The organism is Microcoleus sp. F10-B2 (genome assembly GCF_036704965.1).
Taxonomy (GTDB): Bacteria; Cyanobacteriota; Cyanobacteriia; order Cyanobacteriales; family Microcoleaceae; genus Microcoleus.
Window position 1 is genome coordinate 1 of sequence record NZ_JAUBTB010000035.1, and the last position, 57,671, is coordinate 57,671.

Genomic DNA, 57,671 nt, shown 5'->3' on the forward strand with positions numbered 1-57,671 from the left:
GTTTTAGGAGTCAGTTACGGCTGGTATGCAGTGGCTTGCCCGCTACTGATGGTTAATCTAAAAGGCAAAGGCGATCGAATGTGGTGGATAAGCTGGAGCATTGCCAATATCATCTATGCCACCAGTGCAGGCAGCTTGATTCAACTATTCGCAATCTTCACGCCAATAATCTTGGCATACCACAACCCAACCAAAGACCGAAAGCCAACGGCGATCGAGAAAAAGTTCTTCTACTACTTTTACCCAATCCACCTGGCAGGACTAACAGCGCTGCGAGCAATTCTATAAGGGAAGGCTCAAGAATCGAACTTGAGGGGAGCTTAGGCCGCTGTATTTCGCGGTCTCGCCTAACAGAGCCTAAACTGGGCCATCGCCAAATCCTCCCATCAATATTATAGTGCTGGGGATTCTTCATAGCATAAACTTTTCCCTGCCACTCAGCATTGAAGGAAAAGTTGCGCCTAACTCCGGTTCTGCCCAATTGAGCCGGAAAAGTTGTGCCACTTTCAACCGTAGCAATTACTTCTGCCTCCGTTGCACATCGCTCAATCAATCGTGCTTGAGCATGGGGATGTAATCTAACGCTCACGTTGCTATTACCTCCTTTTTGCCTCTTTATTTTTAAACTAATTTAATTCACCACAGCCGCATATAAGCATAAAAATAAAGGCATGAGTGTCCAACAACAACCTCATTCCATTTACTCCTTAAACTCTTCTAGCGGTTCGTCAAAATCATCAGACATCCAAACCATTCCTTTAGCACTCCCAGCTTTGGATGGCCAGCGCTTCTTATTAACTGCCGGTATCCCTACCAATTTTACAACAGGCTGATTATCTTTACTAATCGAAACTTCTTCACCTCTCATCGCCGCTGCGATTAATTCCAGAAGTTTTTCTTTAGCCTCAATAATGTCTACTATATACATAACTTGTGCCTCCTTAATATCAATCTATAACATCACCATTGTAACTCAATTAGATAAATCCTCTTCCTCCAAATCCACAGGCTGAAACTCTAAATCACCAGGCTGCAACTGAGCGGGAGTAGCCGGAATCGCTGCAATAATTGCATCGATTACTTTCGCCACCGGAATAATCTCCATCCCCAACTCCGGCACCGGTTGATTCTTAGGAATAATCGCCCTTTTGAAACCCAATTTTGCCGCTTCCCTCAGCCGCAACTCTAATTGCGAAACCGGCCGCACCTGTCCCCCCAAACCCACTTCTCCGAGCAAAACAGTGCGCGCATCAACCACCCGATCGCGAAAACTGGCCACAACGGCGATCGCAACTGCCAAATCTGCCGCCGGTTCATCCACCTTCAACCCGCCCACCGTCGCCAAAATCACATCTAATTTAGATAAAGGAATCCCCACCCTTTTCTCCAAAACAGCTAAAATTTGCTGCAATCTAGCATTGTCCACACCAGTAGTAGTGCGGCGCGGCGAACCAAAACTTGCAGGGCTGACTAACGCCTGAATTTCCACTAAAATCGGTCGAGTTCCTTCGCAAGTAACAGTCGTCGAAGTACCGGGAGAAAATTCATCTCTATTCCCTAAAAACAACTCCGACGGATTATCTACTTCTCGCAAACCGTTGGCTACCATTTCAAAAACACCGATTTCATGAGTCGCGCCAAAACGGTTTTTCATCGATCGCAAAAGTCGGTGAGAAGCAAAGCGATCGCCCTCAAAATACAGTACAGTATCTACCAAATGTTCCAAAACCCTTGGCCCGGCCAAAGCTCCATCTTTCGTAACGTGACCGACAATAAATAAAGTAATATTTTCTCTTTTCGCAACCTGCATCAAAGCAGACGTACATTCCCGCACCTGAGCCACCGAACCCGGAGCCGATGTTAAACTAGCAAAATAAATAGTTTGGATGCTGTCAATCACCGCCACATTAGGTTTCAGCGCTTCCAACTCCCGCAAAACAACCTCTAAATCCGTCTCTGGAAGCAAATAGAAATTCTCCGCTGAATTGTCCTCCGAATCCTTTTTAGCTTCCCCGTTACTGCCAGATTTATGCCCGCCGTTGCTTGACAAATCAACCGGATTAGCTACTCCCAAACGCTGCGATCGCAACTTCACCTGCTGGCCCGACTCCTCCGCACTGACATAAAGTATCCGATCCTTGCGGGCCAACATATTCGCCACCTGCAACAGCAGCGTCGATTTCCCGATTCCCGGTTCTCCCCCAATCAACACCAGCGAGCCCGGAACAATCCCGCCTCCCAAAACTCGATCGAGCTCCCCGTAACCAGAAGGCCAGCGAGACTGAGTTTGGTCGGAAATCTGCGATAATCTGAAAGATACCCTTGGTTGACCCTTCGACTTATCAGGGGGCGAACCGCCCACTGTCTTAGTTGTCACCCCAGTTAAACCAGCCCGCGACACACCAGCAGTAGGTTGCTCTAACTGCTCGTCAAAAGAATCCCACTTCTGACAGCTAGGACATCTGCCAAAATATTGTGGTGAATCATAGCCGCATTCCCGACAAATATATTGTATTCGAGGCTTAGGCATTGTTTTATGATAAAGAGTCACCCTTAAAATTTAGAAAAGTCTGAGTTAAAGCACTTATCAAGCTTTCAGACCAATCGCCGCCCATGATTCAATTTGTGTCTTCTATGATAGGGTACAAAAAAATAACATTATCTGAAATGTAACTTAAGGAGTGCTCGGTAACTTGGAAAACCATAAAGAAAAAATTCTGGTAGTCGATGACGAAGCCAGTATCCGCCGCATTCTGGAGACTCGCCTTTCCATGATTGGCTACGATGTCGTCACCGCTGCTGACGGCGAAGAAGCTCTCGAAACATTTCGCAACACCGAACCCGACTTAGTGGTTTTGGACGTGATGATGCCAAAGCTAGACGGTTACGGCGTCTGTCAGGAGTTGCGTAAAGAGTCAGACGTACCCATCATCATGCTAACCGCCTTGGGAGACGTAGCCGATCGCATCACCGGTTTAGAATTGGGCGCCGACGATTACGTCGTCAAACCTTTTTCTCCCAAAGAACTCGAAGCCCGCATCCGTTCGGTACTGCGCCGGGTTGACAAAAATGGCGCTTCGGGGATTCCCAGTTCGGGAGTCATCCACGTCACCAATATTAGGATTGACACCAACAAGCGCCAAGTTTACAAAGGCGACGAACGAATTCGGCTCACGGGCATGGAATTCAGCTTGTTAGAACTGCTTGTCAGCCGTTCTGGAGAGCCTTTTTCGCGATCGGAAATTTTGCAGGAAGTGTGGGGATACACGCCAGAACGCCACGTAGACACCCGCGTAGTGGACGTTCACATCTCGCGGCTTAGGGCCAAGTTGGAAGATGACCCCAGCAATCCCGAATTAATTCTCACCGCCCGCGGCACTGGCTATCTCTTCCAGCGAATTGTCGAAATTGGAGAAGTAGGATAAAGTCAGTTGGCAGTTGGCAGTTGGCAGTTGGCAGTTGGCAGTTGGCAGTTGGCAGTTGGCAGTTGGCAGTTGGCAGTTGGCATTAGTTAAATTACCAACTACCAATTACCAATGACTAATGACTAATGACTAATGACTAATGACTAATGACTAATGACTAAATCTGATCCTAATAAAGTTTTGCGGCAATTGCCCTTAGTTGCAGGAGGTTTAGCAGGTACGCTGCTAATGGTCAACCGCTTGCTGACAGAGCAAATCACAGATTCTCAAGCTCGATCGGACGCTTTGGGAGTAATTGTCAGCGCTCTGCTGATTTTAACAGGTTTGCTGTGGCAGCAGGTGCAAGCGCGATCGCCCGATTCGGTAAAACTTATCGGCGAAGAAGGTTTTGAATTTGCCCCGGATTTGCCGGAGGCGGTGAAAATAGAATTAGCTTGGGCGTCGCGTTTGCTGTTGACAAATACCGCCACAAGGTCGATCGTAATTGTGTATCAGGGAAAAGTCCTATTGCGGCGCGGTATTTTAGGCATCAATCCCGAAGTCAAACCAGGGCCAATTTTGCAGCGAGTTCTCGACAAAAACAAACCAGTTTATTTAGTAAATCTCAATATTTATCCCGGCAAAATTGAATTTGACTATTTGCCAGAAAATACTCAAGGAGTCATCTGTCAGCCTATCGGCACCCAAGGCGTTTTAATCTTAGGTGCTAACGCGCCCCGCAGCTATACAAAACAAGATGAAAACTGGGTTGAAGGGATTGCCGACAAACTCGAAAATACGATCGCTGAGCACCTAAATTCCTAACTTCGTTAATATTACCCACAGTCAGGACATGGCGCCGTGCCGTTTCCCTACAATTAATCGAACGATAGTTACATCCGAGGGGGGCTCATGATTATTTTGGGTAGGGACACGGCAGTGCCGTGTCCTCAGTTGCTAGTGCAACCGGAATTGATATTACATCTAATATCATGTCCGGTCGATCGCTTATATTTATTTGCGAGTGCCAGCTTCTGCGCGAGCGAGCGAGACGCTCGCACTCAAATGATAACTGATTAACCGGATATGATATAACTCAAAACTCAAAACTACTAGCGAGCCCAATCAGTACCGCGCCACATCGTAAAAAACAAAACACTAGAAATCAGCGCGCCCAGCAGCCACTTAACAGCATTTTTAAATAACCCCAAGCGCTGGCTTGACTGAACCGCAGCGCTTTGCGTCTGCAACCGTTCCTTAGCCGGAGTAATTCTCGAAAGAATTTGCTCTTTCAATTGCTGTGGGTTTTGCGCATCCGTTTGTACCCCCAAACGGGTAAGTTCCCCCGCCAAATTCCTTAAATCTTCAGGAGTACCCTTATTCAGCCGTTCTTCCACCTGCTGCAACTGAGCTAATTGTTGGTTTGCTTGAGTAGTAATTTGCTGGTTATTTTGGTTGTTGACGTAGATAGCGCCAAAAATTCCCAAAGGTAGCATCAACAGAAAAACCAAGGCCAGCAGCAGACAGACCCAAGACAAAACCTTCAAAAAAACGTCTTCCAAACGTCTGCGGTCGTACCCTTCTCCAAAAAATATCAGGGCCATTGCCAGTAAAGGAACTGGCACCCGTTCCACTACAGCCCCAATTGTCTGCAATTCCCAGACGCGATTGCCAAAATTTGCTGGTATAAGAACTGCAATCGTATCTAATAAAGACAGAATTAATAGACCGTAGCCAATCCAACGCAGCCTGTAGATAGAAAAACCTTGCTCGCCTTGTAAGTCATTCATAAAATAATCAGAATTGTTGTTAAGAAAAATCTCTCTTGACTCCGCCCAAAAACGGATACTTGCTTTCCGACAACAGCCGTGGAGAGCCAAACATTTTAGACTAAGGTTCAAGCTTGCAGATTCACCTGTCGAGTAAATCTCAAATCTCAAATCTCAAATCTCAAATCGACTGGTTTGAGTCAAGGTTCGGGAAATCGCGGCTGCCACCACCCATACCAAGAAACCCAAGCATTCTCTAGAATTTTTTGGGCATTTTCTGGAGTTGTTTTATCCAAAGGCACAGACATCTGAGTCCACAAACAGCGCCGGTCTTGAATATTTCCCCTACCCAACAGCCAAAACAGAATGCGGTTTGGCTGCCAATCGCGAGTATTTCGATTGTATCTAAACTGTTGGGAAGTTACTGTAGCAGGGCCGCGAGGATTAATACACGAACTCAAATACAGTCGATTTTGCTGTTGCAAAAATCCGTGAAACCCTGCGCCTTGAGTGCTTGCTAATGCTAGTTTACCAGGAGATGACTTGAGAATAGTATGTCCTTTCATCATACCTTCGACATCTCCAATAGTGTCTACCGCATAGCGCATCTCTATTTCTAGAGCCATGCTATTTTTTTTGTATTCATATTTCCTGGCAGCTTTGAATTCTGAATTGTCGCTAAGTTTCAGCGGCGCGCTCTTGTTTAGTTTCCAATCGGCTAGAGGCACCGACTCTGGCAACTCAAACGGGGTAACAATATTATTGCCGATCGATGGATAAAAAAGCAATTTTCCGGCAACCAACAAAACCCCTCCCAAAGTAACAGCCAACAGGGAAATTCTCACTGGTTTCCAATAGGTAATAGCCATTAGCAATTCTGTTTTTCCTTATTTTGGGTTTCGTCTTTCAAAATTGCAAACCAGCAGAATAACCCGAAAAGAAATACAGCAATTATCGAAAAGATTACCGAACCATTTCCTTCGTGCCAGTATTTAAATGCTTCGGGTTGAGATAGCGATACCAGCACGGCCATGAGAGCAACTCGCGCGGCATTAACTAGAAATGCAGTAATTACGGCCACGAATGGCAGTACAATTTTCTGACCCGTAGTGGTAGGAAACATCAGCAAGAAAACCAGAGCTAGTCCTAACAATTGTAGCATCGCATTTACGCCGGAACAGCCGTGATACACTTCCACGCTGCCCTTTTCCAGGATTAGAAAAACCCCTTTCCGCACCACTTCAAATCCTAGATAGTGGAGGAGGAAAGCTGAAAATTTTGCTGTTAATAGGGCGACATCAACGAATACTCCGATCAATCCTGGAGGAATAGCTGTATAAGCAAGAATTAGAAGTTCCTGCCAATATTGTTTCAGTCCTTTTGTTCCCGAAGCCAGCAATGCTAGACTGATTCCCGACAAAAAAGGCGTTGCTCTGATAAAAAAGTCGTATCCCGATATCGACGAACTTTTGAGCAATATTAAAGCAATTAACGATGTCCCAAAGAAGCTGGCGAAAACTCCGCTTTCAAAAGTTAAGGATTCGTGCCTTTCCCAAATGAGAAATGCTACGACTCCCCAAAACAGTAACATTGTACCGAACAAGTCAGTGTCGTTTGTTCGGGAAGTCAGAGTTAGGTGTAGGGCAATCAAACCGGAGGCGATGCCTAACAGCCAGTATTTAGGTTCTTGGATGTGCTTGAGCCAGTTTATTTCGGTCATTGCTGCTTTTTGTTTTTACTAAAAGCTTCTAAAATGCTTAATATTGTAACTCTATTAAAATTATCAGCTACAAACACTTGAATTTATGCGTTTGGGGTGATTTTTAACTAAATCTTCACAAAGATTGACAAGGGCGAATGTGTGTGATAGTTACCTGCACCTAATTAAATCTGAAGTTAGGCGCTCATACCAAAGAAAACAGGTTTTTTAAGTGCGATCGATCGCACTTAACGACAGATTTTCGTCCCTCAAACCCGGTTTCTGCCCTTGGAGTTTAAATGTCAAGCTTGAAGGCAAGACAGAAACCTTTCTGGACGCACTCTTGAGCTTAAAAACCAGTTTTTACCGGTTCTGGTTTTTGGTAGCCCGTGCGTCCAGGAGTAGATTAATTAGAGTAGACTTTCCGGTAGTAAGTTTGATATTCCTCCGAAAGCAGGGGTTCCCACCACTCCCGATGGGCTAAGTACCATTCTACAGTCTGCCGCAAACCTTCTTCAACGGTTACTGAGGGAGTCCAACCTAACTCAGTTTTAATTTTGCTGGCATCAATAGCGTAACGCCGATCGTGCCCCGCTCTGTCTTTGACAAATGCGATCAATTGTTCGCAAGGACGGGCGGGTAAATCCTCAGCTAATTCGTCCATTAGCTGGCACAGCATTTTTACTAAATCGAGATTTTTTACCTCGTTGTTACCGCCAACATTGTAGGTTTCCCCAGGTTGGCCGCGGTGGATAACGACATCTAAAGCGCGGCAGTGGTCGAGCACGTAGAGCCAATCTCGCACGTTTTGACCGTCGCCGTAAACTGGCAGCGGTTTGCCCAATAACATATTGATGCACATTAACGGAATGAGCTTTTCTGGGAAGTGATAGGGGCCGTAATTGTTGGAACAGTTGGTGATAATTGTCGGGACGCCGTAGGTGTGGAAATAGGCGCGGGCGAGGTGGTCGCTGCCAGCTTTGGAGGCTGAGTAGGGACTGTTGGGCGAGTAGGCAGTTGTTTCTGTGAAGGCTGGGTCATCGGGGCCGAGACTGCCGTAAACTTCGTCGGTAGAAACGTGGAGGAAGCGCATTTGTGCTTTGAGAGAGGCCTCATCAATTGCTTCAAAATGCTTGCGGAAGGCTTCTAAAAGCGTGAAGGTTCCGACAACGTTTGTTTGAACAAAGGCGGCAGGCCCGATAATTGACCTGTCAACGTGGGATTCTGCGGCAAAGTGGGCGACTGTGGTGATGTTTTCTTCTTTGAGCAAGGTATCGACTAGGGTACGATCGCAAATATCCCCCTGCACAAACCGAAAATTTTCGCCTCCTTCCAAAGTTGCCAGGGTTTGTCTGTTTCCGGCGTAGGTTAAAGCGTCGAGTACGACTACTCGATCGCCCGGATAGCTGCTGCACCAGTGATGCACGAAATTCGAGCCGATAAATCCAGCCCCGCCCGTCACCAACAATCGGCGAGGGGCTCGCTCAATGCCTTGATTCCCGCTGTCTGTCATAAAAATAAGAGTTTTTCCAATAACTAAGCCTTTTCAAAAGTAGCCTTAAAAGTAGTTTGTCACCAAGTGTTTGCCAGCCTGTAACTAAATTTTCTACTGTCTCGCCTCAGATTTTGTAATTTGGGCGCGATCGCGCATATTGCTTCACAATACTTCAAACAATTCCGTTCAGTTAGTCAAAACGCTTACAGAGCAACCATTGCAGATTTTTAAGCTGGCAATTTAAAATTTGAATTGCGTCAGGCTATAGTTGAAATTTGCGATCGATCCGCGATTTGGAGGGCGCGCAGAGTTGATACATTTGTAAAGAGCTGTTACCATTAATTTTTTAATTATCCTTTACAATCTCCAGAACACCATGAAGAAGTTTCAAGTGTTAGCTGGCATTGCTTCCGTCGCCGCGATCGCAAGCAGCATCGCCATCGGTGACGCCGCATCTGCTTTCCCCTGTTCCTACAGCAAATCTGGCGCGGCTAAATCTGGTTCTGCGACAACGATCCTGGGTTCCGGCGGTTCGGAGCGCATGAATCCGTGGAAATCCTACAAAACAGCAGCTCTCGGTTTGCTGGGTTTGGCCGGGCTTGGGGGCGCAGGTGCGGCCTACATGAGCTACCGCGCCGGCAAGCGCGCTTCTGCTGCTTGCGCTGCGATGACCGATAATTTTGAAGTTTTTGAAGAGCCGATCGATCCGATCGCAGATGCAGGTGTAGCTGAGCCAGCAGATGCGGTTGCAGCCGTTCGCGAACACCCGGAAGCTCCGGGCGGCGAGCTGGATTTGCCGGTTTCGCCAGTTGCCGAGTTGAGTTCTGAAATTGCGATCGAACAAGTCCAAAGCGCGATCGTCAAATAGTTATCTCAAACCAAAGTATTCGCTCAAAAAACCTCCAATCTTCCATGATTGGAGGTTTTTTGAGGTAAAATTATCTACCGACAATTTCCTGTGATATCAATTCCGGTTGTGTCGGAATTAATTTTACCCGAAATCAGGACACGGCGAGTGCCTTAGTCCCTACAATCGATCGCGGTAGGGAAACGGCACGGCGCCGTGTCCTCTATCTCATTCCGGCGCAGCCGGAATTCATACGATCGCGATCGCGAAGCACAGCAAACAATAGACAAATGAATCGATAGCGCACAATCTCATATTCCGGCCAAGCTCTCGGAGCGCGGAATTAATACTAATTTAAAAAAGTCTGGCTAAAATTCTCAATCTCATACCAATTATTAAAAGTCGCAGTTCCCCGTCAGGAAAAGCCAGTGCTATTTCCCTACTGTATTTGCTCCGATTGAAAACTGCGATAAAATTAGATGACTCAAAGCGAGACAGTACGGTGCGGAGGCGATCGCTCAAAATGCCCTCGATATCAATCTGAGGTTAGACGGCAAGAGTGAAATCGCCTGCTATCGTTGGAAATATAGCCCTAGAAATTACAACTATAGGTTATTATGAATGCTTGGCGCGATCGATTCAATCAATTTACAGGTAAAACTCGACTGGCAGTTTGCCGGGTGTTCGTTCACCTAACAGGCGAAGAAGTTGCACCGCTGTTAGGAGTTCTCAACCGCACCGCCAGACAAGCAATTGATGCCGATGGCGACGTAGCAGTCTTAGGAGAAGGTCTTGTAGAAATTTGCAATCACCTGTTGCAGTACGACAACTACTGGCAAGCAGCAGCCAATGAAGGCGATGTTTTTTGGAATGAAGGCGAAGCCGGCGATTATGTGGATGAACTTTTCACTGATTCAGCCGAGCGCTATCTCAGCGAGCCTCAATACAGCACATCTGTTTACGATAAAAATTCCCCCTTGTCTTTGCCGGTAACTAGAAATGTCGTAGTGATGCTGACAGTTGCTTATGAAGGCGAAGTTCCTGCCCTAGAAACAGACCTCGCTGACATCAGCGCGCTGAAAGTCGGTTTAAAAGCAATGATTAATTTAAATTACCAGCAAAGGCTCCGAGCTGTGCAAGTTCACTTTTCTCCCGCACAGTTGGGAGACGAACTTACCAGCGACCAAGTGTTGGTCAATTTCCCAGAACTTATTCCCCTTTAAAAACTAGAAAAATCCCAACCATCGAAGCGGCGAAGAGAATTCGCTCAGACAAAAAAACGATGTCTATAGCAATCCTAAATGATTCAGATAAATTTGTAGGGGTAGTGCCTTTCTTTGCCTACCCCCTATCTATCGGGCAACCACAGGGGGATTGCCCCTACAATAATTATGTAAATGATTTAGGATTGCTATACTCCAAGCGGACGAGCAGAAAAGAGGGAAAAGAACACAGGTTTGTAGTGATGAGGGAATTCCTCAAGCTGGGAATAAATAAGAAATCAAGTTATGACTTCAAGCTCGATTAGCGATAGAATGTAAATCGAGTCGTTGATAATTACCAATTACCTTGATTCAGGACACGCAATTCACAGAACCCGGGCTAGAAGTTGTTTGCTTCTTCCTTTTTCCTTACTAATTACCAATAACTATTTATGATGATGCTGCGAAAACTGACAATTTATTTAATGGCTTTAACTTTGTTGTGGACGGCAACCGCCTGCGGTTCTCCTACCCCACAACCTCCTGCCAATCCGGCTGCAAATAGTAATGTTAACACGGTTCGTCCTGCGGCCAACAATAACTTGGCTCAAGGTCAATATCCCGTACAGCAAGCTACCTACAACGATGCGGATGGTGAATACAGTTTAATGTTGCTGAATACTCCCGCAGGCAGTCCCCCAGTTTACCGCACTAGGGATTTGCAAATGGCTCGCTTAACGGATGAAGAAATATCGGCAGGCAAGAAAAGTTATCTAAATCTGGATAACAATAAAGCGGTTTTGCATTTGACAGAAGATTTTAAAATTGAGTACGTTCACAACGTGACTGAAACTGTCACTAACCCTCAAACCGGTCAGCCGCAAACCGTAGTAGTGAGACAGCAATCTGGCTTCTGGGCACCGTTTGCTGGGGCTATAGCCGGTCAGGCGATCGGCAGTTTGTTATTTAGACCGCAATATTATATGCCGCCAGTCTATCAGCCGGGAATTATGACAGGATATGGCGGCTATGGCAATACTTACGGTCAAGCTGTTAACCAATATCAAACTCGCTACCGAACTCCGCCTCCTGAGGTGAGAAACCGTCAAGTTTTAAGGACGACCGGCCGCTTGCGATCGCCCACGTACAACCAGCCAGTAAGACCCTCAGTACGTCCAAATCCCAGTAATAGATCGACCGGTTCGGGTTACGGCGGCAGCACTTTGAGGCGATCGCCGCAGCCGCGTCAAAATCAATACAAGCGGCAGCCGAGTTTTGGTAGTGGCAGGAATTCTCGTCAACCCAGTCGGAGCGGTTCTTTCGGGAGTGGCAGAAGGCGCTGAGTTGAAGATTGCAAAAATCAGCAACTGAGGATCGGTAAAAGTAGATTTTATCTATCCTCTCGATGCCACGCCGCCGCAGGTATCGAGAATGAAAACTTTGGAATAATTGATTTAGCCTTATCTGTTTCTCCCAGACCAAAAAAATATGTGATTTAATTTCTACATTGGTATGTAGGTGACAATATGTCTTCTTCACAACCCCCGTCAGGGGAAAGAAATCCTCTAGGATTGGATGAATTGATTGCTATCTTGGTTGCCTTCGGCACGATGGGAGCAATTTTATTTTGGGTAACAGGTAAAAATCCCGATCGATTGAATGCCAGAAATTGGCAATTTCCAGCCGTTTTCTCTCAACCTGCTGTTACGCCCGCGAACCCGGAAATATTAACGCCTGCGCCGCCCAATTCGGATTTGCGATCGCCCGCTACAACCCCCGTTCCCTCAAAACCGGATGTCGCACCTGTGGCACCTTTAGGGCCAGTTGTACCGGCAACTCCTCCGGTGGGTGTAATCGTTGTTCCTCCCAAGCCAATTGCGCGATCGACTCCCGATCCGGCAATTACCAAACCCAAAGCGGCTAAACCAAAAGTTGGGCCCGTTAGATTCTCCGATATTCCTGACAAATATTGGGCGGGCCCGTTCATTCTAGCTTTAGTCGATCGCAAAATTTTTGCTGATTCCACCGACAACAAATTTCGGCCCGACGAACCGATGACGCGAGCAGAACTAGCGCGGTTAATTCAGCGAATGTCCGACGACAAAGAGCCGATCCGAAAATCGATTGATTTTAAAGACGTAAAAGACAAAAGTCCTGCCTCTACTGCGATCGACCACACCGTCAAAACTGGATATCTTAAAGGATACCCAAACAATGAGTTCCGTCCCGAAAAACAGATTCCGCGTGTCGAAGTAATCGCAGCTTTAGCAAGCGGTTTGAGCCTGAAACCATCAACAAAAGCAACCAAAACTTTACGAGTTTATACAGACAGGGCAAAAGTGCCGAAATGGGCAGTTAACAAAGTAGCATCAGCCACAGAAGCTGGCATTGTTGTCAACCACCCGAAGCGCACACTTTTGCAGCCGAATAGAATAGCAACTCGCGCTGAAGTAGCAGCCATGATTTACCAAGCTATGGCCAAAAAAGGTCAAGTACCTGCTAAGGCTTCAGAGTATGTTGTGAAGCCTTTAAAGTCGTCCAAATAGTATTTTAGGGGCGTTGCTCATCGGCCGCCCCAAAATAACATTTAATCGCTATTGTTTGTAGTCAGGACTCCAGCCCTTACTGCGAAGCAGCTATATTAATCTTGAAACACCATAATACTCCCCGAATAGCAAGCTACCCAAACCTGATTAGTTTCCGGATCGTAAGTAATCCCGATCGGGCTTGAATTAACCTTCACTGTTTGCAGCACTTTCATATCGCTCGTCCTAACTTTGCTCACAGTATTCGAGAAATAGTTGACCACATAAAGCAGTTTGCCCTCATCAGAAATTGTCATGCTGCGAGGGGCTTTTCCAGTAGAAATTTTGTCCACCACTTTACCAGTTTTTAGGTCAATCTTTGCCACATTTCCTTCACCGTTTAAAGTTGCATAAAGATACTTTCCGTTGGGGTCGATCGTCAAATGACGCGGCGCATTGCCAATATTTCTCAGCCATTCTACCGAAAAGTCTATGAGATTCACTTTCGCAATGTCGGAAGAACCCATGATGGCAACATAGGCATTTTTTGAGTCGGGAGTGACAACAATACCCCGAGGATATGCACCCAGTTTTACTCGCTCGATTTCGAGATTTTTATTGATATCAACTACGCTCAAATCCCAACTGCACCAATTGCTAGCGAGCGCGAAGCGATTGTCAGGCGAAACAGCATTGAATTTCGGAACTGCACCTACAGGAATTACCTTTTCTATTTTTAAAGTTTGGGTATTGATGCGGTACAGAAAACTTTGGTCGTGTTTTGCCGCTGGAGAGCACCTGTCGGTTCCCGGATTGCTAAACCCCGAACCGTACATTTTGTAGTTGGACACATAGGCATATTTGCCATCGGTTGAAAAAGCAGCTTCTACGGGAGAGCCTTGATAATTGCCTTTGAATTTAGAAAAACCGAACTTCGACAAGTTTACTGTATCTGGAATAGTCTTGACTAATTTAAAGTTCCTGTCGTAAACTGTGATTGTGTGGCGGTACATCATGTTTTGAGCAAAAAATAAACCCGAACCCGAATAAACTATTGATTTGGGTGAAATGTTGCCGTAAATTGTTTTTTTCAAGGTCATTTTTCCTTGAGTGTTATCGGGAGGATTTACTAGCTTTGTGGCTGGCAATTCACTTTCTTGATCGTCGGAATTTTCAGTTTTAAATGGTGGCAAAGATGGCTCTTGAAATAGAGGTTCTTGGGGCTGATTTTTAGTTTGCTCTTCGAGTTCGTTTGTGTTATATGTGGGGGTAGGAGATGGCGAAGATTGATCGACATTTGGCGAAATTTTTTCCGCAGCTTCCATACTCGCGTCTTCTGGCTTATCTTTCAGTGCTGACAAGGTTTTAGGGCCAACAATTCCGTCAACTTTCAGGTTGTTGTCTGCTTGAAACTTTTTCACAGCAGCGCGGGTGAGAGAACCGTAAAATCCTGTAGCCTTACCGCCAAAATATCCTGCTGCTTGCAGAGTTTTCTGGAGGTTTGCAACTTCCGGGCCAGAATCGCCTTTTTTGAGGGCGAGTGCGGGATTGACTAAATTGAAAATTGTGAGAGCGATCGTAAAGAAAAGTAAACGAGTTGAGGCTAAATTCAGGTGCCTTTTTGAGTTGGTCGATCGAGTTTGACCCGCTGCCGTTTCCCAAGTTTCAGCTAAATGTAGGTAGGCCAGTCCGTCCATAGTTTTTACCGGGTATTTTTGGTGCTATGATACACCAGTTAATACCATTTTAGATTTTAGATTTTAGATTTTAGAGGGGAAATGACTGATGCAATATGGGTTTGCAGCTTGCCTCCAGTTGCATTCTTTTTTTTAAGTTGTATAACATTGATTAAAGGAAAAATCTTATTATAATCAAACTTAGGGTGAAATATCCTAGCAGTTTTTAGAGCAGTTTTTAATGGTGTAAGCAAGTAGGAGCGATCGACAATGTGGAGTGGGGAAAAAACAACCGCAGAATCAACGACAAAAGAATCCCGCCAGACGTTGCTGTGGGACGGTGACGGGGGACTTTGCCAGCGGGCTTGGGTAGAAATCGATTTAGCAGCTTTAACTCACAATGTAAAACATCTTAAAAAACTCTTATCTCCCCATACAGAACTGATGGCAGTTGTGAAAGCGGATGCTTACGGACACGGTGCTGTTGCCGTCAGTCAAACAGCATTGCAAGCAGGTGCTAGTTGGCTGGGAGTGGCGACAATTCCCGAAGGAATAGAGTTGCGAGAAGCTGGGATAGAAGCGCCGATTTTGTTGTTGGGGGCAACCCATACAGCCCAACAGGTAAAGGCGATCGCCCATTGGTACTTGCAGCCCACTATTTGTACTGCCAAACAAGCCCTAATTTTTTCGGAAGTTCTCGCAGGCATTAACCAATCTTTGCCGGTTCACGCTAAGTTAGATACGGGAATGTCTCGCTTGGGTACGCCCTGGCAAGAAGCAACAGAATTTGTGCAATTAGTCAAGCGGTTGCCAAATTTAAAATTAGCCAGCATTTACTCTCACTTGGCGACAGCAGACAGTCCCGATCCCGCAGTTATGAGAGAGCAGCACCAGCGGTTTAAACGGGCGATCGAGCAAATTAAAATAGCAGGAATTACCCCCCCTCGCCTCCACTTGGCAAACTCTGCTGCTGCCCTCGCTGACCCGGATTTGCACTACGATTTAGTACGAGTCGGTTTAGCTACCTACGGTCTATATCCAGCACCTCACTTGCAGTCGAGATCCAATTTGAAGCCCGCAATGCAGGTAAAAGCTAGGGTAACGCAGGTGAAAACAATTGAAGCAGGAACAGGCGTCAGTTACGGCTATCAATTTATAGCTCAGCGCCAGACACAGATTGCCGTAATTGGTATCGGCTATGCAGATGGCATTCCGCGCAATCTTTCTAATAAAATGCAGGTTTTGATCAGGGGTAAATTCGTGCGACAAGTGGGCGCGGTGACGATGGATCAGTTAATGCTGGATGTAACTGATATTCCCGATTTAGAAGTCGGTGAAGTGGTGACGCTGTTGGGCAAAGATGGGGAATATCAAATTACTGCTGACGATTGGGCCGCGACTTTAGGAACTATTTCGTGGGAAATTCTTTGCGGTTTTAAACACCGATTGCCCCGCGTAGCAGTACACTATTAACAATAGTCAGGTAGGGGCTTAAACCCCTGCCTCATAGCAAAAGTCGGTTTAAACCGACTCAAGAGTTTGAAGGATAAAATTATCGACTTTAGTTTTCTTTTAGAGGACTTCCGCTATGAGACAGGGGTTAAAAACCCCTGTCGAACTCTCGTAATAAGTGATAATACTGAGACGGCAATTCTCAATTTCCAATTCCCAATTACCAATTGATATGACATTTATTCAGACGTTTTTACCAATAGCCCAAACCTTCTATTCCCAGCTAAATGCAGAAAGAACACAAGCCTTGGAAGTAGCCCAAGAATTCTCGAAAAGATTCGTGGAATTGGGGTTTAAAATAGTACCTCAACTGCTGTGGGCGATCGGCATTTTGTTAATTACGCGATTTGCGATCAACTTTGCGGGCCGCGTGACTCGCCGTGCACTGAGTCGCACCGAAGCCACGCTGCGGAAATTCTTAGTTCAAGCTGCTGAAATTACGATTTTGGTAGTGGGAGTAGTCGCTGCTTTGAGTCAGTTGGGAATTCAAACTACCAGTGTGGTTGCGGTGGTGGGTGCCGCGGGTTTGGCCATTGGTTTGGCGTGGCAAAATACTTTGTCGCACTTTGCTGCTGGGGTAATGTTGATTAGTTTGCGGCCTTTTGAAGTGGGAGATGGGATTGAAGCTGGCGATGTTAAGGGAGTGGTGGACAGCATCGGGATTTTTTCAACCACCGTGGTGACAGACGATCGCATAAAAATTATTGTCCCGAATAATCAGTTGTTTAACGGTACACTGAAAAATACAACGGCAATGGGAACGAGGCGAGTAGACTTGAAGATTGATATTGGCGATCGGCCGATCCGTCCGACAGTAGCTGAGTTATTAGAAATTGCCCACTCCCACCCGCTGGTGCTGGAGAATCCGCCCCCGACTTGTTTGGTAGCCGAGATTACTCCCGATACAACTATTTTATCTCTCCGACCTTGGTGCGCGTCGGTGGCCTACGAACAAGTGCGATCGCAAGTTCAAGAACACGTCAAAGAAGCCATGAATGCCTACAAAAATCAAGAACAATAGATATAAATCTCAAATCTCAAATCCCAAATCGAGCCGAGGTATTTCCCATGAGTCAGTGGTATCCACAGCAAATTTTGCAAGAACCCGGTGTCAGAATCACCCCCACCGAGAAACAAACAATTCTCAGCAAATTTCCGCCTCCCGACGAAAACGGTCAAATCTATGCCGACGGTGTTTTTGAAGGCGGCGGCGTGCGCGGAGTTGCGTTTTTAGGAGCGCTCAGATGCTGTAGCGATTTGGGCATCAACTGGCGAAAATTGGCCGGCACTTCGGCAGGTGCAATTACTGCCGCAGTATTGGCAACCGACTTGTCAATTGATGATTTAGAGGAAATTTTAGGACAGCTCGATTACAGCATATTTTTAACTCAAAAAAACAGTCCTCTAATTTTAAACGGCGACCCCGCCGACGACTTGCAATCCCCAGCTTGGACGCTACTTTTTCTCACAGTTAGCCGTCAAATGGGAGAATATTCGGCGCAGCCGTTCCGGCAGTGGCTGGAAGCAATGCTCGGTCGAGGTAACTTGCACACTTTTGCCGATGTCAAACAAATCGTAAAAGACCGGGAATTAAAAGTAGTAATATCCAACCTCACTCGCGGTGAAATGTTGGTGCTTCCCGACGACTTACGACGCCAGGAATCTGCCGATTCCGATGCTTTATACCAGCAGTTGCGACTGGCAAATCCCGAAGATTTTAGCGTAGCTGAAGCTGTGCGGCTGTCGATGAGTATTCCGTTATTTTTTGAACCTGGAAAACTCGGCGATGACTTAATTGTCGATGGCGGAATTTTGAGCAATTTCCCCTTGTGGATTTATGACAAACAATCTTTCGGTTCGACTCTCGCGATGCCCCGCTGGTTTACCTTTGGATTTCGATTAGTCGATACCGGAATTGAGAGTAAAGTTAAGATTGATACTCCGCTGTCGATGCTGGCAGCGATGTTCAGAACGATGATGAAAGCAAGAGACCGCTATCACCAGCGAGAAATGGATAAGGGCAGGGTGATTAATATTGATGTGACTGAAGCTGGGGTGACGACGACGGACTTTAATCTCGATGGCGATCGCAAGGCTCACCTGTATCGCTTGGGATATTTATATACTAAGAGGTTCTTTTTGAGTTCCAATTTTAGTTGGGAGAAGCACTTGAAAGCTAGGGGCTTTGGGGAGTAGGTTTCGAGTCTGGAGTTGGGTCAGAGGCAGATATTTGGTAAAATCTGCCTTTTGCCTGCGGCGAAAAGTATACAGAGTAAGGGATTGAAGAATTTTTAAATTAGGGGTTGGCAAGAAGAGGATGTGTGTGCTATAGTTAGTTACTGTCATCTTGGAGAGGTGGCTGAGTGGTCGAAAGCGGCAGATTGCTAATCTGTTAAGGGTGTTAACATCCTTCGAGGGTTCAAATCCCTCCCTCTCCGTTTTAGAGCTTGTAGGAAAAAATTCCTTTTAATCAAACTTTTGGACGGGCTAGAAGCCCATCCCACAAGAAATTTTTGTGGGATGGGCTTCTAGCCCGTCCAAATTATTTTTGCAGTTTAAGTCTAGTCTAGCCGCAATAATCAACTACTAAGTCTAATTCAGTGTATTCATCGCTTCGACAAATTGCCGCGATATAAATGGTAAAATCTCTTCATTCTTGCTATTCTCTTTCCCCTCGGTAAATACAACCAACAAATACGGCCGCAAGCCCGATATTTCAATATAAGCAGCATCGTGACGCACTTGACTTGTCAGTCCCGCTTTTGACCACAGTTTTGCTGATTCTGGCAATCCCCCGCCTAAAAAACCTGTAACTTGATTTTCGGGATCTGCTTTTAATTCTGCGGGGTCTAAACTGCGTTTCATTAAACCCATCATTTCTTGCGATGCTTTGGCAGAAACAGCTACGCCGCCGATTATACTGTGCAGCAAACGCGCCGCTGCATTTGTCGTCAGCATATTTCTATTTTCCATTAATTCTCCCAGAACTGCTCGCTCGCGACCGTAGGGGCCGTCACACCAGGTTTTTTGATTGACGTTAATATTTTGTAATTCCGGCCAATCTAATGATTGAAAGTAACGGTTGACGATGTTTCGCTGCTGTTTCCAAGTTTCAAAGGGGCCTGGTGATAATTCTGGGCCGCTGGTAGTGCCGGTGAGGGCATCTACTACTAAACCGGTGGCGTCGTTGCTAGAATCAACTATCATATCTCGGACGGCGCGTTCTAATTCTGGCGATGTTTGAATCATGCCTTTTTGCGCCCACTCCCAGATGGCAACGAGGTAGAATAATTTGACGATGCTGGCTGGATAAATTCGTTCGGAAGCCCGGTTGCTAAAACCTCGCGGTTGATATTTCCAAAATTCTTCTGCACTCAGGGCTCCGCCTGTATTGACTCGCACCGGCGGATCGTAGACTATCCAGGTAATGGCTGTACGATCGCCGCTTAATCCTGTAAATTCTGCTTTGGCTGCCTCTATAATGCTACTGCCGAGGGTTTCTAATTGTTCGTCTTTGTGGAAAAATGTCATGGTTAATGGCTGACGGTTAACGGTTAACGGCTAACTAATGGCAATCTATCGTTAAATGCGAACAATTAACAGCAAACAATTAGCAATTAGCAATGGCCAATTATCAATTATCTGATGTTGTGGAGTACCGGGCCCGATCGCACATAAATATTTACGATTCCCCAAAGTGCGATCGATTGGCAACTCAAGCAGCGCTGGGGCGACATTTGCGAGTAGTTGACCCCCCCCAGCTTATCAAGGGGGCGAGAAATGGCATAGACTCGGTTGTTCAGGGGGATACAACCGCTGTGATGGTGCGGCTGTGCGAAGATGATTATCCGGGATGGCTGGATATTCGAGATGTTGAGTTGCTCGACCCGACAGAAACAGTGTATCATCCTCTGGTGCTTTCTCAGGCCCAAATCAAGGAAAAATTACCAATTGTAATGACTTTCGCTCGCGAGGCTATGCACCAATCCAATTATTATCTTTGGGGCGGTACTGTCGGGCCGAATTATGATTGTTCTGGCTTGATGCAAGCTGCTTTTGTTGCTGCGGGCATCTGGTTGCCGAGGGATGCTTATCAGCAGGAAGCTTTTACTAAACCTGTTAGGATCACTGATTTAGAACCGGGGGATTTAGTATTTTTTGGTACGCCGGAAAAAGCAACTCATGTAGGATTATATCTCGGAGATAATCGCTACATTCACAGTTCGGGAAAAGCACAAGGTCGCAACGGTATCGGTATCGATGTTTTATCGGAGGATGGGGATCTAGTCAGTCAAGCTTATTACCAGCAATTGCGGGGATATGGTAAAGTTGTGGCAAGTTATCAACCTAGTTAGTTTAGGGCTTATGCACTACGAACCAAGAAACCGGGTTGTTCACCGAGATTCAGGGTTTTAACGAATTATTTTTCTAAAAAACCCGGTTTCTGGCCACCCGTGCTTCTATGACTATAGTTGTTAACTGCTGACAAATGACAAATGACAAATGACTAATGACTAATGACTAATGATTACTAATGTTATCGAATAAATAAATGGACGCTGCATTATTTTTGGAAAAATTGGCTGCACAGCAAGCTGAGGCTGAGGTTGTTCTGGACGTTTCGGTGGTGGTGCCGGTGTATAATGAGGTGGAAAGTTTGCCTCATTTAATTGAGGCGATCGCCTCTTCTATCCAACCATCTGGACTCAGCTATCAAATTATTTGTGTAGATGACGGTTCTAAGGACGGTTCTGGTGAACTTCTCCAGCAGTTAGCCAGCAGTCGCGATGACCTTTGTGCTGTAATTTTGCGCCGCAATTACGGACAAACTGCTGCCATGTCCGCAGGTTTCGATCGCGCTCGCGGCCGTGCTATTGTGACGCTAGACGGCGATTTGCAAAATGACCCGGCTGATATTCCGCTATTGTTGGCAAAATTAGATGAAGGCTACGATTTAGTTAGCGGCTGGCGGAAAAATAGGCAGGATAATACTATCAGCCGGTTGATTCCTTCTAAAATTGCGAACTGGTTAATTGGTCGCGTTACAGGCGTAACTTTGCACGACTACGGCTGTTCTTTGAAAGCTTATAAATCCGAGTTGGTAGCCGACTTGAATCTCTACGGGGAATTGCACCGCTTTTTGCCGGCGTTGGCGTTTATTGAAGGGGCGAGAATTGCAGAACTGCCGGTGCGACACCACGCCCGCCGTTTCGGTCAAAGTAAGTACGGGATTTGGCGGACTTTTCGGGTGTTAATGGATTTGTTAACTATTTCTTTTATGAAAAAGTTCCTGACTCGACCGATGCACGTTTTTGGACTTTTGGGACTGAGTTCTATGACGTTGGGAACGGTTTTAGGGATTTATTTGACTTTTCTGAAATTGGCTTTTGGTCAAAGTATTGGCAATCGTCCTTTGCTGATTTTGGCTGTGGTTTTGCTGTTAACTGGCGTGCAGTTATTTTGTTTTGGTTTGCTGGCGGAAGTGATGATGCGGACTTATCACGAGTCCCAGGGAAAACCGATTTATCGGGTGCGCGAGGTGTTTGGTTCTAAGTAAACGATTCACAACTTACGCAGGATTAGAGTCGAGAGGGTCATCACTACCGTATCTCTCCTTCAGAACGGAGGCTCCTCGATATCTCGACCCTGGTTATGGGTAAGATTTCAGCCTTCGATCGTTCGCTGTCTTTGTGTTGTAGGTTATCGGTTGCCGTCGCGAGAGTATGTTACTGTATAGAATAGGCAATGTCAGGAACAATCGCGATGAATGAAGAGGAGAAAGAAAGCGAAACCCCAACTTCTTACCACTATGTAACAGACCCTGAAAAATGCTATAAAATCCAAGAGAAGTACGGATGGGAGTTATTGGGATATGAGGAAGTCGGCGGGGATATTCTCAAGGTGAAGTGCATTTATGAAGGGGAAACTCAGTTTCCAAGTTATTTCTCAGAGGATGATTGACTATGCGGAAATATATCATTTTTCAAACATCACCGACCGATGAAGGATGGGAATTGAGAAAATTAGCTCACACGGGTTTTTTAACAAGAATTCTGGCAGAACATTATGCTCCTGCTAGCCGTCCATCCCCAAAACCGGGATACCGACTGAGGGAATATCACAGGGTTTCTGAATCCGCCAATCCAGATTTTCCTAAAGAAACTACCCACAGCCGCATAGGGGATTGGGAAGTTAGTAGAGTTGAAGAATATGCTCCCACTATTCCTGGTAGTGACTATGATATTGTTGTGATTTGCTATTGCAAGTTTGCACCGATTGAGTCGGTTTTAGAGCCGTTGCTTCAAGCGCAAGTTACCGCAGATTCTTTTGGAGGAAATGAGGAAGAGTACCAGGAATATCGGAAGCGAACTGCCACTCAAGTTGAGGTTAGATAATAATTAGTCCAGGGATGGCATCTTCTTGCAATAATTTACCTTCACAGTTAAAAATCTCCCACTCAACTTCATAATAAGAGAAAACCTAAAGGAAAAGTTTTGAGTTTTAAGTTAAATAATTCAAAACTCAAAACTCAAAACTATTTTCTAACTCATTACTTTTTGTGCTTGTCGCAGAGATGTAATAGTTGCGATCGCGTGTTGGGAAACTGCGTCTATTTCTGCTTCGGTATTGAACCGGCCAATACCAAACCGAATTGAAGCATAAGCTAATTTGTCCGATCGCCCGATCGCAGCTAAAACATGAGATGGAGATATTTTCGCCGAAGTGCAAGCAGATCCCGAAGAAACTGCCGCCGCCGGTTGCAAGCCCAACATCAACGCTTGACCGTCAACGCCACCTACACTAATATTCAGATTCCCCGGCAATCTCTTCGTAGCGTGACCGTTGAGAACAACATCGCCCAATTCACTCAAATTTTCCCACAAACGCTGCCGCAAATTAACCACTCGTTCTGTTTCCGACTCCATTTCTGCAATTGCTAATTCTACTGCTTTGGCAAACCCAACTATTTGCGGTGGGTAGAGAGTTCCCGATCGCATTCCCCGTTCGTGGCCTCCTCCGTGCATTTGCGGCGCTAGCTGCACTCTCGGTTTGTTGCGGCGCACGTAAAGAGCACCGATGCCTTTTGGCCCGTAAATTTTGTGGGCTGTCAAGGACATTAGATCGATATTCATCTCCTCTACGTCGAGGGGAATTTTGCCGATCGCCTGCGCGGCATCTGTGTGAAAAAGAATCTCATTTCCGCGACAAATTGCTGCAATTTCTGCGATCGGCTGGATGACGCCAATCTCATTATTAGCCGTCATCACTGAAACCAAAATTGTCTCTGCCCGAATCGCTTTGATCAAATCGCCTATATCAATCAATCCGTCGCTTTTCACCGGTAAAACAGTAATGTCAAACCCCAATTTTTGCAAATAGGTACAGGGGTCAAGAATTGCATTGTGTTCGGTTTTTACTGTGATAATGTGCTTTCCTTTGCTGAAATAAGCTTCGGCGATGCCTTTAATCGCTAAGTTATTTGCTTCGGTTGCGCCGCTGGTAAAAACAATTTCTTCAGGCGAGGCGTTAATCGCTTCTGCTATGATTTGTCGTGACTGTTTTACCGCTGCTTCTGCTTCCCAGCCGTAGACGTGGTTGATACTGGCTGCGTTGCCGAATTGTTCGGTGAAATACGGCAGCATCGCATCAAGTACCCGTTTGTCTACGGGGGTTGTGGCGTGGTTGTCGAGGTAGATAGGACGTGCGGACATAGTGCAGTTTTGGTTGAAAAAAATGTTAGGTTTATTGTAGACGAGCCCCTTGTTCTACTACAAAACTTTATAATTAACAAATATTTGTGAAGATTTATGCGAGCTGACATTCAGGGATTACAAATTACTGTCGGCGAGATCAAGCACCTCACCGGCGCGGGGCCCGATCGCGTATACCGACCGGCGAGTGCTACTAAGTTTGCCCGCGAAGTTCTCAAAACAGTCGGTTTAATTGTTTTGGTTCTCATCAGTTGTTGGCTGCTGGTTGCGATATTTCCTAGGGCGTATGTGTTGTGGCTAGCCCTCCACCTCGCTGCCATCCTCGGTTTAATCTTTGAGGATGCGTGGAAAATTCGGTGCAGCCGCCAAAACCAACATTTAATCAATCTTTTTGATGATGTCGATCGCTATAACGGTATAATCAAAGCGATTGAAATTAATGACAAGATAGAAGATGCCGGCAATGTGGAAGTCAAAATCGGCGATCGGGCCAAAGTAATTCAAGCTTTGCAGCTAATCAGAGACGATTTAGTTCGAGCTTTGAAAACCGAAAGAATTCTTAGGGAAAACAAAAAATTTGTCGCTACTAACTCCGAATTGTTTGCCAATAACTTAAGAAATTTGAATGCCCTGCAAATTAGCGATCGAGCTAGCGAACAAGGGCGATTGCTCAACGAAGCTTTGCAGGTAGCCGTGGGAGTTCAAGCAGAAATGAAAAAGTTACAAGATCGAAACGCTGCTAATTTTAAAAATGGCAAAACTTAGTAGCGTGCACGGCTGCGTGCGCCTCTTACCCAGTAGCAATATGCAGCTTACTGAACCGATCTAACTCAAACACATTCTCCAAATTATAAGTTATGATAATTCCGAAAAAAATATCATAACTATTGTAAATTTTTTCCTGTTACGTAACAGGTAAGGATATCTTGGAATGGTGACGTTAACAACCAGGTCAGTATGTCTTCTGTTAAACCCAAGATTATAGTTCTCGACGACGATCCGACTGGTTCTCAAACCGTGCACAGTTGCTTACTGCTGACACGTTGGGACGAAGACACCCTGCGTTTGGGGCTGCGGGACAAGTGCCCGATTTTCTTCATACTGACAAATACTCGATCGCTAACTCCCGAAAAAGCAGCCTCCGTCACCCGCGAAGTGTGCCAAAATCTCAAAAAGGCGATCGCTAGCGAAAAAATCGAAGACTTCCTAATAGTTAGCCGTTCCGATTCTACCCTGCGCGGCCACTATCCCATCGAAACCGACGCGATCGCCGAAGAACTTGGCCCCTTCGACGCTCATTTTTTAATTCCCGCCTTTTTTGAAGGAGGCAGAATTACCCGCCACAGCGTGCATTACCTAATGGTTAACAGCGTCGCAACGCCTGTTCACCAAACCGAATTTGCCAAAGATTCAGTCTTCGGCTACAGTCACAGTTACCTGCCAGACTACGTAGAAGAAAAAACCAAAGGTCGCATCCCCGCTGATGCAGTCGATCGCATTTTACTTGCAGACATCCGCTACGGAAGTTTAGATCGACTGATGGAGATGAAAGACAACCAATGTGCAGTTGTTGACGGCGAAAGCCAAGGCGATTTAGACACATTTGCCAAACACATTCTCGCTGCTGCCAGTCAAGGCAAAAAGTTTTTATTCCGCAGCGGGGCGAGTATTTTAACGTCCTTAGCTGACCTCGGCCCGCAGCCAGTAGCAGCCGACGAAATGGCAAAATACGTGAGGAACGGCAAACCCGGTGCAGTAATAGTTGGTTCCCACGTTAAGAAAACTACTGAACAATTGGAGCGCTTGTTAAAAGAACCCAATACAGTTAGCATTGAAATAGATGTATCTCACTTGTTAGAAGATTCACCAGAGTATCGCACCCAAATACTCGATGAAATTCTCGAAAAAGTCCGCACTGCTCATGCCGATGGCAAAACGCCTGTAATTTATACCAGCCGCCAGGAACTACAATTTGACAATGCAGAAATCAGGTTAAAATTTGGAGAGGCGGTTTCTGCTTTATTGATGGATATCGTGCGCGGACTGCCTGCCGAGATCGGGTTTTTGATTAGCAAGGGCGGCATTACTTCTAATGATGTTTTGAGTACAGGTTTGTCGCTGAAAAGTGTCAGGCAAATCGGTCAAATTATCGCAGGTTGTTCGGTGGTAAAAACCGAGGCAGAGCATCTTCTGTTTCCCAATTTGCCAGTTGTGTTGTTTCCGGGAAATGTGGGGGATAGCCATGCTTTGGCTACTGTTTACAAGCGGCTGAGCAAGTAGTATAGCTAGTTGAATCGCAGATTAACGCAGATGAATTTAGCTTTTACAGGACTTACGCACTCCGACCAAAGAAACCGGGTTTTTTTACGAAAATACTTCGCTTCCGCCCGCAGATTCGGAAAAAACCCGGTTTCTGCACCCACCTGCGTAAATCCTATTTTAGTCAGGGAGGAGAAGGTTCATCTGCGGTTAATCAATTGGTTTCTTTCGCTCGATCGAACTTTATGGCAACTGCCACTGCACGACCACTTCAAAAAAAATCTCTCGCCTACTTTTTCCTTGCCAAATCGACCGAACTATGATATGATAGAAAGTCTGTCTGTAACTAAAGCCGATAGCCAAACTTAAAAATCGCGTCATCGTTAGGTACTCTCAAAAAAATTAGATTTCTCAAAAATAGTTACCTCCGAACTCTACATATAGAGCCAACAGCACCAGAGCTACTGCTATCAGTAGCGTTTCCAGCTTGTACCCGCCTAAATTTTCAAATAAAGTAGAAATTTTCAGATAGTAATTTTCAGCTCAAAGGATTAGCATATAAGGGTGACAGAACATTATCATCCCCTAAACTCATTAAAAGATGGCCATTGGTTCAAGCTGATCTGTGGGGCGAGCTTTCAACACCTGCCTGCTGTACGGAATCTCACCTTGGCTTACACCTTAGCAGGCGCTGACTGTATCGATGTCGCGGCAGATCCCGCCGCCGTCGCAGCAGCGAAAGAAGCCCTACAAGTGGCCAGCGAATTACAGGCAAGAACTCACAACCGCAGGTTTGGCGGCAAAGGGTTGCCGTTGCTGATGGTGAGTTTAAACGATGGGGAAGACCCGCATTTTCGCAAAGCCGAATTCAACCCAGCCGATTGTCCGGCGGACTGCTGGCGGCCGTGCGAAAAAATATGTCCAGCCGAAGCAATAGTTTTTCAGAGTGCTGGCAGTGGTTTTTCCGGGGTGATAGACCAGCAATGCTATGGCTGCGGTCGCTGTCTGCCGATTTGTCCGAGCCAACTGATTTATACTCGTTCTTACGTGTCTGCTCCCGCCGCGATCGCACCTTTAATCTTGCAATCCGGTGCCGACGCCCTAGAAATCCACACGCAAGTAGGCAGAGAGGCAGATTTTGCCCGACTTTGGTCGAGCATAGCTCCCTGGGTCGATCGACTCAAGGTAATAGCAATTAGTTGCCCCGATGGAGACGGTTTGATTGATTATTTGCGGACACTCTATCAAATAATTTCCCCCCTTCCTTGTCCGCTAATTTGGCAAACCGACGGTAGGCCGATGAGCGGAGATATCGGAACAGGAACTACTAGAGCTGCAGTCAAACTCGGTCAAAAAGTTTTGGCGGCCCAGTTGCCGGGATACGTGCAACTTGCAGGCGGCACTAATGCTCACACTGTCAGCAAATTGAGAGCCGAGGGACTGATTGGGGAGCATGGGAAAAATTTGTCAATTCCTGATGCCCCAAAAATTGCAGGTATAGCTTACGGCAGCTATGCCAGGGTTTTGCTATCGCCAATTTTAGAACAATTAGAAACAATGCAGACCGATCGAGCCTATGCCGTTCCGGTGGCAGTGGCGCGGCCAGCAGCCGAAGTTCAAACATCTCGGCTACCTCAGCTCGAAGCCGTCCCAGAACTTCTCTCGGAGGCCGTGAGTTTAGCTTGTTCTCTAGTTTCCCAGCTCAAAGAATTTTAGTCATTAGTCATTAGTCATTAGTCATTAGTCATTAGTTACAAGTAAAAAACAACTGGCAACTGGCAACTGACAACTGACAAGTGACTAAAAAGTTGAAAAAGTCACCGAACACATCGAGGCGAATGCAGATTACAGACGACCTCAACAGATTATTAGACATCGTGCCAGATGAGATCCGGCAGCCCTTAGAGCAGCACCCGCAGCGCAACAATCTCATTGAGATTGTCATGGATTTGGGCCGCCAACCAGAAGCTCGTTTTCCATCCTTGGCCGAACCTCTTTCTCAAACGCCAGTTTCCAAGGCAGACCTCAACTATTGCATCGAGCGAGTCGGCCACTTCGGCGGCGACAATCGAGCCGGTATCGAGCAAACCCTGCACCGAATTAGCGCCCTTCGCAACCGCAGCGGCGAGATTATCGGCTTGACTTTGAGGGTGGGCCGCGCTGTGTTCGGGACGATCGGCATTATCCGCGATTTGGTGGAAACCGGTCAGTCAATTTTGATGCTCGGCCGCCCTGGGGTTGGCAAAACCACTGCCCTGCGGGAAATTGCCCGCGTGCTCGCCGATGACTTGGAAAAACGGGTGGTAATCATCGACACCTCCAACGAAATTGCCGGAGATGGAGATATTCCCCACCCAGCGATCGGCAGAGCTCGCAGAATGCAAGTTTCCCGTCCCGAACTCCAGCACCAAGTCATGATCGAAGCAGTGGAAAACCATATGCCGCAAGTGATCGTGATTGACGAAATCGGCACGGAACTCGAAGCTTTGGCGGCTCGGACGATCGCCGAAAGGGGGGTGCAGTTGGTCGGTACCGCCCACGGGAACCGGCTCGAAAACTTGATGAAAAACCCGACTCTGGCAGATTTAATTGGGGGCATCCAAGCGGTGACGCTGGGAGATGACGAAGCAAGGCGCCGCGGTTCTCAAAAGACGGTTTTGGAGCGCAAATCACCGCCAACTTTTGAAATAGCCGTCGAAATGCTGGAACGCCAGCGCTGGGTAATCCACGAGCGAGTTGCAGATTCGATCGACACTCTGCTGCGGGGACGGGAACCCAACCAGCAAATCAGAAGCGTTAGCGAGACAGGAGAAGTAATTATCGAGCAGGAGTCGGCAACTCCCCCCGCCCGGTTTCCGGGAATCGCAGCTTCCGGCAGCACGGCTGCGGTATCGGCAATCCGGCCCGTCACACCGATCTCTGGGTGGCGGAGTGCTGGCAAAATGGTGCCTATGCCCGCTCCCAGCGAGAACTTCGCTGCTAAAAGCGCGCCGGTTTCTGAGACTCGGTATTTCGAGCAACTGCTCGAAGAATCCCTGTCCGTCGAGCCGGTACCTAAGCCGGGACGTTTTTCCCAAAATGTCGGCCCTAACGGCGAAGATTTGCCCCTCCACGTTTATCCTTACGGCATAGCTCGCCACCAGCTCGAACAGGTGATTTCGACGCTGAACCTGCCGGTACTGCTGACAAAGGATATTGAGAGTGCTGACGTGGTTTTGGCTTTGCGATCGAACGTTCGGAACCAGTCGAAATTGAGGCACTTGGCCAAAACTCGCCAAGTTCCCCTGCACACAATTAAGGCCGGCACTATTCCCCACGTAGCGAGAGCTTTGCGGCGCCTGTTGGACATGGATGACCCGGGCACCCCGGAAGTGGCAGACCTCGCCTTATTCGCCCGCAGCGGTTCTTCTGACGAGCTCGAAGCTCTCGAAGAAACCCGCTTGGCAGTCGAGCAAATTGTCATTCCCAAGGGACAGCCGGTGGAACTCCTGCCCCGTTCTCCCAACGTCCGCAAAATGCAGCACGAACTTGTGGAACACTATCACCTGAAATCCCACAGTTTTGGGGAAGAACCCAATCGCCGCTTGCGGATATATCCAGCTTAAAGTTGGAGATTTGTGCCTTTGAAGGCAGAAGGTAGAAGGTAGAAGGGATAATTTTTTCCTGGCTTCTATCTTTTACCTTTTGCCTTTTTCCTTTAAGTAGCTGGCAAGTTTCTGATATGATGTTCTGTGACAGTGTTCTTGTTAAGGCGATCGGCTAAATTCCCAATTTCTAATTTCCAATTCCCCAATTTCCAATTACCAATACTTCGACTACACGAGCTTACAACTTCCCCAATTCCCAATAGTTCGGCTACGCACTTCCCTTCGGCTCCCTTCGGCTTCGCGAACGGACGACCCGCAGCCTAGGAGCTATCCTCAGCACAAACTCAGCACCAGATCGGTAAAAGTTGCCACTTGCCAAATTATCAAATTAATCTACCTTAGTGGACATGAATGATTCCATAGTTCAGCTATTTATCAACTTAATTACTGCGGAGATTGGTGTGCGAATTAGGTCCCAAGATCGAGCTGGTTTGTCTCATAAAATTATGACTCGAATGATAGCAAAAAAAATCGCCGAACCCGAAAACTATTATAAACTTTTAACCGCCAAAAATTTTGAAAGTAAAAATGAATGGGCAGAATTAGTATTGCTATTAACAACTATTGAAAGTTATTTCATGCGAGATCAAGGACAGTTTGCTCTGTTGAAAAGAGTAATTTTTCCTGAATTGATAGAGCAGAAAAGAAACTTGCACAAGACGTTGGGAATGCAGCCGACACTGCGAATCTGGAGTGCGGGCTGCTCCACCGGTGAAGAACCTTATTCTTTAGCTATTGTTTTAAAAGAGTTGATTCCCGATTGGGAACAATGGAAAATATTAATTTTAGGTACAGATATCAATGAAAAAGTAATCAAAAAAGCGCCCCAAGGAGTTTACAGTGATTGGTCGTTTCGCTTGGTTGACCCGCAGATACAAAAGCAGTATTTTCATCAGAGGCAAAATCATTGGGAAATTAATCTAGAATTGCGCGAAAGTGTCAATTTTAGCTGTTTAAATTTAATCACACATGAGTTTCCTAATATTTACAAAAATATTTATAACATAGACTTAATTTTGTGTAGAAACGTTTTTGTGTATTTTGAACATAAGTATATTTCACTGGTACTGAAAAAATTTTCCAAGACCCTGAGACCTGGAGGATATTTAATGACCGGTCACGCTGAAGTTTACGGTCAAATTATGAACGAGTTTGAACCCAAGATTTTCCCGGAGTCGGTGGTGTATCAGCGTCGGGATGGAGTACCGGAGGAAGGGTGTCAAATAGAGTCTAGGGTTGGGACGGTAGGGGAAGCCAACTCGGCATTTCGGGAATTCCCGAAAGCAGATACTATGGGCGATGATAGTGGTGAGTTGCTAACAGGGGAAACGATGCCACCTCGTTTTACTACTAATAGCAATTTTCCAGAGATAGAGATGCCTCCGGTATTAAAAATAAGTAATCCGCTGGGGAATATGCAGCCCTCTCGCTATCTGGAGGAGGGCTTACCGAACAATGCCGTGTCATTTACACAAAAAATACTAGCAGAAAATACTCAAAATCAAACGCCTCAAATGCTAATTTTAGAGGCTAAAAAATTATTTAAAAATAAAGACTATGCTGAGGCAATCAACAAGGCAAAAGAGGCAATAGACTTGCACGGGCATAATTTTGATGCTTATTTTTTAATCGCTCAAGTTCAGGCAAATGCCGGCAATTATTCTCAGGCAATAGAATACTGTAATCGAGCTAGGAAAGTAGAACCTGGATCGGTATATACTGATTATTTACAAGCTCAAATTGCTGAAGAACAGGGGCAATTGGAAACAGCCAAAAAATTATTAAAGAGGACTATTTATATGTGCCCATCTTTTGTTTCAGCTTATATAGATCTAGGGAATATATACAATAAAGAAGGTCAAGGAAAAAGAGCTCTTAAAATGTACAATTCATCTTGTGAAATTCTGAAAGCACTACCGCCAAACACTCCCATAGATTCACAGGGTAAAATGACAGCGAGTCAAGTGCTGATGAATGTAAAAAAAAAATTGTTACAATTATACAGTAAAGAAACTGTACGCTAAAATATGGAAACTAAACCGTATCTTATCTTTGAACAGAACGGTTTTCTCTGCGGTATAGAAGCCTGCTACATTCGGGAAATTTTCTTTCTGCCGGAGTTGACAGCAATTGCAGAAGCACCTCAAGATATTGTTGGGGCGATCGACCTTCGGGGCGAAATTCTGCCCGTGATGGATCTGAATCTCCGTTTTGGATACGTTTGGCAGGAGTATTCTGTGACAGATAGTACGATCGTCATAGAGTGCCAAGAATCGAAAGTCGGTATAATTGTCAATCAAGTTCGCGAAGTTAAGGAACTCTCAGAAGATGCCATCACTCCGCAGCTATCTTACGGGCGAGATAATTCAGAAGCTTCTCATCATTTTGTAGCTGGATTTGCCCGCTGCGAAGCCGATATTATCATGCTGCTGAATCTCGATTGCCTAATTGGATATTCTTCCGCCGAAAAGTCAGAGGAAAGCTGGTCGGTTTTTCCAAGCAATGCAGGTAGGGAAGAAACAGCAGGTGAGGCAGAGACGAAAAGTTTACAGAGGGAAATAAATGCAAAATTGTTAGGAGAAAATCCTAAAATTTTGAGCAAGCGTCACGTTTTTTGCCCGCAGGCCAACCCGGAAGAAAAAGCAATTTTTCAATCGCGCGCTAATCATTTGAGGCGGCAAGGCGAGGGGGAAAATGATGCTGCAATTAATATGTCCCTGGCGGTGTTTGTTTTGAATAGCGAATACTTTGGTATTCCTTTGGATCTAGTGCGCGAATTTACTGATATTAGCCAAGTAACTCCGGTTCCTTGCACTCCCGATCGCATAGTTGGAAATATGAATTTACGGGGAGAAATTTTGACGCTAATTGATATTCGCAATGTTTTAAATATGTCTTTAAATATGTCGGAGGCTGCCAATTATCTCTCTAAGGCGATCGTTGTTGAAGTGGCGGATTTTGTCGCTGGTATAGTGGTTGACGAAATATTAGATATTATATACTTAAATGTGTCGGAAATTGCGGCGGTTCCGGCAGCACTGCATTCTGCAAACCGCGAATATCTACGGGGGACAGCTATTTACGGGGAAAAAATGATGGCTATTCTGAACTTGCAAAAACTGCTGACAAAAGGAGGAGTAGTTGTTGATGAAGAGGTTTGAATCAAGAACAGGACTTACGCAAAGCCTATGTGCCATGAGTCCAGTGAAGCATCTCGCTTGATGCTTCATTTCCTTCGCAATCCCGATCCAACGCAGAGATCAGGACTGATAAGGATTGGGACTCAGCATGAGAGAATTATCTTGAAATGCGTCCAGGAGTAAAGAAGTTAGTTATACCACAATACGGTTGAGTTAAACTCGATCTGCCCTAGCCAAGGGCGGGCACGGGGGCACCGCCCCTACAAAGGGGGGGCAAGAACTTACTCAAAGTCCTCGCAACGATGCGGGGGATGCGAGGGGGATCTCTGAGGAATAAATAGTTTTAACCCAAGCGTATTGAGTTATACCAAATCTGCTTTTAAAGCGAGATTTGAGTAAGCAATCTAATTCGTGTATGCACGTGCTTAAATTAAGGAGAAAAATATGTTTTCTAAGTTAATAAAATTAAATATTAGAAATAGAATGCTGCTGGCCTATGTAGCACCGGCAACTATATACTTGGGTTTTCCTCTGCTAGTTTATACAACTACTAATCAGGCCTTGAATAATTTTCAAGAAGTAGAAAGGATCGAAAATGTGATCGGATACACAAATGATATGTCCACAGGTGCGGAACAAATGGTACGGGGGATGCGCGGGTATTTAATTAATAAAAGTCCGCAGTTTTTAAAGGATTTTAATACAGGTGGAAAATTAGCTCGTGATTCGGGAAATAGTGCGGAGTTGAAGATGGAAAATCCTGAACAGAGAATGCGTTTACAGAGGATGCTAGAACTCTGCAACGAATATTATGAGGGTTCTAATGAAATAGTTGTTTTATTACAAAAAAATAAGACAGCCGAAGCATTGGCTCTTTTTAACACCGGAAAACAGACACAATTTGTGAATGAATTTGTGGAAGTGAATAAGCAATTTCGCGAAATAGAAGTAAAAGCGATTAAGCAAGCGAGAGAAAAAACGAAGCAATCTTTAGTTTTCTTGCTCTCGGCATTGGTATTTGGTTCCGTGTTTTTGTTGGTGTTGGGTGCGGTTATAGCTTGGCTGATTTCTTCAGGAATTGCCCAAACTATCGATCGCGCAATTAGCTCGATCGCCGCTTCTTCGACTGAGATTGCAGCCACTGTGGAAGAACAGGAACGGATGGCAAGTCAGCAGGCAGCTTCAGTAAATCAAACTACTACTACAATGGACGAATTGGGAGCATCTTCCAGGGCGACATCACAGCAGATAGAAACAGCAGTGGTTCAAGCAATGCAAGCTTTGAATTTAGCTGGAGGTGGCACAAAAGCTGTAGAACAAACTTTAGAAGCAATGGCAACTCTAAAAACTAAAGTTCAGGATATCCAAGGACAAATTATAGAGTTGAGCGAACAAACAGATCACATTGGTAATATCTCAACTGTAGTTAGCGATTTGGCCAATCAAACTAATATGTTAGCACTCAACGCTGCTGTTGAAGCTGTGCGAGCGGGGGAACACGGCAAGGGGTTTGGCGTGGTGGCGTCAGAAATTCGCAAACTTGCCGATCGCAGTAAAAAATCAGGATCGCAAATTAATCTATTAGTTGCTGATATTCAAAAAGCGATTAACTCAACGGTAATGGTGACAGATGAAGGGACTAAAACTGTGGAATCGGGCGTGAATATTGCCTCAGAAACTGCAGCGGCATTTGCTGGAGTTGCCAATGCCATTAACAATGTGGTTTTGAGTTCTCAGCAAATTTCGCTGAATGCCAAACAGCAAGCGATCGCGATCGAACAGGTAGTGCAAGCTATGAACTCTCTCAATCAAGCCGCAGCCCAAACCGCTTGCGGTATCAGTCAAACTAAAGTCGGCACTCAAAAATTGAATGAAGCAGCTTTAGATTTGAAAGCAGTTTTGTAGGAGAGCGGTGAATTATGAATAGTTCCCAAAAAATGCCAAATATATCCTTAAAAATTAAATCAATTGCTTTGGCGATCGGCCTCGTTACAATTCCAGCGATATTAACGGGAGTAATCACTTGTTTCTGGGCAAATCAGAACCTAATCTCAAGTCAGCAGTGTAGTTAGTTGTGATTTGTGAGTTATTATTTGGGAGTTGTTATTTTTTATTTACTACCAATTCCCAATTCCCAATACTTCGGCTACGCGAGCGTACAAGTTGCCCATTCCCAATACTTCGGCTACGCGAGCGTACAAGTTCCCAGTAACCAATTTCCAGTAACCAATGATGAACAAATTTTTCCAAAAAATGCAGCACCGACTGCTCCTTCTCCTAATTTTAAGTACCTTGATTCCAGTATCTATTGTTGGTTGGTATGGAATTTATTCTTCAACAGAAGCCATGCAAAATTTAGCATTAATAACCCTTAGTGACAGTGTTAATTCTACCGCCAATCAAATGATTAACAAATTTGAAAATTTGAGAGCAGATATTTTGTTTCTCCGCAAAACTCCCCCAGTTCAGGGAATGATTAGAGCTAAAGAAGGAAATGGAGTAGACAAACAAACTAATTCAACTTATAAAGATTGGGTTTATCGAATGCAACTCACATTTTTATCCATGATGGAAGCTAAGCCATATTATATGCAATTGCGTTACATAGATAACAGCGGTAAGGAGATCGTGCGCGTTGATTCTGACGGCGGCCAAAATATCCAAGTTATTCCAGATTCTCAACTACAAAATAAAGCAGACAGAGATTACTTTCTGGCAACTATGAAGCTAAAATCAGGAGAAGTCTATGTGTCTTCTTTAGAACTGAATCAGGAAAGGGGGAAAATAGACATTCCTTACAAGCCAACAATTCGCTACGCAACTCCAATTTTTAATCCCAAAGGGGAAAGACAAGGTATTTTGATTAGCAATGCTCTGGGTAGCACTCTGATCGATAGGGTTAAAAATTTTAATCATGAATTATCAGATCAATCTTTTATCTTAAATCAAGATGGGTATTATCTGGCTCATCCCAATCCTAAAAAAGCATGGGGATTTGAACTCCAAACTAAGGAAAATGTCAAAAATGATTATTCAGGAGACATTGTTGCTAAAATACTCTCAGGTGGTCAGGGAAATATTGAGAATAGGGATCTAGTGATTAGCTACAATACAGTTTTTCCCAGTAAAGAAAATACAAATAAATTTTTAGTGCTTGTGAATAATTCACCCAAGAAAATGCTATTTAATTCAATCAATTCTCTTCAAAAGATAGTCGCCTTTATTGCTATTGTTTCCCTGGCTGTGGTGCTGGCATTTGGATGGTTTTATTTGCAACAAATTGTTGCTCTCATTCGGGGGTTGATTTACCAAATATCGTCATTTTCACTGCAAATAGAATCTAATATGAACAGGCAAGAGCAAATAGCAGATAGGCAATTTGTCTCGGTCAATCAAACAACTATAACTCTAGAAAATTTGGGCATATCTTCTCAGCAAACAGCCGAGCAAGCTGAGTCTGTTGCCGTTGCGGCTCGCCAAGCTTTAAATCTAGCCGAAGAAGGTACTAAAAAGGTAGATCAAACTCTCAATCAAATGCTGAATCTTAGAGAAGCTGTGGTGGCAATTTCTAAGCAAAATCATCGACTCGACGACAGCACGAGTCAGATTGGCAATATATCGACTCTCGCAAGTTTGGTTAGCGATTTAGCCAGCCAAACTAATATGCTGGCTCTCAACGCCGCTGTTGAAGCAGTCAGAGCCGGCGAGTACGGTAAAGGTTTTGCGGTGGTAGCAAGCGAAATTCGTAAGTTAGCAGATGAAAGCCAACAAGCTGCACAAAAGATTAATGGTATTATTCCAGAAATTAAGGGGGCGATCGACTCAACGGTGAAAGCAACTGAAGATAGTCGCAAAACGGTTGCAGAAGGGGTGAAAACAGCACAAGATACGGCAGAAGCTTTTACGGGTGTGAGGGAAGCTTGCAATCTGGTGTTTGCTAGCAACCAGCAAATTTCTTTTAATATTAAACAGCAGGCGATCGCAATTCAGCAAGTAGGTGATGCCATGAGTTCTCTCAAGGAATCCGCGTCTCAAACAGTCAGCGGCATTACTCAAGTTAAAATGGGTACTCAACAACTCACAGAAGCTGCATTTAATCTTAAAGAAGTCGTGTAGTCATCAGTCATTAATCATTAGTAACGAGCGATTATTAAACATAATTATCATTACTAATTACCCTGATTCAGTACCCATTACTTATTACTCAATAACATATATGATGATTGAAGATAGAGAACTTCGAGATGTATTTAAAGTCGCTAGTCAAGAACACTTACAGAAACTCGACGACGGATTGCTGTACTTAGAACAACACCCGGGCGACTTAGCTAAGTTAGAACAATTGTTGCGGGAAACCCATTCTCTTAAAGGTGATGCTGGGATGCTGGGAGTAAAAAATTTAGCATCTTTAGCTCATCAAATGGAGCATATTTTGGGATCTGTCAAGCGGGGAGAAACTCAACTGAATTCCGATATTAGCGATCGACTTTCGCAAGGTTTAGACGCCATGCGGAAACTCATTAACGAAGCCGTTACCGGCGAAGATTCCGGCGTTAATACTTTCTACATCCTCGCTAGCATGATGGGTGCTTCTAGCCAGCCACAGCCACAGGCTGCTGCCTCAATATTAGAGTCCTCAGCTTCGCAAGTACCAGAACAACCGTTGGTAGAAGCGCAATTTACTGAGCCTTCTACCAAAGAACTAGAAACAAATGTTGAAACTTCTGAAGTCATTAACTTAGAGCAAAATTCCTCTTTTTTACCCCTACAATCCAAGCCAGAATTTCTACTGCAATCTCACAACTTTCCTGCACCTTCTGGACTCGCCACTGAGTCGGCTTCGCAGTCGGCAGTTAGTGCATCATCAACCTCATCTTACCGCATTGAAACTATTCGCGTTGCTACTCAAAATTTAGACGATTTAATGACTCAAGCAGGGGAACTTACTGTCACAAAAACTAGGTTAGGACACCGAGTTGCAGAGATCGAACAAATTACAACTTTGTGGGAAGAGTGGAGCCGAGAATATTTTGTAACGAGCTTGAGTTTTGATCGGATGCAAATAGATGAAAACGGTATTAAACCCAACGGTAAATTTAGCCAATTGCAGGATTACTATCAACGTACAGAAGAACGTTTAGAACGTCTCGGAACTTTAGTCAACCGCTTGAGAAATCGAGTTTATGAAGATACTGCCAGACTCGAATTAATCGCTGAGGCATTAGAATCAGGAATTCGCACTATGAGACTGCTGCCTTTGTCTACTATTTTTAATTTATTTCCTCGAACTGTTCGAGACTTAGCGAAACGGGAAGGTAAAGAAGTTGCATTAGTGATGGAAGGAGGCGAAACTACAGCAGATAAACGCATTTTAGAGGAAATGAAAGACCCTTTAATGCACATGATTAGAAATGCGATCGACCACGGTATTGAAACTGTTGAGGAGCGGAAAAATTTAGGTAAACCTCCCGTGGCCACTCTCCGAATTAAAGGCTATAATATTGCTAGCAATATTATTATTGAAGTTGCTGATGATGGTCGGGGACTAAATTTAGATAGTATTAAACAAACGGCTGTAAAACGTAATATTTGTACGCTAGAACAACTGGCAGATATGACCGAAAGTCAAGTACAATATTTAATTTTTACTCCTGGTTTTTCTACCAAAAAATTTGTTACAGAAGTATCGGGACGCGGGGTGGGTTTAGATGTAGTTCGCACTAATGTTGAAGCCCTAAAAGGTAGTATTCAAGTAGAGTCTTTACCGGGAAAAGGATGCACTTTGAGGCTGCAAATTAGCACGTCTTTAGCTACAGCAAATGTATTAATTGTCGTTGTTGAAGACATTCCTTATGCTCTGCCAGTCGAGTTTGTAGACACGGCACAACAGGTGTCTCAGTCTGAGATATTTGCTATAGAAGGTAAGGAAACTATACTTTCAAAGGGTCAGCCTCTGTCAGTTGCTCATCTAACAGATTTACTAGAATTAAATAATAGAAAATGGTGGCAAAAAAAACGGTATTTGATACAGGAAACCGGTAGCGAAATTCTGAGAAAAAATTCCCAAGAATTATTAAATTCAACTTCTTCAAAAATGCCTTGTATTGTTTTGAAAGTAGGGGAGGAAAGATTGGGATTATTTGTAGATGCTTTGATAGACGAACAGGATGTGGTGATGAAACCTCAAAGTCAATTGCTGAAACGGGTGCGAAATGTTTCGGGTGCCACAATTCTCGGTACTGGGGAAGTTTGTATGGTACTCAATCCCCACGATTTGATAAAATCTGTACGCCAGCAAGTTTCGTCTCGTGGGGTTGGGAGTGCGCGATCGCAACTTGAGACTGCCACCCGAAAACAAGTTATACTATTAGCAGAAGACTCGATCGCCACGCGCACTCAAGAAAAGCGCATCCTAGAAGGTGCGGGTTACGAAGTTGTGACTGCGGTAGACGGATTGGATGCTTTCCATAAATTAAAAACTCGCGATTTTGATGCTGTGATTTCTGACATACAAATGCCAAACTTAGACGGTTTGGCCCTGACTGTTAAGATTCGGGAGCAAAAAGAATACAGTGAGTTGCCGATAATTTTAGTGACATCCTTGGCATCGGATGAAGATAAAAAAAGAGGGGCTGATGCGGGGGCGAATGCTTATATTCCTAAAGGTACTTTCAATCAAGATGTGTTGGTAGAGACACTAAAAAGGTTAGTTTAGTCATAAGTCATTACTCCTTGGTTATGAGGCATTTGTTATTTACTACCAATTAGCAAGGCCCAATATCCAGCGCCCAGTGCACCATTACCAGTGCATCTATGCCCAATGCCCAATACTTTGACCAAGACTTTCTTGATGGTACCCGCCACGTGATTTATCCGTGGAATCAATCCAAAATCCAAAATCGAAAATCCTTGCGTCCCCCGAATTTATCTCGCGCAAGTCAATCTAAAATCTAAAATCTAAAATCTAAAATCGAATGACTGCGCGGTTACTGAGGGACACGTGCTGAGCGTAGCCACTCACCCTGCGCGCCTTGCCCGCTAAGCTTCGCCGAAGGGAAGTAAGTCGAAGGGCAGCACAAGTGCCCTATTCTCCATTCCCCATTTCCCATTCCCCCATTCCCCAGCAAACTGATGTTATCGCCCATTAAACTATTGTTAGTTGAAGATTCTCCTGTAGTTACGCTCGTCCTCAAACGAATTTTTGAGTCTTCGCCAGAAATCCAAGTTGTAGGAACCGCTTGCAACGGATTAGAAGGACTAGAATTAATCCCCAAACTTCAGCCCCAAGTAATATGTACTGATTTGAACATGGCACCAATGAACGGGTTAGAATTTACCGAAGAAGTAATGAAGAAATATCCGCTACCAATTTTAGTAATTAGTGCTTCAGTGCAAGCGAATGATACTCAGAATGTATTTCAAGTGTTAAAGGCTGGTGCATTAGATGTGTTTCCGAAACCGATTGGCGGGTTGGTATCTGATTACGCTCACCTAGCAAATCAATTAATAGCTAAAGTTAAAATACTCTCAGGAGTTAAAGTATTTACACGGCATCAAAAAAAGAGACCAACAGAAGATAATAATCTAATTGTAAAAATCAACCAAGCACCTTTTCATAATTACAAATTTTCCAACGAAAATGTTAAACCTCCAACTATTAAAGTATTGGCTATAGGGGCTTCTACAGGCGGACCGCAAGCACTGTACGCGATTATTTCTAAACTTCCGGCTAGTTTTCCAGTGCCTGTAATTTGTGTCCAGCACATCAGTGAAGGTTTTTTGCAAGGATTAGTTGATTGGCTGGGTTATGAATCTAAACTGCCTGTTAAGATAGCTTCTTTTGGGGAATTGCCACAAGCAGGTACTGTTTATTTCCCGCCAGAAAAACGTCATTTAGAATTGGACTCTCAAGGGCGATTTGTTTATTCAGAAGCTGCTCGTGTTGCGGGACACTGCCCTTCTGTAACGGTGACATTTAAGTCGGTAGCTAATTTTTATAGTCGGGCCGCAGCGGGGGTTTTGCTGACAGGAATGGGTAGAGATGGTGCTGACGGAATGTTGGCTATCGCCAGACAAGGGGGGTTGACAATCGCCCAAGACGAAGCTAGCTGCATTGTCTTCGGAATGCCCAAGGAGGCGATCGCCCTCGGTGCCGCCCAATATGTTCTACCTGTCAGTGCGATTGCTCCCCTACTCCTGGCAAAATTAAAAATTTAGCACTTACCTCGCAAATAGTGCAGAATGCCCCGCCCCCCGACTTGTTAAAGAAGTCGAGGATAAGAGAGCGCGATCGCAACTTTTTAGTTCATTAATTACTCAAATTACTTCATTAATTACTCAAAACTGATTTTTGTCCTAAGTCCGATTATTTGATTTTGATAAATTTACCAATTACTTCGCGCAATTTATCAGCATCAAAAGGCTTAGTTAAATACTCTGTTGCTCCCGCCAAACGCCCCTGTACCTTATCAAAGGCTCCATCTCGCGCTGTCAGCATTACGATCGGCAAATTCTGAAACTGAGGCAAGCTCCGCACCGTGCGGCAGAGTTCCAATCCGTCAATACCAGGCATCGAAACATCCAGCAACAAAACCGAAATTTGTTCGTGATAAATAGTTGACAAAGCATCCACTGCATTGTCGGTTACGAGAACTCGAAACTCTTTGCTTAAGGCCTGTTTAACAAGTCCTTGCATCACGACGCTATCATCAACTGCCAAAATAGTTGGTACTTGACTGCTACTTGCAGACATATTCTTCTCCCTGTTTATTTATAGTTCTTGAAAATACAAAACATACTTCCTGCAGTTATTTTTTGAGAGTTGCCTCTACACAATAATTGTCAACCCCGTTGGAGCGTTAGTTGAAACATTACCCCTGTTTTTGTACCTCAAACTCGAAAAAAGGAATTAGGAGAGTGGTCGATCGGCAATTACAACAGTTGCAAAATGTGCATCCGGGCCCATAAACCCTAAAAGGTCGAGTTTGAACAACTATTGTTACAAAGTTTAACATTTTACCAATCTTTTGTAATTTATCTCCTAACTGTAGTTGAACTCCAAGCTAAGGCACAGCTCGGTAAAGGACACTGGTATTGTGGCACAAACCCCTGATTTAAATTTACCAGCAAGCCAGCTACCCACCATTAGACAAGTCTGTTAAAATACAATTAAACTGATAAAAAAATTCTAGGTAAGCAATCGTCATAAATTTTGGAAAGCTGCTTCCTCCCAACAGAGGCTCTTAGATTTAGAGAGCCGGAGGTATTCAAAAGCATAGTCAACTGGAAGTATAATTTATATAGTCTTAGATCTGGGGTGCTCTAACTCCCATAACTCAAAAGTTTCCAGATCGGTCAAGAGGTTAGTCTGAATTCGGCGCCAGCAACCTGCGCCGAACTTGCGCCCAGAGTCTCTCAGCACAGAATTCACAGCTTGTTTTTCAAGGGAAGTGTTGAGAAGGGCGGTTGCCAGCAACTAGACGGGCAGTTACACATGATGAAAGCACCCTTGCCTCTTGGTAAAAAAGTGTTCAAGCTCCATAACATTGACTTGTATCAGCTTCTCGGCTCTGCTCCAGACGCTTGCTTGGATAATTTGGTAGGTTTGGCAGCTCAAATGGGCCGAACTCCTATTGCTTTCTTGAGCTTGATTGACGGTAACCGCCACTGGTTGAAGTCGCAGTTAGGTATCGATCGAACTTTGGCCCACCGTTACCTGAATTTTTGCGATCGCGCCCTGGACCAAATTCCCGAAGAGTTCGGAGTCGGCTCAAACTCAAACTCGGAATTTGACCGGGCAATTCCCCTGCAAAAACCGCCAGTTGCTCCCGAATTTGCGATCGAACCCCCTGCAAATTCCTTTAAAGAACTGCCTGCGGCCATTATCCGAGACGCTTCCACAGATGTGAGATTTGGCGAGCACCCGCTGATCGTTTTCTACCCCTTCGTGAAATTTTACGCCGGAATCCCAGTTGTCAGCTCAGATGGGCAGGTGCTGGGAGTGCTATCCGTCATGGACTCGGTGCCGCGAGACTTGACAAAAGAAACGATAGAAGCTCTGCAAGCTTTGAGTCGGCAAGTTGCGAGTTTGGTAGAGCTGCGCTGGCAATTAGTCAAAGCAGAGAAACAGTTGCCGGAGGTAGAAGATATCAGCTCGAACAGCCAGCAAATCTCGGAGTTAGTTCCAGGCAAGAACCGATCGAGCTTGTGTGCGGTACATACGCCACAGAGCAGCAGGAGAATATACGGAACAAAAAAGCTTCCGACGCTGGGGGAAACAGACAAATCTCAATATGTGTGGGAAGCTTCAGCGGGCATCGGGCGCGCGGACGATACCCAACAAATCAGAGAAATCGTTGCCGGCCCCCGGGACACCTCCGATCGCCAACTAACGGCAGCGTCCCTACAAGAGCGAGCTCGCTTGGGTTCCCTGCAAGCTAAAGTCGGTGCAGCCCTCGGACAAGGCGGGAAAATATCGGTCATCCTCAACCGCTGCACCGAGGCAATGGTAGAGTACCTCGACGCCACAGGGGCGAGCATCTGGACTTTCAACCTGCAGACAGAGCGGTTAGAATTGCAGGCCTATTCAGGACTTAGCAGCCAAGATTGGGCAAAAGAAATAGAAGATTGGGTGCGAACAGAAGCGGGAAAACTCCAAACGGCTCCTGTGTGCCTAATGTCGAACCCGTCTCTATGCACCGTTGCCTATCCGCTGATTGTGGAGGAGCGACTGGTGGGAGTGATGGCTGTGTGCAGTAGCGCTTTGGCAAGCGAGGGAGCGCTGCTAGAAGTTCTGGGTTGCATGGCTAACGCCATCGCCGTGGCGATCGATCGCCACGCAGCCCGAGAAGAATTGTTGAGCCGCCGGGAAGGCTTGCTCTTCGGCCTCGCCAGCCAGATGCGGAATTCCCTCGACCTCGACAAAATTTTAGATACGGCTGTCAACGAAATTCGCAGCTTGTTGCAGGTTGACCAGTGCTACTTTTTGTGGTACTCCATCTCGCGAGACGGGCAGCCAAGCTTTGCAATCACCCACGAGGCGGCAAATCCCGAACTGAAAGACCGGCTCACAGAATACCCGATCGAACAAGTAACCCTGCTGGCCGAGAAAATTTGCCACCGCCAAACGATCCGGATCGGCGACGCTGCAACAGCACTCTGCATCGAACCGCCCACGCGATCTTTTTTGAGCAGTCTCGGGATTGTTTCTAACCTGCTGCTGCCGCTCAAGACTCGCTCCGGTCAAATGGGTGCTGTAGTTTGCAACCATTACAGCAGCCACCGTTCCTGGGCGACGAGCGAAGTGGAATTGCTGCAAGCGGTGGTGGATCAACTGGCGATCGCGATCGACCAAGCCGAACTCTACGCCCAAACCCGGGCGGCAGCCTTAGCCGCTCAAACTCAAGCCCGTCAACTGGCGGAAACTTTGCAGCAGTTGCAGCAGAAAGAAGCTCAGCTGATCCAAAACGAAAAAATGTCCTCTCTCGGTCAAATGGTCGCCGGCGTCGCCCACGAAATTAACAATCCGGTTAATTTTATTTACGGCAACTTGACTTATTGCAAGCAGTACATGAAAAATTTGCTGGATTTGCTGCACTTGTATCAAAAGCACTACCCCGAGCCTTGCCCCGAAATTCTCGACAAAAACGAAGAAATCGATGTTGATTTTATAGTGCCGGATTTGCTGAAAATTCTGTCTTCAATAGAGATGGGAACTGAACGCATCCGCCAAATTGTCCTGTCTCTGCGGAACTTCGCGCGGCACGACGAAGCCGAGATGAAGTCGGTGGACATTCACGAAGGGATTGACAGCACGCTGCTGATTTTGCACAGCCGCTTGAAGCCAAACGGTCTAGTGCCGGGAATTGAGGTAATTAAAAACTACGGCGACCTGCCGAAGGTAGAGTGCTATCCCGGACAACTCAACCAAGTATTTATGAATATTTTGGCGAATGCGATCGACTCTTTAGAAAATCAGCCTCCACCCAAGACGATCAAAATCTCGACGGCGGTGGTGGGCCAAGACTCGGAGGCTGATGAGTCAGGAAAGTCGAGGGGTCAAGTTGTGGTGATTCGGATTCAAGATAGCGGGCCCGGATTGCCCGAAAAAGCTAAATGCCACTTGTTTGACCCCTTCTTTACCACTAAACCTGTAGGCAAGGGTACGGGACTCGGTTTGTCTATCAGCTACCAGATAGTGGTGGAAAAACACGGAGGAAGTTTGAAGTGTATCTCGGAACCGGGACAGGGAGCGGATTTCAGGATTGAAATCCCGGTAGCTCGCCCCCCTGAACTCAAAGAATAAACCTGCGGGCGATCGCTTTCAAAAACATTTTTTAAATTTTATTGTCAAAATGCTTGACAGATTTCTGTGTTTGAATGTTAAGATAGTGAAGGTTAAGACGTTGGGGCGTCGCCAAGTGGTAAGGCAGCGGGTTTTGGTCCCGCCATTCAGAGGTTCGAATCCTTTCGCCCCAGTTAAATTGTGTCCGGTCAATCAATTATCTAACTGATTGTTTTTAGTCCGTGCTTTGCAGACAAAACAGTAGGGACTTCCTAACTGCACATCTAATTAGGGGTTGCTCACAGGATGTAACAAACCGGGTTTCTGGCTGCGGGCTTGGTCTAAAACCTGATATTTTCGATCCAGAAACCGGTTTATTTGGTCGCCAGTGCTGATTTGTGGCAGAAACCGGTTTTTTGCGTCAGTCTTCACATAAAAAGAGTAAACTCGCCCTACTCAACATCACTGCAAAGCGATCGGACCGCGAGCGTTTAGCCGATCGAAAACGTATCGGGAAATGGCCGGAAAAGCTGTTTCGTCCTTGGCATAAGCAGGATCGTCTGCAAAAACAACTAAGATATAAATCGCGCGATCGTCTAAAGTTCTAACAAATGCCGCTTCGCTGCGGGATTTGGAAGTATAGCCCACTTTGGAACCAAAATAAATATTAGTTGGTAAAGATTCGCCGAGAAATCCTTTTATCGAATTGCTAGGGTCATTTTTCCATGCCTTGGGGTCTAAATCTCTTGTCAGCAAGTAAGCCATTTTGCGGCTGGCGACGCTAGAAACCGCTTGCCTAGTATAGATTTCATATATTAATCTGGCGGCTTGGTCGGTAGTTACTTGATTGCGAATCGGCTGGGAAGCATCGCCCCGCAATTGCAAGTCGCGACCGATTGGACCTTCTTGCCTCAAATAGTATATGGGATAATTTTTGGTGCTTATACGAATATCATTGTAGCCTGCAGACTGGAAAAATGTGTTAATTTGAGTGCGCTTTTTCAGCCAGGTTTGCAACTCTTCTCCTGCGAGCCGTCCGCCGGATTTTGTATCTGTGATTTTGTCTAAAAGCCTGCTGGCAGCATCGTTGTTGGAGACGCGAATCATTTGCTCCAGGTCGTTTTTAAAGGCAGATTCTCTTTGCGTAATGAGGCCTTTTTCAATGGCTGAGTAAAACGCTGCCATCCAAAATAATTTGGCAACGCTAGCGGGAAATCGGAGAGTTTGATTTTGATATCCGGCGAAGGTGTGAGTTTTAGAATTGCTAACATCAAATAAGGTAATTGATAGCCGTTCTGCAGGCAATCCTTTGCTGGTTGCAATTTTCACAGATTCATCAACAATCCCTTGCAATTCTTGAGAGTAAACGGGATTGGGAGGTGTTTTGATGTTGTAGCTAAACTTAGGCTCGCTTTGACGATCGGCTAAATTTTCCGATGGTTCAATTGTCGGAGGCGAGAGTGTTTCTTGAGGCGAGACGGGCTGTTGAGCCAAGATGACTGGCGGTTCTGGGGGACGGCGAATTCTGAAGGGCATTGTGACGAGCCAAAAAAACGCGATCGCCCCGGCAATTAAACACAAAATGTTACGGTATTTTAGCCGAGAAAATTTCGTCCTCACTCGGCGACGAGATGGCACTGGGCCTTCGCTGCTTTGGCGTCGGCGTCCGACTGGGCGCTGGCTGCTTTGAGGTCGGGATTGAATTAGACCTGTTGCATGAATCTTTGCTCGATCGGTCAACCGCAGATACAAGGGAGATGAACGCAGATTAACCCAGATAATTTCAAGAATTGAGAGCGACTTTTGCAAGAGGTCTATGGGGCGTCGGGTCTGGATTGGGCGACGAGATGGGACTCGGCGCTCGGTGCTTTGGCGTCGCGACTGGACTGGACGCTCGGTGCTTTGGCGTCGGGACTCGATTGGGCGTTGGGGCCCGATGGGGCGGCGTCGGCGTTCTACTTGCATTACAGTTTTGTGCTATCAAACTCGCACGATCAGTTTATAATAGGGCGGCATCTAAATGACAAGTGTATCGATCTAGTCCGCTGTTGCCAATTTTATCGGTCTACTAGGCTGATTGAGACTTCTAGTAATTGTAAAATGTAATTGTAAAATTTTCAGGATAGCACTGAGTTGAAGCAAAATCCTTTGAAAAACATGAGAAATTTTTGGAGTCTGGCTGTTTTGGGATTTGCGATCGTCGGCGTGAATAACTCTTTGATACCTGATGTTTGGGCATTTCAGTCTCAATCTGCTACGGGATATGTTGTCGAGCGACAAACAGCAGGACAGGGCGCGGATTTAGCGTTTTCCTTGACGGGAAAAAGCGAAAATCTGGAAATAACAAACAACCAAACTGTTTCCAGTTTTCCGAGTATGTTGTGGGACTTCAACAATTTAGCGGAAATTTCCTATTCCGAATTGCTGAAGGTGCTGGCGAGACGACCTGACTCAAATAATACGGAGAGAGAAACCGTTGCACAGCCTGAAGACATAGCACGTTTTGAAAAGGTGGTACAGTATGCAAAACAACAAAATTTGCACGATCGCTCGATCGGAGAAATCGTCCAGGCGATCGCCGATAACTTCCTAGGAAAGCCCTACGCCGCTGGTTTGCTGGACAAATCTGGCGAAGAAAAGTTGCTCATAACTTTGAATAAATTTGATTGCGTTTTGTTTGTAGAAACCGTTTTGGCGATCGCCAGGGGCGTAGCAGTACAAGATTACGACTATCAAAATTTTGTAAATCGCATAGAAGAACAGCGGTATTTAAACGGTAAAATGAACGGTTATTGCAGCAGGTTGCACTATTTTTCCGAATGGATTAACGACAATCAAAAACGGCAAACAGTGGAAAATATCACCGCTGAATTAGGTGGAGTTCCCATGAATAAAACACTAAATTTCATGAGCCAACACCGCAGCAGTTACCCGCAAATGGTCAAAGACGAAGCAACTTATCAGTGCATTGTCAGCCAAGAAGCAGACTTAGCCAAAACTACTGTTAATTACATCCCGACAAATCGGATAAAAAGTGTTTATTCTCAGTTAAAACCAGGGGATATTGTAGCGGTAGCCACGGATGTTAAAGGATTGGATGTCACCCACACGGGTTTAGTCTACCGCAATGCTGACGGCAATATGGGTTTAATTCACGCTTCGCCTGCTGGGGAGGTGACAGTTGCTTACGACTTGCAGAGATATATTAGGAGAGTCGAAAGTGCGATCGGCATTGTAGTCGCTAGGGCGAAAACACCTCATTAAATTAGTTTGTACTCCTAGCGTATATCAGCTTGCATTATTTTATATCAAAATTTAAATTTTCTGTGCTGACCAGGAATTTCTTGATGGTACAATCCCCCGGATTTATCCGTGGAATAAATCCCAAATCGAAAATCGAAAATCCTCAAGCCCCCGGATTTATCTCGCGCAAGTCAATCTAAAATCTAAAATCTAAAATCTAAAATCGATTGACGCACCCTACAAACTAAAGAAACCGGGTTTTTTGCCGAATTTGCGGATGGCAACGGGTCTTTTTGTCAAAAAACCCGGTTTCTGGGCCCCCATGCGTCAGCCTCCAATCAATTGACAATTTCGCTGCGAGATACCTTACTCTTTCTAGCAGGATTTGGCGTTAATTCCGGCGGCGAAACTTGAACACTTCCCCAGTCATTCAAAAAGCTTTTCAGCAAAACCTCTTGCTGAGTGCGAAATGTCTCAACATTTTCCCCGCGATTCATAATCACAAACCACACTGTTTCTTGTTTTTGAGTGGGCAGCGCTCCGCCCAAAGCGCTAACATTATCCAACGTGCCAGACTTGATCACTGCTAATTGGGGAAGTGGCCGTTCTGATAGTATTCCTTTATCTTTCCCAACTACAGTTAAGACATCAGCAACTGTCATGCTGTAAGGTTGAAGATAGCGTTCTAAAGCTATAAACAACGCGCAAGCAGCCCGGGGAGAAATGAGATTTTCTTCGCTCAATCCCGAACCGTTCACGAGTTGAATTTCTGCGGGAGGAACTCCGGTTGCTGCTGCTGCTTTTTGCGCGACAGTTTTGGCACCGCCGACAGTATCAGCTAGCATATCTGCCATGAGATTGTTGCTGTACTGATTCATTTTTTTGATCAGTTCAGCAAGGGGCAAAGAATAATGTTTGACTAAAGGCTGCACGTCATTGGGAGGTGCTGGCAAAACTTTTACAGTACCCTCAATTGCTATTTGGGGTTTTGGCGTATTTGGAGGCAGTGTTTGATACTGGGCGGCGGCTTCGCCGGGCCAGATTTGACTGTTCAATCCTTGTTTGAGCAATTCTCCCGATTTAAGGGGATCGAGTTCAAAATTCATGTAAAACTTATCGACAATTATCAAATTGCCAGTGACTCGCTTGATGCCTTTTTGACTTAAGGCGTTACCGAGGGCGATCGCCTCTTCCCAGACAAACAACGGATCTTCGCTGCCGGCAACAATTAAATCTCCTTTTAATACGCCGTTTTCAATTTTTCCCGTTGTACCAATTAAGGTAATAAATTGATGTTCCGGCCCGAATTGTTGCAGCGCTACGAGAGATGTTGCTACTTTGGTAATAGAAGCGGCCGACAGAGGAACTGTACCTTGATGATTGGCTAACAAAGTATTGCCCGATTGCATCCAGATCCCTTGGTCTTCTTTGGCATAACCTTGTGCTGTTAAGCCGTTGAGATATTGCTGGATTTTGGTATTTGTGGGGGTTTCGGGATTGGTAGCAGAGACTGTTAAGGGCTGAGGCTGACTTGGTTTAACTGGCGGCGGGGAAGATTCAGCTACAGGAGAGGGAGATACAAGTTCCGGCGATTTAGTAGCGGCGCATCCGGCAATAATTGTGAGAAGGGCGATCGAACTCGCAGCAGTCAAGTAGCGGTTTTTTAGCATTACTTTATTTTTTTTCATCAAATGTACGATCGTCTGTTCGGCACGCCCGATGGAAAGTTTAGCATTCTTCTCGCGCGTGGGGCGAGCCTCCGGATCTGCGTTACCAAACTCCCGAACCGCTAAAATTGCCTATCTTCTTCCTTCTCTAATCTTTCTTCGCGCACTTCGCGTCTTCGCGGTTCGTTAAATATATCTCCTTGAAATGCTTCGGAAACCCATCTTCAGCGCCTGGGGTGAAGGCCCCAGGCCGATCGCTCTCACAAATTTAAGGGTAAACTGGTTTATCCAGCCATACTCCCCATACTCAGCGGCACCATCTCGCCGTGAATCGTCAGCCCTAATAACATCGGCCCGCCCGGTCGAATCAACTCTCCTGTAAGCGCGCAGCGTTCCTCCTGATGTGCTGTCGCATTAATGCTAGCTCGAATATCCGATCGAGAAAACATCTGCCGATACTCTCCAGACTTCTGCTGCACGTAATTCCAGAGCAAATCTCGAATCAAAGCTTGATAGCCTTGATTGCCCGCGAGCTCTTTAAGTCTCTCTTTGAGTTCTCTTTCGAGTCGAATGCTGGTGACTTCCATTTCGGTGGTTGAGGTTCTAGGTAGGGTATGCATAATTTTTTCTCCGTGACGGGTGGACATATGTGTAATATCAGTGTAGTATGTTTACAGCTAGATTGAAAGCCTCTTAACCACCTTCTGCCTACAGTGAAATTTCTCCCCACCTACTCCACCTATCAACTCAAGTGCGATCGCCCCACGGGTCACTCCGAGTCGTTACAGCACGTCTTTAGGACGGGTTTGACGACCGTCGCAGCGACCTCGTGGGCGGGTCGGGGCCTAATTAAACCCGGTTATAGTGGATTAGGACAAATTGCAGAAATTAATTACAACGAGGTAGACCGGGACGGTCTGCAAGTGGCACAGCCATATCGAGATACGCGAAGCGGGAGGTACAGCTAAACGACTGTACCAAGACAGGATGAAAATTTGCATGAACGCAGTTTTTCTAGCCCCCGCTTTTAAGTAAGAGAATCGGGGGCATTTGATTGGATATTTGAGAAATTCGATCCGCTTGGGGAACTGGGAAAAAACCAGATGTAGCCAATGTAGGCGTTGCACCGAAAATCCCAAATCCCAAATCTAAAATCTAAAATCTAAAATCCAAAATCCAAATGAGGAGGAGCAAGCCGTGACCGTAGTAACTGATGTATTGAGGCAATCTGTGGTGGTATTTTCTCAGAATTACCTACCGATGAGCCGTGTCAACATCAAACGGGCGATCGTACTGTTGGTAACAGGCAAGGCTGAACCTCTGGATTTTAGCATCGGCAACGGGTGGCTGGTCCGATCGCCCAGCACCAGCATCCACGTACCCGAACAAATCCGCTTGACTTTTGGTAACAGGGAACGCCTGTGGAAAGTGCCCCCGGTCAATCGCCGGGAAGTTTTGCGCCGCGACGCTCATTCTTGCCAATACTGCGGTAGCAACCGGCATTTGACGCTGGATCACGTGATGCCTCGATCGAAGGGAGGCCCGCATAGTTGGGACAACGTGGTGACGGCTTGCGAACGGTGCAATTCTCGTAAGGGCGATCGAACTCCCGTAGAAGCCGGAATGTCTCTGCGAACTAAGCCGAAGGCTCCCATACACCCCACTGTTGCTTTTGCCGAACTGTTTTGGCACGAATACCAAATTGGGGAATAGGGAATGGGAAGAATTTTAGATTTTAGATTTTAGATTTTAGATTTTAAATTGATGCGTAATTCTCATCTAAAATCTGCCCTAACTCCCGATTCCCAATTCCCGATTACCAATTTTCAATTACCAATTTTAAACTTTCAATTCCAAATTTAGGGCTGTCAATATGCTGAAGTTGACTTACACTGAAACGGGCTTTAACCTCGAGCGTTTGGCTCAATCTCCCGAACAGTTAGTGGCGCTGCGAGTTGTGCTGGCTATGCGAGTTGGTCAAAGCATCAGCGTCGAACCGAGCACTGCGGCATTTTTGCTGCCCGCGAATTTGGCGGCGCTGTCTCTGTTGGAATCTGAGGCCCGGCGAGACGACAACGAGGCGATCGACCTTTGTGTTGCTGATGCTGACTTTGTAGAAGTGACTTTGCGCGGTACGTGGATTTCTAGCGCGTCTGAGGGAGCTGACGGCGTGTTTGCGACTGTGTTGGGCGATCGGGCGGAGCTCTTGCTGCTCAAACTCTGGCTCGAAACTCAGGCTGCTGCGGAGGTTGTCGGGGAAGTCGGCGATTAATATCGGATGTTAAACAACCAAGAGGGAACAAGCAAGAAGGAAATATTTTCGGCGCTGCATGATGGTGCTATAAATGGAGGTTAAACAGTCATGCAATGTCCTGAATGCTGTTCCCAACACATCCGTAAGAACGGTAATATCCGAGGTAAACACTCATCACATTTGTGTAGATTGCGACCGTCAGTTTATGAATGTTGAAACAGCCCTCCAAGCATATTCCGATGATATCAAAGCTCGGTAGTCTGAAAATTGCGAAAAGTTGATTCGCGGTATGAATAAACTTTTCGCTTGAAGTTACAAAACTCACTATACTTGACCCATAGCAATTGGGAAATCTTGAGTTTATACCTGCATTCAGCAACGCCAAATTAGGGCTTTTGGAGTGAAACCAATCGGTAAAGTATAATGGGACTTTAAAGCTTACTATAGAAAACATCACAAGCTAAGCAAACACAAAAAAATGTATGCCTCAAGGCAACAAACTCTTCCGTGAAGAAGCGCTCGATCGCCTTTCCTCACCCGAACAACTCGACAAACTAATGCGGGTAGTCAGCCCCCAAACTTGGTTGCCTTTGGTTTCGACGGGCTGTTTAATTGTTGGGGCTGGCGTTTGGAGTGTAGTTGGGCGCATTCCTCTCACCGTTACCGGTGCTGGCGTATTGATTCGTCCGCGTCATGTGGTACAATTTCAAGCGCCAAAGGAAGGTCAAATATTAAACATAAATGTTAAGGCGGGAGATAGAGTTAAGCAAGGGCAGGTACTCGCTACAATAGACCAGTCTCAACTTCAAAAAGAACTACAGTTACAGAAAGCCAAGTTAGCCCAACAGCAACAGCAGAATCAAAGTACCTTAACTCTGCAAAAGCAGCAGATAGCGCTACAATTGATAACGCTTCAGCAACAGCAGAAAGATTTAGAAGAAAGTTTGCGTCGCGAGTCTCTCGCACCAACGCTGCGAGAAGAAACCCTCAAAGCACTAGAGCAAAAACGCTTTCGTCTCGAAGAAAGTCTGCGCCGAGAGCAAGTTACGCCACTGCTGCGCCAACAAACTCTCACCGCACTTGCACAAAAGCGTAAAAGTCTGGAAGAAAGCGTGCGCCGAGAGCAAGTTACGCCAATGCTTCGCCAACAAACACTCGCAGCACTCGCAGAAAAACGCAAAAGTCTTCTGCAGCGAAAACAACAAATTAGCGCGTTGCTAAAAACTTTGCAACAGCGGGTAGAAACTCGTCGTAGTTTGTTTGAAGAAAAAATCGTCAGTCAGGATGTGCTGTTGCAGTCGGAACAGGAATTGTTGAACGCGCAGACGCAAGTGTCGGATATCGACACGCAACTTAAGGAACTTGATGTTCAGAAAACCAATACCGAACGGGAATATCTTCAAAATCTCAATAAAGTTGATGATATCAAGAATGCTATTAAAGAAATTGACGTTCAAGTTATCAATACAGAACGGGAATACCAGCAAAACTTAAATAGAATTGACGAATTTCAAACCAACTTACAAGAAATCCAAGTCCAAAAAACCAATGCCGAGCGCGAATACTTACAAGCTCAAAATAGAATTGACGAATTCCAAACCAAAATTAAGGAAATCGAAGCCCAAAAAGGCCAACTCGTTCAACAAGACGTAGAAAAATCCATTGACAAAACCAATCAAACTCAAGTAATAAAAGATACGATTTCTCAATTAGAAGTGCAATTAGCTCAGTCAAGTCAAGTTATCAGCAAACATGATGGGTATGTTTTAGAAACTAGCGTTATTCCGGGTCAAATTGTTGGGGCCAGCACCCGTTTGGGAATAATTGAAGCTGAAGATTCTAATGTCAAACTGGAAAGTCTTGTTTATTTGGCGGATAAAGATGGTAAACAAATTAAACAAGGTATGAATGTACAAGTTACGCCCAGCGTTGTCAAGCGCGAGCGCTACGGTGGTATTGTTGGGGTAGTAACCAAGGTTTCTCCTTTTCCGGTGACAACTCAGGAAATTGCCGCAATTGTTGGCAATGAAGAGTTAGCGAAAAGTCTGGCTGGTGAGAATGGTGCCAGAGTGCAAATTTTTGTTCAATTGCAAGAAGATGCAACTACAAAGAGTGGTTATAATTGGTCTTCATCCAAGGGGCCTGAGTTAAAACTTTCATCAGGTACTACTACATTAGTTCGGGTCAAAGTAGGAGAAGTGGCTCCGATTTCTTATATTATTCCTATGTTTCGCTCTTGGACTGGGGTTTATTGAAAATTAACAAAAGACAGCGATGATTTCGAGTATTCTGCGGCGACTTCTACCCCGTCGCGTTCGCACTCCCACGCTTTTGCAAATGGAGGCTGTAGAATGCGGTGCTGCTGCTTTGGGCATTATTCTAGGATATTACTCGCGCATTGTCCCGCTAGCGGAACTGCGGCGCGAGTGCGGCGTGTCGCGAGATGGTTCTAGTGCTTTTTATCTCGTCAAAGCAGCGCGGAACTATGGTTTAACTGCCAAAGGGTTTAAAGCGCAGTTGGAAAAACTGAAAACTATTGCCTCACCCTACATTGTATTTTGGAATTTTAACCACTTTGTGGTAGTAGAGGGGTTCGGGAAAAAGTGCGTTTATCTGAACGACCCGGCTACCGGACGGCGAAGGGTTTCCTTGGAAGAGTTCGATCGCGCTTACACAGGGGTTATCCTGGTAATGGAACCAGGCCCTTCTTTTCAAAAGGGCGGTAAAAAAAGAAACACTCTCGCTGCTTTAGTGTCGCGGTTGCGGAACTCTTGGGGTACCATCTTATTCTGCCTGTTCGCGGGGTTTTTGCTCACCGTTCCTCGCTTGGCAGTGTCTGCTTTTTCCCAAGTATTCGTGGATGAAATTTTGGTTTCCCAACGCCAAGATTGGATACAGCCTTTGGTGTTGGGAATGGTTCTCACGGCGGTACTCAGGGGTATTCTCGCTTCCCTGCGACTTACCTATTTGCGGAATTTGATGTTGAAGCTGTCGGTAACGATGTCGGGGCAGTTTGTCTGGCACATTTTGCGTTTGCCAGTCGGGTTTTACGCACAGCGGTTTGCGGGTGAAATTAGCAGTCGGGTGTCGCTGAATGACAAGGTTGCGGGGATACTTTCGGGTACTTTGGGTAAAACAATCATCGACACGGTGATGATGGTTTTTTACTTTTTAATTATGCTGCAGTACGATCGCCTCCTGACAGGAATAGCCCTGGTTTTTGCCTCGATTAATTTCTTCGCCCTACAGTTGATGTTGCGGACGCGGGTGGATGCGAATTTCAAGCTGGCGCAGGAGTATGGTAAGGTGAACGGGGTGGCGATCGCAGGCATTCAAACGATCGAAACACTGAAAGCTTCTGGTCTGGAGTCCGACTCGTTTGCCAAGTTCGCCGGCTACTATGCCAAAGCGCTGAACGCACAGCAGGATTTAGCTTTACAATCTCAAGTTTTGACAATCTTACCCACGCTGCTGTCGGCGCTGATGACAGCTTCTATATTAACAGTCGGCGGCTTGAAGGTGATGGACGGGACGCTGAGTGTGGGGATGCTGGTTGCTTACCAGAGTTTAATGGCTGGTTTTTTTGGGCCGATCGACAGTTTAATTAATTTTGGCAGTTTGTTGCAAGATTTGGAAGCGGATTTGAACCGACTCGACGATGTATTGCAAAATCCGGTTGATGCAGAAGTGGAGAGGGGGGGAGAAGGGGAAAAGGAAAAAAGGGGAACAACTTTTTCTCTTCACCAATCACCCATCACCTTTCGCTTACAAGGTTATGTGGAGTTGCAGAATATCACTTTTGGTTACAGTCGGGTGGAAAAGCCCTTGATTGAAAATTTTAGCTTGAGTTTGAAGCCCGGTCAACGAGTGGCGGTTGTGGGGACTAGCGGTTCTGGTAAGTCTACCATTGCTAAGCTAATTTGCGGTCTTTACCAACCTTGGTCGGGAGAGATTTTGTTTGATGGTAAACCCAGAAAACAGATTTCGCGTTCTGTTTTAACTTCTGCTTTGGCAATGGTGGAACAGGATATCTTTCTGTTTGGTGGAACTGTTCGGGAAAATCTCACTTTGTGGGATTCGACTGTACCGCCAGCGGATTTGGTAAAGGCTTGTCAGGATGCAGCGATTCACGAAACGATTCTCTCATTGCCGGGAGGATACGAGGCGAAGCTGATTGAAGGGGGAATGAATCTGAGTGGGGGACAGCGCCAGCGATTGGAAATTGCCCGGGCCATAGTGAGAAATCCGGCGGTGTTGGTGTTGGATGAGGCAACCAGTTCCCTGGATGCTCAAACTGAATTGATGATAGACCGAAATTTGCGACGGCGCGGTTGTTCTTGTGTTGTGATTGCCCACCGACTCAGTACGATTCGGGATTGCGATGAAATTATTGTACTGGAGCAGGGTTTGGTTGTACAGCGGGGAACTCACGAGCAGTTGTGGGCCCAAGGGGGCAGTTACGTGCGTTTGCTTAGCAGCGAAGGATGATTTTTAGAAGCCCGACTTTTTAGAGAAGTCGGGCTTCTAGGGATAGAGTCTTAAGTGGGGTTGCTGAATACAGGTATGAATTCCAGATTTTCCAATTGCTATAAGCCCGCTTGAAGGTGAGTTTTGTAACATCAAGTGAAAAGTTGAGCATTATTGATGTTAGCACCACCATTTAACTCCTGAGTACGAAGTGAAACACAGAGATAGCTGCTAAAAAATATGCAGTTTTATTCACTTTATGAGCCAGTCCTTGAGAAATTTTAATCAAAGGGTAAATAATGAAACCAATTGCCAATGCCTCTGCAATAGAGTAAGTAAGGGGCATAGTGAGAAGAATTAGAAATGCAGGAATTGCTTCTGCTGGATCTTTCCAATTAATGTTTTGCACGCTACTCATCATCAAAAAACCCACCATAATCAATGCAGGTGCTGTAGCAAAAGCAGGCACTGCTGCAAATAAGGGAGTAAATAACACAGAAAGCAGAAACAGGGCTGCTACTATCACAGATGTGAAACCACTCCGTCCCCCCTCAGATATGCCGGCGGCAGATTCCAGATAGGTCGCGGATGGAGAAGTCCCCATCAATGCCCCAAAGGTTGTGCCTGCAGCACCCGCCAACAAAGATTTAGTAGCGCGAGGCAATTCACCATTTTCGTTGATGTAACCAGCCTGTTGTCCCAAACCAGTAAGTGCGCCAATGGTGTCAAAAGAAGTTACAAATAATAAGGTAAGCGTGACAGAAACAAAGTTCCAGATTTGCTTGGGTGTAAGGTAACTCCAGCCTGTGAATGCCTGACCGATCAAGTCTTGCGGCCATTCAGGTAGGGCAATAATTTTTTCAGGAGAGG

Annotated in this window: 44 protein-coding genes and 2 tRNA genes (1 of these 46 running past the window's edge); 32 read left to right on the forward strand and 14 right to left on the reverse strand. The window is 45.6% G+C overall.

The window, feature by feature from the left end:
- On the forward strand, positions 1-288 hold a 288-nt coding region (locus tag QUA99_RS15265; protein WP_333238087.1), incomplete at its 5' end, for a TraX family protein.
- A gap of 412 nt (positions 289-700) precedes the next feature.
- Here the strand turns inward: QUA99_RS15265 and QUA99_RS15270 are convergent.
- Both QUA99_RS15270 and radA read right to left on the reverse strand, forming a co-directional pair.
- On the reverse strand, positions 701-928 hold the full coding sequence (locus QUA99_RS15270; protein WP_333238089.1) for a type II toxin-antitoxin system prevent-host-death family antitoxin: 228 nt from the start codon (positions 926-928) through the stop codon (positions 701-703).
- 45 nt (positions 929-973) lie between these two features.
- Positions 974-2,530, reverse strand: coding sequence for a DNA repair protein RadA (gene radA / locus QUA99_RS15275; RefSeq protein WP_333238092.1), 1,557 nt, complete (start codon positions 2,528-2,530; stop codon positions 974-976).
- Between the two features lie 163 nt (positions 2,531-2,693).
- Here radA and rpaB point away from each other — a divergent pair, with 163 nt between their 5' ends.
- Together rpaB and QUA99_RS15285 are read left to right on the forward strand one after the other, a co-directional pair.
- Positions 2,694-3,425, forward strand: a complete 732-nt coding sequence (rpaB, locus tag QUA99_RS15280) for a response regulator transcription factor RpaB (RefSeq protein ID WP_071587789.1) — start codon at positions 2,694-2,696, stop codon at positions 3,423-3,425.
- A gap of 153 nt (positions 3,426-3,578) precedes the next feature.
- Positions 3,579-4,229: a cofactor assembly of complex C subunit B gene (locus QUA99_RS15285; protein ID WP_333238094.1), complete on the forward strand. Its 651-nt coding sequence runs from the start codon at positions 3,579-3,581 to the stop codon at positions 4,227-4,229.
- Between the two features lie 287 nt (positions 4,230-4,516).
- Here the strand turns inward: QUA99_RS15285 and hpsJ-A are convergent, their stop codons facing one another.
- The 4 genes from hpsJ-A to rfbB form a co-directional block, all read right to left on the reverse strand.
- Positions 4,517-5,194 carry an HpsJ-like protein, cyanoexosortase A-associated gene (hpsJ-A, locus tag QUA99_RS15290; protein WP_333238096.1) on the reverse strand — a complete coding sequence of 226 codons (678 nt, stop codon included), beginning with the start codon at positions 5,192-5,194 and terminating at the stop codon, positions 4,517-4,519.
- Positions 5,195-5,373: 179 nt separating this feature from the next.
- On the reverse strand, positions 5,374-6,042 hold the full coding sequence (locus QUA99_RS15295) for a cyanoexosortase A system-associated protein (RefSeq protein ID WP_333238099.1): 669 nt from the start codon (positions 6,040-6,042) through the stop codon (positions 5,374-5,376).
- Positions 6,042-6,893, reverse strand: a complete 852-nt coding sequence (gene crtA, locus QUA99_RS15300; protein ID WP_333238101.1) for a cyanoexosortase A — start codon at positions 6,891-6,893, stop codon at positions 6,042-6,044. Before crtA ends, QUA99_RS15295 begins: the two co-directional genes overlap by 1 nt.
- 385 nt (positions 6,894-7,278) lie before the next feature.
- Positions 7,279-8,385: a dTDP-glucose 4,6-dehydratase gene (gene rfbB / locus QUA99_RS15305; protein WP_333238104.1), complete on the reverse strand. Its 1,107-nt coding sequence runs from the start codon at positions 8,383-8,385 to the stop codon at positions 7,279-7,281.
- Between the two features lie 358 nt (positions 8,386-8,743).
- Here rfbB and QUA99_RS15310 point away from each other — a divergent pair, with 358 nt between their 5' ends.
- The 4 genes from QUA99_RS15310 to QUA99_RS15325 all read left to right on the forward strand — a co-directional run bounded on the left by QUA99_RS15310 (position 8,744) and on the right by QUA99_RS15325 (position 12,962).
- Positions 8,744-9,235 carry a hypothetical protein gene (locus tag QUA99_RS15310; RefSeq protein WP_333238108.1) on the forward strand — a complete coding sequence of 164 codons (492 nt, stop codon included), beginning with the start codon at positions 8,744-8,746 and terminating at the stop codon, positions 9,233-9,235.
- A gap of 596 nt (positions 9,236-9,831) precedes the next feature.
- Entirely contained in the window at positions 9,832-10,437 is a 606-nt protein-coding gene (locus QUA99_RS15315) for a DUF1517 domain-containing protein (RefSeq protein ID WP_333238110.1), read from the forward strand.
- Positions 10,438-10,871: 434 nt separating this feature from the next.
- Positions 10,872-11,759 carry a hypothetical protein gene (locus QUA99_RS15320; RefSeq protein WP_333238198.1) on the forward strand — a complete coding sequence of 296 codons (888 nt, stop codon included), beginning with the start codon at positions 10,872-10,874 and terminating at the stop codon, positions 11,757-11,759.
- Between the two features lie 183 nt (positions 11,760-11,942).
- Positions 11,943-12,962 (forward strand): S-layer homology domain-containing protein, encoded by a 1,020-nt coding sequence (locus QUA99_RS15325; protein ID WP_333238113.1) that lies wholly within the window; start codon positions 11,943-11,945, stop codon positions 12,960-12,962.
- Positions 12,963-13,057: 95 nt separating this feature from the next.
- Here QUA99_RS15325 and QUA99_RS15330 read toward each other — a convergent pair whose 3' ends face one another.
- Positions 13,058-14,638 (reverse strand): peptidoglycan-binding protein, encoded by a 1,581-nt coding sequence (locus QUA99_RS15330; protein WP_333238116.1) that lies wholly within the window; start codon positions 14,636-14,638, stop codon positions 13,058-13,060.
- Positions 14,639-14,887: 249 nt separating this feature from the next.
- Here QUA99_RS15330 and alr point away from each other — a divergent pair, with 249 nt between their 5' ends.
- The 4 genes from alr to QUA99_RS15350 all read left to right on the forward strand — a co-directional run bounded on the left by alr (position 14,888) and on the right by QUA99_RS15350 (position 18,567).
- The gene (alr, locus tag QUA99_RS15335) at positions 14,888-16,090 is read left to right on the forward strand and encodes an alanine racemase (protein WP_333238118.1); all 1,203 of its coding nucleotides are present in this window, start codon (positions 14,888-14,890) and stop codon (positions 16,088-16,090) included.
- 211 nt (positions 16,091-16,301) lie between these two features.
- Positions 16,302-17,150 (forward strand): mechanosensitive ion channel family protein, encoded by an 849-nt coding sequence (locus tag QUA99_RS15340; RefSeq protein ID WP_333238120.1) that lies wholly within the window; start codon positions 16,302-16,304, stop codon positions 17,148-17,150.
- A gap of 47 nt (positions 17,151-17,197) precedes the next feature.
- Positions 17,198-18,325, forward strand: a complete 1,128-nt coding sequence (locus QUA99_RS15345; protein WP_333238123.1) for a patatin-like phospholipase family protein — start codon at positions 17,198-17,200, stop codon at positions 18,323-18,325.
- A gap of 153 nt (positions 18,326-18,478) precedes the next feature.
- Positions 18,479-18,567: transfer RNA gene (locus QUA99_RS15350), tRNA-Ser, on the forward strand.
- A 154-nt stretch (positions 18,568-18,721) separates the two neighbouring features.
- Here QUA99_RS15350 and QUA99_RS15355 read toward each other — a convergent pair.
- Positions 18,722-19,660 carry a serine hydrolase gene (locus tag QUA99_RS15355; RefSeq protein ID WP_333238126.1) on the reverse strand — a complete coding sequence of 313 codons (939 nt, stop codon included), beginning with the start codon at positions 19,658-19,660 and terminating at the stop codon, positions 18,722-18,724.
- A 92-nt stretch (positions 19,661-19,752) separates the two neighbouring features.
- Here QUA99_RS15355 and QUA99_RS15360 point away from each other — a divergent pair, with 92 nt between their 5' ends.
- The 4 genes from QUA99_RS15360 to QUA99_RS15375 all read left to right on the forward strand — a co-directional run bounded on the left by QUA99_RS15360 (position 19,753) and on the right by QUA99_RS15375 (position 22,524).
- Positions 19,753-20,484 (forward strand): C40 family peptidase, encoded by a 732-nt coding sequence (locus QUA99_RS15360; protein WP_333238129.1) that lies wholly within the window; start codon positions 19,753-19,755, stop codon positions 20,482-20,484.
- Positions 20,485-20,681: 197 nt separating this feature from the next.
- A complete protein-coding gene (locus QUA99_RS15365; RefSeq protein ID WP_333238131.1) occupies positions 20,682-21,686 on the forward strand; it encodes a glycosyltransferase family 2 protein in 1,005 nt (334 codons plus the stop codon).
- A gap of 188 nt (positions 21,687-21,874) precedes the next feature.
- Positions 21,875-22,090, forward strand: coding sequence for a hypothetical protein (locus QUA99_RS15370; RefSeq protein ID WP_333238134.1), 216 nt, complete (start codon positions 21,875-21,877; stop codon positions 22,088-22,090).
- A 2-nt stretch (positions 22,091-22,092) separates the two neighbouring features.
- On the forward strand, positions 22,093-22,524 hold the full coding sequence (locus QUA99_RS15375; protein WP_333238136.1) for a hypothetical protein: 432 nt from the start codon (positions 22,093-22,095) through the stop codon (positions 22,522-22,524).
- Positions 22,525-22,671: 147 nt separating this feature from the next.
- On the opposite strand, the gene QUA99_RS15380 is transcribed toward QUA99_RS15375, so the two are convergent.
- Positions 22,672-23,841, reverse strand: coding sequence for an IscS subfamily cysteine desulfurase (locus QUA99_RS15380; RefSeq protein ID WP_333238139.1), 1,170 nt, complete (start codon positions 23,839-23,841; stop codon positions 22,672-22,674).
- A 96-nt stretch (positions 23,842-23,937) separates the two neighbouring features.
- On the opposite strand from QUA99_RS15380, the gene QUA99_RS15385 reads away from it, so the two are divergent.
- The 10 genes from QUA99_RS15385 to cheB all read left to right on the forward strand — a co-directional run bounded on the left by QUA99_RS15385 (position 23,938) and on the right by cheB (position 41,104).
- The gene (locus QUA99_RS15385; protein WP_333238142.1) at positions 23,938-24,606 is read left to right on the forward strand and encodes a hypothetical protein; all 669 of its coding nucleotides are present in this window, start codon (positions 23,938-23,940) and stop codon (positions 24,604-24,606) included.
- A 192-nt stretch (positions 24,607-24,798) separates the two neighbouring features.
- On the forward strand, positions 24,799-26,121 hold the full coding sequence (locus tag QUA99_RS15390) for a four-carbon acid sugar kinase family protein (RefSeq protein ID WP_333238144.1): 1,323 nt from the start codon (positions 24,799-24,801) through the stop codon (positions 26,119-26,121).
- 543 nt (positions 26,122-26,664) lie between these two features.
- A complete protein-coding gene (gene ldpA / locus QUA99_RS15395; RefSeq protein ID WP_333238147.1) occupies positions 26,665-27,816 on the forward strand; it encodes a circadian clock protein LdpA in 1,152 nt (383 codons plus the stop codon).
- A 122-nt stretch (positions 27,817-27,938) separates the two neighbouring features.
- Positions 27,939-29,705: a R3H domain-containing nucleic acid-binding protein gene (locus QUA99_RS15400; protein ID WP_333238149.1), complete on the forward strand. Its 1,767-nt coding sequence runs from the start codon at positions 27,939-27,941 to the stop codon at positions 29,703-29,705.
- A 389-nt stretch (positions 29,706-30,094) separates the two neighbouring features.
- On the forward strand, positions 30,095-31,771 hold the full coding sequence (locus QUA99_RS15405; protein ID WP_333460370.1) for a CheR family methyltransferase: 1,677 nt from the start codon (positions 30,095-30,097) through the stop codon (positions 31,769-31,771).
- Between the two features lie 3 nt (positions 31,772-31,774).
- The gene (locus tag QUA99_RS15410) at positions 31,775-32,908 is read left to right on the forward strand and encodes a chemotaxis protein CheW (protein ID WP_333238154.1); all 1,134 of its coding nucleotides are present in this window, start codon (positions 31,775-31,777) and stop codon (positions 32,906-32,908) included.
- Between the two features lie 423 nt (positions 32,909-33,331).
- Entirely contained in the window at positions 33,332-34,792 is a 1,461-nt protein-coding gene (locus QUA99_RS15415) for a methyl-accepting chemotaxis protein (RefSeq protein ID WP_333238156.1), read from the forward strand.
- A gap of 324 nt (positions 34,793-35,116) precedes the next feature.
- Positions 35,117-37,003, forward strand: a complete 1,887-nt coding sequence (locus QUA99_RS15420; RefSeq protein ID WP_333238158.1) for a methyl-accepting chemotaxis protein — start codon at positions 35,117-35,119, stop codon at positions 37,001-37,003.
- A gap of 103 nt (positions 37,004-37,106) precedes the next feature.
- Complete coding sequence (locus tag QUA99_RS15425; RefSeq protein WP_333238199.1) at positions 37,107-39,602, forward strand: hybrid sensor histidine kinase/response regulator; 2,496 nt, start codon at positions 37,107-37,109, stop codon at positions 39,600-39,602.
- Between the two features lie 416 nt (positions 39,603-40,018).
- Positions 40,019-41,104, forward strand: a complete 1,086-nt coding sequence (cheB, locus tag QUA99_RS15430) for a chemotaxis-specific protein-glutamate methyltransferase CheB (RefSeq protein WP_333238160.1) — start codon at positions 40,019-40,021, stop codon at positions 41,102-41,104.
- A 148-nt stretch (positions 41,105-41,252) separates the two neighbouring features.
- On the opposite strand, the gene QUA99_RS15435 is transcribed toward cheB, so the two are convergent.
- The gene (locus QUA99_RS15435) at positions 41,253-41,639 is read right to left on the reverse strand and encodes a response regulator (RefSeq protein WP_015175702.1); all 387 of its coding nucleotides are present in this window, start codon (positions 41,637-41,639) and stop codon (positions 41,253-41,255) included.
- Between the two features lie 741 nt (positions 41,640-42,380).
- Here QUA99_RS15435 and QUA99_RS15440 point away from each other — a divergent pair.
- Positions 42,381-45,191, forward strand: coding sequence for a GAF domain-containing protein (locus tag QUA99_RS15440; protein ID WP_333238162.1), 2,811 nt, complete (start codon positions 42,381-42,383; stop codon positions 45,189-45,191).
- Positions 45,192-45,292: 101 nt separating this feature from the next.
- Positions 45,293-45,364, forward strand: a tRNA-Gln gene (locus QUA99_RS15445).
- Between the two features lie 268 nt (positions 45,365-45,632).
- Here QUA99_RS15445 and QUA99_RS15450 read toward each other — a convergent pair.
- A complete protein-coding gene (locus tag QUA99_RS15450; protein WP_333238164.1) occupies positions 45,633-47,135 on the reverse strand; it encodes a serine hydrolase in 1,503 nt (500 codons plus the stop codon).
- A 192-nt stretch (positions 47,136-47,327) separates the two neighbouring features.
- Here QUA99_RS15450 and QUA99_RS15455 point away from each other — a divergent pair, with 192 nt between their 5' ends.
- Entirely contained in the window at positions 47,328-48,434 is a 1,107-nt protein-coding gene (locus QUA99_RS15455; protein ID WP_333238166.1) for an N-acetylmuramoyl-L-alanine amidase-like domain-containing protein, read from the forward strand.
- 317 nt (positions 48,435-48,751) lie between these two features.
- Here the strand turns inward: QUA99_RS15455 and QUA99_RS15460 are convergent, their stop codons facing one another.
- Both QUA99_RS15460 and QUA99_RS15465 read right to left on the reverse strand, forming a co-directional pair.
- Positions 48,752-50,101 carry a D-alanyl-D-alanine carboxypeptidase gene (locus QUA99_RS15460; RefSeq protein WP_333238168.1) on the reverse strand — a complete coding sequence of 450 codons (1,350 nt, stop codon included), beginning with the start codon at positions 50,099-50,101 and terminating at the stop codon, positions 48,752-48,754.
- Positions 50,102-50,364: 263 nt separating this feature from the next.
- Positions 50,365-50,700, reverse strand: a complete 336-nt coding sequence (locus QUA99_RS15465; protein WP_333238170.1) for a ribbon-helix-helix domain-containing protein — start codon at positions 50,698-50,700, stop codon at positions 50,365-50,367.
- A 577-nt stretch (positions 50,701-51,277) separates the two neighbouring features.
- On the opposite strand from QUA99_RS15465, the gene QUA99_RS15470 reads away from it, so the two are divergent.
- The 4 genes from QUA99_RS15470 (at position 51,278) to QUA99_RS15485 (ending at position 56,822) form a co-directional block, all read left to right on the forward strand.
- Positions 51,278-51,793, forward strand: coding sequence for an HNH endonuclease (locus QUA99_RS15470; RefSeq protein WP_333238172.1), 516 nt, complete (start codon positions 51,278-51,280; stop codon positions 51,791-51,793).
- A 160-nt stretch (positions 51,794-51,953) separates the two neighbouring features.
- Entirely contained in the window at positions 51,954-52,352 is a 399-nt protein-coding gene (locus tag QUA99_RS15475; RefSeq protein WP_333238173.1) for an alr0857 family protein, read from the forward strand.
- Between the two features lie 464 nt (positions 52,353-52,816).
- Positions 52,817-54,589, forward strand: a complete 1,773-nt coding sequence (locus QUA99_RS15480) for an NHLP bacteriocin system secretion protein (protein ID WP_333238175.1) — start codon at positions 52,817-52,819, stop codon at positions 54,587-54,589.
- A 19-nt stretch (positions 54,590-54,608) separates the two neighbouring features.
- A complete protein-coding gene (locus QUA99_RS15485) occupies positions 54,609-56,822 on the forward strand; it encodes an NHLP family bacteriocin export ABC transporter peptidase/permease/ATPase subunit (protein ID WP_333238177.1) in 2,214 nt (737 codons plus the stop codon).
- A gap of 172 nt (positions 56,823-56,994) precedes the next feature.
- Here QUA99_RS15485 and QUA99_RS15490 read toward each other — a convergent pair whose 3' ends face one another.
- Positions 56,995-57,671: the 3' end of an NCS2 family permease gene (locus QUA99_RS15490; protein ID WP_333238179.1), read on the reverse strand. It continues 712 nt past the right edge of the window; the window shows 677 of its 1,389 coding nt (coding positions 713-1,389); the start codon falls outside the window, past its right edge — the gene reads right to left on this strand; it ends in the stop codon at positions 56,995-56,997.

What these genes read in the sequence shown, in the direction of transcription:
- crtA (WP_333238101.1), bottom strand. Translation starts at nt 6,893, where the DNA reads ATGACCGAAATAAACTGGCTCAAGCACATCCAAGAACCTAAATACTGG.
- QUA99_RS15320 (WP_333238198.1), top strand. Translation starts at nt 10,872, where the DNA reads ATGATGCTGCGAAAACTGACAATTTATTTAATGGCTTTAACTTTGTTG.
- QUA99_RS15390 (WP_333238144.1), top strand. Translation starts at nt 24,799, where the DNA reads ATGTCTTCTGTTAAACCCAAGATTATAGTTCTCGACGACGATCCGACT.
- cheB (WP_333238160.1), top strand. Translation starts at nt 40,019, where the DNA reads ATGTTATCGCCCATTAAACTATTGTTAGTTGAAGATTCTCCTGTAGTT.
- QUA99_RS15325 (WP_333238113.1), top strand. Translation starts at nt 11,943, where the DNA reads ATGTCTTCTTCACAACCCCCGTCAGGGGAAAGAAATCCTCTAGGATTG.
- QUA99_RS15295 (WP_333238099.1), bottom strand. Translation starts at nt 6,042, where the DNA reads ATGGCTATTACCTATTGGAAACCAGTGAGAATTTCCCTGTTGGCTGTT.
- QUA99_RS15475 (WP_333238173.1), top strand. Translation starts at nt 51,954, where the DNA reads ATGCTGAAGTTGACTTACACTGAAACGGGCTTTAACCTCGAGCGTTTG.
- alr (WP_333238118.1), top strand. Translation starts at nt 14,888, where the DNA reads ATGTGGAGTGGGGAAAAAACAACCGCAGAATCAACGACAAAAGAATCC.
- QUA99_RS15405 (WP_333460370.1), top strand. Translation starts at nt 30,095, where the DNA reads ATGAATGATTCCATAGTTCAGCTATTTATCAACTTAATTACTGCGGAG.
- QUA99_RS15460 (WP_333238168.1), bottom strand. Translation starts at nt 50,101, where the DNA reads ATGAAAAAAAATAAAGTAATGCTAAAAAACCGCTACTTGACTGCTGCG.
- QUA99_RS15375 (WP_333238136.1), top strand. Translation starts at nt 22,093, where the DNA reads ATGCGGAAATATATCATTTTTCAAACATCACCGACCGATGAAGGATGG.
- QUA99_RS15285 (WP_333238094.1), top strand. Translation starts at nt 3,579, where the DNA reads ATGACTAAATCTGATCCTAATAAAGTTTTGCGGCAATTGCCCTTAGTT.
- QUA99_RS15310 (WP_333238108.1), top strand. Translation starts at nt 8,744, where the DNA reads ATGAAGAAGTTTCAAGTGTTAGCTGGCATTGCTTCCGTCGCCGCGATC.
- QUA99_RS15420 (WP_333238158.1), top strand. Translation starts at nt 35,117, where the DNA reads ATGATGAACAAATTTTTCCAAAAAATGCAGCACCGACTGCTCCTTCTC.
- QUA99_RS15455 (WP_333238166.1), top strand. Translation starts at nt 47,328, where the DNA reads ATGAGAAATTTTTGGAGTCTGGCTGTTTTGGGATTTGCGATCGTCGGC.
- QUA99_RS15340 (WP_333238120.1), top strand. Translation starts at nt 16,302, where the DNA reads ATGACATTTATTCAGACGTTTTTACCAATAGCCCAAACCTTCTATTCC.
- QUA99_RS15465 (WP_333238170.1), bottom strand. Translation starts at nt 50,700, where the DNA reads ATGCATACCCTACCTAGAACCTCAACCACCGAAATGGAAGTCACCAGC.
- radA (WP_333238092.1), bottom strand. Translation starts at nt 2,530, where the DNA reads ATGCCTAAGCCTCGAATACAATATATTTGTCGGGAATGCGGCTATGAT.
- QUA99_RS15440 (WP_333238162.1), top strand. Translation starts at nt 42,381, where the DNA reads ATGATGAAAGCACCCTTGCCTCTTGGTAAAAAAGTGTTCAAGCTCCAT.
- QUA99_RS15385 (WP_333238142.1), top strand. Translation starts at nt 23,938, where the DNA reads ATGCGAGCTGACATTCAGGGATTACAAATTACTGTCGGCGAGATCAAG.
- QUA99_RS15415 (WP_333238156.1), top strand. Translation starts at nt 33,332, where the DNA reads ATGTTTTCTAAGTTAATAAAATTAAATATTAGAAATAGAATGCTGCTG.
- QUA99_RS15360 (WP_333238129.1), top strand. Translation starts at nt 19,753, where the DNA reads ATGGCCAATTATCAATTATCTGATGTTGTGGAGTACCGGGCCCGATCG.
- QUA99_RS15315 (WP_333238110.1), top strand. Translation starts at nt 9,832, where the DNA reads ATGAATGCTTGGCGCGATCGATTCAATCAATTTACAGGTAAAACTCGA.
- QUA99_RS15425 (WP_333238199.1), top strand. Translation starts at nt 37,107, where the DNA reads ATGATTGAAGATAGAGAACTTCGAGATGTATTTAAAGTCGCTAGTCAA.
- QUA99_RS15400 (WP_333238149.1), top strand. Translation starts at nt 27,939, where the DNA reads ATGCAGATTACAGACGACCTCAACAGATTATTAGACATCGTGCCAGAT.
- QUA99_RS15365 (WP_333238131.1), top strand. Translation starts at nt 20,682, where the DNA reads ATGGACGCTGCATTATTTTTGGAAAAATTGGCTGCACAGCAAGCTGAG.
- QUA99_RS15410 (WP_333238154.1), top strand. Translation starts at nt 31,775, where the DNA reads ATGGAAACTAAACCGTATCTTATCTTTGAACAGAACGGTTTTCTCTGC.
- QUA99_RS15345 (WP_333238123.1), top strand. Translation starts at nt 17,198, where the DNA reads ATGAGTCAGTGGTATCCACAGCAAATTTTGCAAGAACCCGGTGTCAGA.
- hpsJ-A (WP_333238096.1), bottom strand. Translation starts at nt 5,194, where the DNA reads ATGAATGACTTACAAGGCGAGCAAGGTTTTTCTATCTACAGGCTGCGT.
- QUA99_RS15330 (WP_333238116.1), bottom strand. Translation starts at nt 14,638, where the DNA reads ATGGACGGACTGGCCTACCTACATTTAGCTGAAACTTGGGAAACGGCA.
- QUA99_RS15270 (WP_333238089.1), bottom strand. Translation starts at nt 928, where the DNA reads ATGTATATAGTAGACATTATTGAGGCTAAAGAAAAACTTCTGGAATTA.
- QUA99_RS15370 (WP_333238134.1), top strand. Translation starts at nt 21,875, where the DNA reads ATGTCAGGAACAATCGCGATGAATGAAGAGGAGAAAGAAAGCGAAACC.
- rfbB (WP_333238104.1), bottom strand. Translation starts at nt 8,385, where the DNA reads ATGACAGACAGCGGGAATCAAGGCATTGAGCGAGCCCCTCGCCGATTG.
- QUA99_RS15480 (WP_333238175.1), top strand. Translation starts at nt 52,817, where the DNA reads ATGCCTCAAGGCAACAAACTCTTCCGTGAAGAAGCGCTCGATCGCCTT.
- QUA99_RS15450 (WP_333238164.1), bottom strand. Translation starts at nt 47,135, where the DNA reads ATGCAAGTAGAACGCCGACGCCGCCCCATCGGGCCCCAACGCCCAATC.
- QUA99_RS15380 (WP_333238139.1), bottom strand. Translation starts at nt 23,841, where the DNA reads ATGTCCGCACGTCCTATCTACCTCGACAACCACGCCACAACCCCCGTA.
- QUA99_RS15435 (WP_015175702.1), bottom strand. Translation starts at nt 41,639, where the DNA reads ATGTCTGCAAGTAGCAGTCAAGTACCAACTATTTTGGCAGTTGATGAT.
- QUA99_RS15355 (WP_333238126.1), bottom strand. Translation starts at nt 19,660, where the DNA reads ATGACATTTTTCCACAAAGACGAACAATTAGAAACCCTCGGCAGTAGC.
- QUA99_RS15485 (WP_333238177.1), top strand. Translation starts at nt 54,609, where the DNA reads ATGATTTCGAGTATTCTGCGGCGACTTCTACCCCGTCGCGTTCGCACT.